We start from the raw sequence: 57,671 nt of genomic DNA, 5'->3' as shown, positions 1-57,671 counted from the left end.
GCTCGAGGTGCGCGGCGAGGTCTACATGCGGCTGGAGGATTTCGAGACACTCAACGCGTCCATCGTCGCCGAGGGCAAGCCGCCGTACGCGAATCCGCGCAACACCGCGGCAGGCTCGCTGCGGCAGAAGGACCCGTCGGTCACCGCGCGCAGGCGGCTGCGGATGATCTGTCACGGCTTCGGCCGCATCGAGGGCTACACCCCGGCCTCGCAACACGACGCGTACCGCGCGCTGGCGGCATGGAAGCTGCCGGTCTCCGAGCACACCAGGCGGGTGCAAGGCGTGGAAGCGGTGATCGAGCGGGTGGCCTACTGGGGTGAACACCGCCACGACATCGAGCACGAGATCGACGGTCAGGTCATCAAGGTCGACGAGATGTCGCTGCAACGCCGCCTCGGTTCGACCTCGCGGGCGCCGCGCTGGGCGATCGCCTACAAGTACCCGCCCGAGGAAGCCACGACCAAGCTGCGCAACATCGAGGTCAACGTGGGCCGCACCGGGCGGGTCACCCCGTTCGCGGTGATGGAGCCGGTGTCCATCGCGGGGTCGACCGTCGCCATGGCGACGCTGCACAACGCCTCCGAGGTCAAGCGCAAGGGTGTGCTGATCGGCGACACGGTCACCATCCGCAAGGCGGGCGACGTGATCCCCGAGGTCCTCGGCCCGGTGGTGGACGCGCGCACCGGCGAGGAACGCGAGTTCGTCATGCCGACGCACTGTCCCGAGTGCGGCACCGAGCTGGCTCCGGAGAAGGAGGGCGACGCCGACATCCGCTGCCCGAACCAGCGTTCCTGCCCCGCGCAGCTGCGAGAGCGGGTGTACCACGTGGCCAGCCGCAATGCCTTCGACATCGAAGCGCTCGGCTACGAAGCGGCCATCGACCTGCTGAAGTCCGGCGCGATCACCGACGAGGGCGACCTGTTCGACCTCGACGAGCCTCGCTTGCTCACCACCTCGCTGTTCGCCAACAAGAACGGCAGCCTCTCCGCGAACGGCAAACGGCTGCTCGACAACCTCGACTCCGCCAAGGACCGTCCGCTGTGGCGGGTGCTGGTCGGCCTGTCCATCCGGCATGTCGGCCCCACCGCAGCCAGGGCGCTGGCCGCCGAATTCGGCAGCATGGCGCGGATCGAGTCGGCCACCGCCGAGGAGCTGGGCGCCGCCGACGGCGTCGGCCCGACCATCGCCGCCGCGGCGGCCGAGTGGTTCACCGTCGACTGGCACCGCGCGATCGTGGACAAGTGGCGCGCGGCAGGCGTGCGGATGGAGGACGAGCGCGACGAGTCCATCGAACGCACGCTGGAGGGCCTGTCGATCGTCGTCACCGGTTCGCTGCAAGGTTTTTCCCGCGACGGCGCGAAGGAGGCCATCCTGATCCGCGGCGGCAAGGCGGCGGGCTCGGTCTCCAAGAAGACGGCGTTCGTGGTGATCGGCGAGGCGCCGGGGTCGAAGGCGGCCAAGGCCGAGGAACTCGGCGTGCCGATCCTGGACGAGGACGGATTCCGGCTGCTGCTGGAGCGCGGGCCGGAGGCGGTGGCCCCCACGGCGTCCGACGCCGAAGAAGTCGTCGAGGAATAGCCGCCGCGGCCGGTGATTTCACGCGGTGGGGAACGGCACTTGACCTGAACCTTGCTTCAGGTACGACGATCGGTCTGGTAGGCAACTGTCAGGAGACCGTCATGACTCACCGTCCCACCGCCCTGATCACCGGCGCATCCGCCGGGCTCGGCCTCGCACTCTCGCGCGCGCTGGCCGGGCGCGGCTGGCGAGTGATCGGCACCGCTCGTCGTGGCGACCGGCTCGACCGGGTCCGCGCCGAGCTGGGCGCCGCGTTCATCGCCGTCACCGGAGACGTCACCGATCCCGCGCACCGCGCTCGGCTGGCCGAAATCGCCGCGGGCGCAGGACCGCTCGACCTCGTGGTGAACAATGCCAGCAGGCTCGGACCGAGTCCGCAGCCCCGGTTGGCCGACTATCCGCTCGACGAGCTCGAGGCCGTCTATCGCACGAACGTGGTGGCGCCGCTGGCGATTCTCCAGGCGGTGCTGCCGCTGCTCGATCTCGGCAGTGTCGTGGTCGACATCAGTTCCGACGCCGCCGTGGAACCGTATCCGGGGTGGGGCGGGTACGGTTCGGCCAAAGCGGCGCTGGACCAGCTCACCGCGATCCTCGCGGCCGAGCATCCGGAGCTGGCCGTCTACTCCTTCGATCCGGGCGATATGCGCACCGAGATGCACCAAGCCGCGTTCCCCGGCGAGGACATCTCCGATCGGCCCGAGCCGGACAGCGTCGTGCCCGCACTGCTGCGGTTGCTCGACGAACGTCCGAAGAACGGCCGCTACACCGCGGCGGATTTCGCGGTGGCGCGATGAGGGAGCGAATCATGTTCCAGCGAGCGTCGCGCACGCCGGAGCCGAGCGCTGGCGAGGTGCAGGCGTGAGCAGCGAAGCATCGACCGCGCCCGCGCGGGGCGCATCGCGGCACCGTCCGCTGTCGAAACACGGAAATGCCGGGGCCGGAACGGGTTCCGCGGGATGGGCGCGGTCCTTCGAACTGCCCGACCGCTACAACGCCGAGGCCCCGCCCGAGACGCGCGGCACGGCGCGGGACGACGTCCGGCTGCTGGTCGCCGGAGATCGGCCAACCCACGCGCGATTCCGCGAGCTGCCTCGCTACCTGCGCCCGGGCGATCTGGTGGTGGTGAACAATTCGGCGACCACCTCCGCCGCTGTCGACGCCGCCATCGCGGACCTGCCGATCACCCTGCACTTCGCCACCTGGCTGGACGACGGTGGCTGGGTGGTCGAGGCGCGGACCCGCGAGCGCACCCCGCTGCCGAGCCGGGAACTGCGGGCGGGCACCGTGATCGAGCTGCCGGACGGCGCACGCGCGACACTGCGCGAGCCGTGGCTGCCGGGAGCGCGCAGGCTGTGGATCGCCGACGTCACCATGGATCCGCGAGTTCTCATGAACGAGCACGGACGACCGATCACCTACTCCTACGTGCCGCGCCGCTGGTCGCCCTCGTACTACACGACGGTGTTCGGACGGATCCCTGGCAGCGCGGAAATGCCCAGCGCCGCACGGCCGTTCACGCACGACGTGGTGCTGGACCTGGTCAGCTCCGGGATCGCCCTCGCTCCGATCACCTTGCACACGGGCGTCTCCTCACCGGAAGCCGGGGAACCGCCGTGCCCGGAGCGCTTCGCCGTGCCCGCGGCCACGGCACGTCTGGTGAACGACACCAGAGCCGCGAACGGCCGGGTCGTCGCGGTCGGTACCACGGTCACCAGGGCGCTCGAATCCGCTGCCGACACGGACGGGCGGGTGCGCCCCGAGAACGGGTGGACCGAGCTCGTCCTCGGCGCGGGTCGTCCCGTCCGGGTGGTCGACGGGCTGATCACCGGCTGGCACGCGCCCGGCGCGTCGCACCTGGACCTGCTGGTCGCGGTCGCCGGGGACTCCACCGTGCGCCGCGCGTACGGGGAAGCGCTCGACACCGGCTACTTATGGCACGAGTTCGGCGACAGCGCGCTGCTGTGGCGCGGCGGCGGCTAGCGGGGCGTGACCGGCACTGCGGCGCATCAGGTCTCCCAAGGCGCCCAGGTCTCCCACCGCTCCTATCGCGCATCGGATCGGAGACGCGGTACTTGCCGAGTTCGGAAGCGGTGTCGATCAGGCGGGCTGGACCTGCACGGTGGCGCTTTCCTGGCCCTCGATTTCGAGGCGCGCGCAGTACCCGCCTGGTTCGAGTTCGATATGCCGCCGGTTGATCCGGCGCGGACCGGTGGTCTCCACCACGACCGAGGTGCCTCCCGTCGAACACACCTTGCTCACCGCCGGTCGAGCGGTGTAAGTCGCGCTGCCGCTCTGGCACACGTTGGTGGCGTCGTTGAGAAACACCCGCGCGGTGCCATCCGGGCACGGCGCCTCGGCGACCGCCGTCTGCGGCAGCGCGACCACCGCACCGGCGGCGATCGCGCCGATCACCGAGCCTCGGATCACGAGCCGACGAAGCGTACGTGTCATCGCTGGACCTCATCCATTCGGAGACGTTCGGACAGCCACGCCCCCAACAGGAGCTAGCGCCAGCATGCTAACCCCGATCGCTCCCGCTGTCCCCGCGTCCGCCGGGGCCGGACGGAGGGTTGGTGTCGCCTCGCGGCGGGCGAGACGGAAGTATGGCGGCATGCTGCGGAGTTTTCAGGTGACCAACCACAGATCGCTGGCCGACCGCCAGGAGTTGCGGCTGACCAAGGGGAGCGGGCCGGTGGCGGTCCCGGTGACCGCGGTGCACGGTGGGACGGCGGCGGGGAAGACGAGCCTGATCGATGCGCTCGGGCACATGCGCGACGCGGTGCTGCACTCGGTCACCGGCTGGGATCCGTACGCGGGCCCGGTTCGCGCGCCGCACTTGGGTTTTCCGGATCGGCCGACCGAGTTCGTCGTGGGGTTCGTCGCGGAGGGCTGCCCGTTCACCTACGGCTTCCAGCTGGACAACGCCGAGGTGACGGCCGAGTGGTTGCACAGCCATCCGCGCTCGCGCAAGCGAATCGTGTTCGAGCGCAACGGCGAACAGATCAAGATCGGTCCCATGTTCGAGGCCGCGCGCTACGGCATTGCCGCGCTGATGCCGCTGGTGCGCCCGAACGCGTTGCTGCTCAGCCTCGCCGGGCAGATGTACGCCGAGGCGCTGGTGCCCGCGTACCGCTGGTTCTCCTCGATGCTCGAGGTGCAGCGCGGCGCGGTCGAGCCGGACGCGGTGGCGCACCGGCTGGGCAGCCACATCTCGCGTTCCCCGGACAACGCGGCTCGGCTGCTGCTGTTGCTGCGCGCCGCTGAGCTGGGTATCACCGATCTGCTGATCGCCGATGACGATCCGCTCTACGCCGACTATCTCCGCGAACTCGACGCCGACATCGAGGGCGCCGCCGAACAGGCCGAGCTGTGCGCCACCTCGCCCGGCCACGCCGACCGCCTGCTGCGCGACAACGGGATCACCCCGCTGATGCTGGAGCGGGAGCTGACGAATCTGCGCGCCGCCCGCGACGCGCTCTACACCCGCATGGTGGCCCGGCGCGGCGTCGGCCTGAGCTTGGTCCACGCGGGCATCGACGCCCCGTTCGACATCACCGACGAATCCGCCGCGACGCTCTCGCTGCTCCGGCTGCTGCCGACCATGCTGGACGCGCTCGACAACGGACGGGTGCTCGCGGTCGACGACATCGGCGCGCAGTTGCCCGCCGAGCAGGCCGACCGGCTGATCCAGCTGTTCCAGAATCCGGAGACCAATGCCAACGGCGCCCAACTGGTCTTCACCACCGACAACCGCTCGCTGATCGATCGGGGCAACGGGCGTTCGCAGCGCACCCGCACGGCGGTCTGGCAGGTCCGCCGCACCGAGCGCGGAGCCAGCGAACTCGCCGCGCTCTGAGCGGACACGTCCGCCATACGATGGGGACATGCTGGAATTCGCAATGCTGGTGATCATGGTCACCACGCTCGTGGCGCTGCTGGTGGCCTATCGCCGGGGGCGGCAGGGCTTCCAGCCCGCCGAACCGGAGTCCGGCACGCTGTACGTCACGGGCGTGAGCCCGCTCCCGGACGCCGAGGGTGAGCAGTTCGTCACCATCACCGGCAATCTGTTCGGCCCCTCGGTGCCGGAGACCGTGGTGTACGGCCGCTTCGTCTGGGACGTGAGCCAGTGGCCCGCGATCGGCGATTACATCCCGGTGGTCTACCCGCAGGGCAAGCCGGACCGGTGGCAGATAGCTCACCCTGGCGGCCGTCCCGGCCTGGGTTTCTGAACTGGTCGGATGTCAAGGTCGCCCGCGCCGGTGGCAGGATGCCGGTGTGAGCGAACGGAGTGAGCGAATCATGTGCCAGCGCGCTTCGCGCATGCCGGAGCCGAGCGTCAGCGAGGCGCAGGCATGAGCGTGTGCGAGATGGTCATCCGGACGGCGACTCCGGAGGAGTACGCCGCGATCGGCGAGCTGACCGTCGACGTCTACGTGAGCGAGGGCTATGTCCCGCCGGGCAGCCCGTACGCCGCCGAGCTCGCCGACACCGTGCGCAGGGCGGCCGCGGCCCAGGTCTTGGTCGCGGTGCACGACGATCGGGTGGTCGGCTCGCTCACCGTCGCCCGCTACGGCATGCCCTACGCGGAGATCGCCCGGCCCGGTGAGCTGGAGTTCCGCATGCTCGCGGTCGCGAAGCGGGCGCGCGGCCTCGGTGCCGGAACGGCTCTGGTGCGCACCGTGATCGAAATGGCGGCCGCGGAATCGTGCGAAGCGGTGGCGCTGACCACCATGCCCGCGATGGTCGACGCCCGCCGCATCTACGACCGCTTCGGTTTCGTCGCCGTGCCGGAACGGGATTGGACGACGCCGGCGGGCGAACTGCTCACCGTGTTGCGCTTGCCCCTGTCTTCCTACTGACCGCCGCGCGAGTCGGCCTGCGCGCCAAGCCCGCCCGGGATGGTCCCGGTTCAGCCGAGAACGGTCGCGACGATGCCCGCCAGGTAGCCGAGCCGCGCCACCTCCGACGGACGGAAGTCCGGCCCGCCCGGCCTGCCGAGCAGCAGCACCTTGCCGGTGTTGCCCAGCGGCGCGGCGGCCAGCTTGGTGTCCATATCGCGCCAGATCTGCGGCACCCAGTCGGCCTCGGGGTCGAGCACCGAGGGCTTCTCCAGCGGCATCCACGGCGCCGAACCGGCCTGCGTCTGCGGCGCGCTCTGGCTCCCGACCACCCGGTAGGCGCCGTGCAGGCCCAGGTCGATCACAGTGCTCCAGCCGACCCGCAGCACCCGCGGCACGCCGTCGACGAGCACTTGCAGCCGGTCGTCGCGGGCGCTGGCCACCTGGTCGATGAGCTCGAGCTCGCGGTGGGTGTCCAGCACGCCCGAATAGGGGCGGATGGAGTCCACGTGCACGTCGCCGATCGATTCCGCGGCGGTGATGAGGGTGTCGGGTAGTGCGTTGGGTGGAACTTCCACGACGAGATCATCCACGGCGAAGCCTGCCCCGCGTTCCACGACATCCAGCGAGAGGATGTCGGCGCCGACGGAACCCAATGCGAGCGCGAGTGCGCCGAGGCTTCCCGGGCGATCCGGAAGTTGCACGCGAAGCAGGTAAGACACGCGCGTTCCTTTCCTCTGGCCGGCCGAGCCTGGTGGTCGGATACCCGGATGACGCAATACTTACACCCCTGACGGCCCGTTATCGACTCGAGGAGGGGTCAGTGACGAACGCCACGTGGCGGTTTCGCGCCATCACGGCGTGTCGGGCTAGATCTGACGGTGTGTCGTCGGAGTTCGTGCGGTCGGACGGGCGGTGAGTGGCCCGGCGTACTGTCGATGTGTCCACCGCTGCCCGGCGGTGACCGGGTGGGCGGAGCGATCCCGGTCGCGGACTAACATCTTCCGTGCACGATGTGAGCCGAGCGCAAGCGCGGTCGTCGTGCACGGCCACCCATGCACAACCATGCCGAAAGGGGTTCCGCGGTGCCCGCCATCTCCCGCGACGAGGTCGCACACCTCGCCCGGCTGTCCCGGCTCGCGCTGTCCGACGCCGAACTGGATCAGTTCGCCGGTCAGCTGGATTCGATCCTGAGCCACGTGCGGACCATCTCCGAGGTCGCCGCCGCCGACGTCCCGGCCACGTCCTCGCCGAATCCGGCGACCAACGTGACCCGCGCCGACGAGCTCGTACCCGGCCTGACGCCGCACGAGGCGTTGGCGGCCGCGCCCGCGGTCGACGAGCAGCGCTTCATGGTGCCGCAGATTCTGGGAGAGGGCGAATGAGTACAGCATCGCAGGGCGATTCCGTGAGGGGCGGGGGCCGGGAGACGGGTGGGCCAGAGCTGACCACCCTCAGCGCGGCCGAACTGGCCGCGAAGATCCACGCCCGCGAGGTGTCCTCGGCCGAGGTCACCCAGGCGCACCTGGATCGGATCGCCGAGGTGGACGGCGAGATCAACGCGTTCCTGCACGTCGCGGGCGAGCAGGCGCTCGCTGCCGCGGCCGCGGTGGACACGGCGCTGGCCGAGGGGCAAGCTCCGGCCTCGCCGCTGGCCGGAGTTCCGTTGGCGCTCAAGGACGTCTTCACCACCACGGACATGCCGACCACCTGTGCCTCGAAGATCCTCGAGGGCTGGATGTCGCCGTACGACGCGACGCTGACCGGCAAGCTGCGCGCGGCTGGTATCCCGATCCTCGGCAAGACCAACATGGACGAGTTCGCGATGGGCTCGTCGACCGAGAACTCCGCGTACGGCCCGACCCGCAACCCCTGGGACACCACCAGGATCCCGGGTGGTTCCGGCGGCGGCTCGGCGGCCGCGCTGGCCTCGCACCAGGCGCCGCTGGCCATCGGCACCGACACCGGCGGCTCGATCCGGCAGCCCGCCGCGGTGACCGCGACCGTCGGCACCAAGCCGACCTACGGCACGGTCTCGCGCTTCGGCCTGGTCGCCTGCGCGTCCTCGCTGGATCAGGGCGGGCCGTGTGGCCGCACGGTGCTCGACACCGCGCTGCTGCACGAGGTGATCGCCGGATACGACCCCAGGGACTCGACCTCGCGCGACGTCCCGGTGCCGCCGGTGGTGGCCGCCGCGCGCGCGGGCGCCGCGGGCGATCTGCGCGGCGTGAAGATCGGCGTGGTCAAGGAACTGCACTCCGACAGCTACCAGCCCGGCGTGCTCGCCTCCTTCGACGCCGCGGTCGGCGTGCTGAAGGAGCTGGGCGCCGAGGTGGTCGAGGTGTCGTGCCCGCACTTCGAATACGGCCTGCCGTCCTACTACCTGGTGATGCCGTCCGAGGTGTCGTCGAACCTGGCGCGCTTCGACGCCATGCGCTACGGCCTGCGCGTCGGCGACGACGGCACGCACAGCGCCGAGCAGGTCATGGCGATGACCCGCGCGGCGGGCTTCGGCCCCGAGGTCAAGCGCCGCATCATGATCGGCACCTACGCCCTCTCGGCGGGCTACTACGACGCCTACTACGGTCAGGCGCTCAAGGTCCGCACGCTGATCGCGCGCGACTTCGACGCCGCCTACGAGCAGGTCGACGTTCTGGTCTCGCCGACGAGCCCGTTCACCCCGTGGAAGCTGGGCGAGAAGGTCGACGACCCGCTGGCCATGTACCTGTCGGACCTGTGCACGCTGCCCACCAACCTGGCCGGGCACCCGGCCATGTCGGTGCCGTCGGGGCTGAGCAAGGACGACGGCATGCCGGTGGGTCTGCAGATCATGGCCCCCGCGTTGGCCGACGATCGGCTGTACCGGGTGGGCGCGGCCTACGAGGCCGCCCGCGGACCCGTCGCCTGACGGTAGACCGGACAACGGCGAGCGGGCCGGGGCGCGATGCCCCGGCCCGCTCGCCGTTTCGATGCTCGTGTCCGGCCGATCTGTCGCCTCAGCGCAGATCGGTGAGGTTCACGGCCTGCGCCATCGCGCGGTAGCCCGCGTCGTTGGGGTGCAAGCGATCTCCGCTGTCGAAGGCGGGGTGCAGTCGGCTCGGGTCCGCCGGATCGGCGAGCGCGGCGGCGGTGTCGACGACCGCGTCGTATTCACCGGAGGTGCGGATCCACTCGTTGACGGCCAACCGCTTGGCCTCGGCCTCCGGCGTGTCGTACGGCGAACCACCCAGCGGCAGGATGGTCGCGCCGATGACGCGAAGTCCGGCGGCGCGGGCCAGGGCGATCAGCTCCCGGTGCGCGGCGATCAGCTGGTCGGCCGAGACCGGCACCGGCGGTTCACCCAGGTTGGCCGCGCCCGTGCTGAGACCGATGTCGTTGGCGCCCTCCAGGATGATCACCGTGCCGACGCCCGGCTGGTCGAGGACGTCGTGCTGGAAGCGGCGCAGTGCGCTCTCGCCGAGCCAATCGGAGTCGACGGTCACCCGGTTGCCGCCGATGCCCTGGTTCAGCACCGCGCGCGGGGCGCCCGCCGCGGCGAGGCGTTCGGCGAGTTCGTCGGGGAAGCGGTTGTCCGCGTCGGTGGCCGAGCCGACGCCGTCGGTGATGGAGTCGCCGAAGGCCACCACGGCGGGCGGGTTCGGCGCGAGATCGGCCACCTCGACGCCCGCCAGGTAGTACCAGGTCGGGGTGGTCTCGGTGAACGCCGCGGCGGTCGGGTCGGCGCGGTGATCGCCCGCGGCGCGGTAGGTGGTGGCGATGGCCTGCGCGTGCTGCGTGGCGGGGCCGGTCGGCTCGGCGAAGAACAGCGTGATGGTGATCGAGTCGAAGGCGTTGAGCGGCAACGCGACCGGATCGGTGAGGAGGTCGGCGCCCGGCGGGATCACGAAAGTGGGTGACAGCCCGACGGTCAGGTGCGACAAGGTCTCGGGCCGGATGGCGCCCGCGCCCGCGGTCCGCGCGATGGTCGCGCCGGTGATCGTCAGCGGCGCGGCGCCGTAGCGGTTGGTCAGCCGCACCCGGGTGGTGAGCCCGCCCTCGCTGACCCGAACCACCTGGCGCAGCGTCTGATTCGCGAAGCCTTCCTTGGCCCAGTTGGTCACGAACGCGCGGCTCGGCAGATGCGGCGACGTCGCCCACGCCGTGGTCCAGCCCGGCGGGTCCGCGGGACGGGCCGCCGCGCCCGCGGCGGTGAACGGTAGCAGGATCAGCAGCAGAGCCAGCAGGGCTCGAACGACGCGCACGACGTAATCCGTTCTCTCGTGGTCGAACTCGGCGAATCGCCGAACAGGACGACACAACCACGAGAGGGACGAGACGATTCCCGGCGTGTGTCAGGCGGTACGCAGCATCTCGGCGCGACGCTGGATACCGGCGGTCATGCCTTCGAAACCGCGGCGCAGATTCGCGCCGAGCACCGCGGCCACCACCGGGTGGAACCAGCCGCCGAGCTCGAAATGCGATTCGTACCGGGTGCGTTCGGGGCTCACCGCGGTGACGGTGTGCGAGCGGAGGCTGTGCAGCGCGCCGAGGGGCACGGGTTTCATCGAGTAGCTGAGCTCGCGGCCCGGTGTGTGGCTGCGAATCCATTCGCGCTGACGCCGCGGGGTGGAGCCGTAGACCTGCACGAGCATGTCGATCGGCGCACCGGGCGTCAGCGTGCTCTCGCATTCGGTGACGAAGGGGTTCCACTCGCCGTAACGGGGGAGGTCCGTGATCACCTGCCACACCAGGTCGGCCGGTGCGTCGATGTACACCGCCGCGTCGATGACAAAGCCCATGGGAGCAAATTAGAACAAGTTCTACCGCTGCGTCAATGAACGGCTCGCTCAGCGGGAGATGGCGCCGATCGGTGCGCTCGGCAGGACTCGGCGCCGACCGGCCCACTCGGTACGGAGCCGGCGCGGATCGGTGCGCTTGGTATGAACCTGGCGCGGATCGGTGCGATCGGCGCGAACCTGGCGCGGATCGGTGCGATCGGCGCGAACCTGGCGCGGATCGGTGCGTTGGGCACGAACCTGGCGCGGACCGATGCGCTCGGCGCGAACCTGGCGCGGACCGGAGCGCTCGGCACGAAACCTGGCGCAGACTGGGCACTCAGCACGAACCCAGCGCCGTGCCCTGGTCGGTGCCGTAGCGGTGGCCGTGGCCGGGCGGCGCGTCGAGGGCGGCGAGCAAGTCCGCGCTGGTCTGTAGGAAACTCACCACGGGAAGCCAGCGCGGGACGGGAGCGTCGACCCGTACGCCGGTCAGGTCGGGCGCGCGCCACAGCAGCGCGGGCGACCAGTGCACGACCGGATCGGAGCTGTTGGCCAGCACGGTCGCGCCCGCGCGGTGCGCGTCGCCCGCGGGCGGACCGGCCCAGAGCGCGGCGCAGGTGCGGCGGTCCTGCTCGGCGTCGTTGGCGAAGATCGCGCTGCCGCCGAGCGCGCCGAGGCTCTGGCCGTAGACGAACAGCCGGGGCGGCTCGGCCATGGCGTGCAGGCGGCGTTCCACGGCGTCGAAGAGGGCGCGCGCCGCCCGCACCGCGTGGGCGCGGCCGAAGAGGAACGTCACCCAGCTCGGCGCGTAGGAGTACTGGAGACCGACCACCGCCACGTCACCGCCGAAGCGTTCGGCGAAGCCGGTCACCGCGTTGGCGTCGATCCAGCCGGAACCCGTCGGCAGTGCGACCACGATATTGGACCGGTACAGCCCGCCCGAGCGCTCCAGCTCCCGGATCGCCAGTGCCACACGGGAGTCCAGATCCGGGGCGGAATCCACGCCGACATAGACCCGGACCGGTCCTTCCGGCGTTCCGCTGACGAACTTGCGGCCCTGAGCGCCCAGTGACGGCCAGCTGGCCGCCGACTCGGCGCTGCCCGACCTGGTGTGCGAAACAGGTTGCGTCACAGCGGGATCCATCGCGACATTGGCCGCCGCGTACACCTGCTGCCGCCATCCGACCACCGCGGGCGCGAGCACGAGGTAACCCAGCGCCGCGGTGATCAGTCCCATCACCAGTCCACGAAGCAGGCCCAGTTTGCGCAGTGCCCAGCCCAGCGCCTTGGCCACTCCGACGACAACGGCGGTGAGCAGTGTCGCGGTCAGTGCGCAGCGCACCCAGTAGCCGGGACCGATCGGCGGGGTCCCCATCGCGGCGCGCAGCTCGTTCTGCCAATGCCCGGCGCGCCAGGCGGCGAACGCCACGACCAGGCCGGCCACCGCGAGCAGCGGACGGCGGTAGCGGCCGAAACGCGCGTCGACGTCGAAGTTCCAGCGGCCCAGCAGGAATCGTAGCGCGCCGGCGAGTCCGAGCGAACACGCGACCATCAGGGCGGTGAGCACCGCCTGTGCACCGGGTGTGCGGGGGAGCAGACCCGGCGCGAGCGAGATGAACACTCCCGCAACGACTCCCAGTGTCGTCCCGATGCGCGGTGTGGCGAATTCGGACCATTGCCGGGACTTCGGCGTATCAGGTTCGAGGCGGGGGCTTTCGGCGGGCTCGGTGTGCTGCCGCGTCGTCGTCACGCCGAAACCTCCATGGCGACAGCGTTGTTGGTGAAGTCGCTGGCACGAGCTGATCGACCGTCGGCCGCCGATCGCAGCGCACCGAGGACCAGCGCCGAAAGCCCGCCGAGTCCGAGTAAGCCCAGTCCGGCGAGACCGACCAGCCATCCGCTGCGTCCGGTCGCCGCACCGCCCGCGCCGAGCAGCGTCTCCACGACGGGTGCGCCGTAGTGCTGGCGGCGCGAGTTCAGATCCACCACGGTATCGGCGATATCCGCCATCGCGTAGCACCTGGCCCGCCCCCACGATTCGGTGCGAACGTCGCACGCCTCCCGCATCCTGCGGTCCAGCGCCGCGTCCACGGCCTGCCTCGCCCACGGGCCGAGCGGCTCGCCGCGCCGGTCCGCGTAACGCAGCAGGTCGTAGCCGAGATCGTGTGCCTTGCAGGCGGTCTCGAACTCGGCGGGCAGCGGGACGGGCGAGGAGCAGTCACCGCCCGGATTGGTCAACAGGCCGCGCATCGGTACCGGCCGATAACCCAGCACGGTCGCGAAGTCGTCGGGAAGCGCTGCGGCCGAATCGGTTTCGCCGGCGGTGAGGGCGGCGATCGCGGTGGCGGCCGCGATGTTCTCGACGGCGGGATGCGCGACGCTCGCCGCTTGCGCCGCCGGGGCCAGGGCGACGGTGGCCGACATCGTGGTCAGCGCCGCGGCCGTCAGCGCCGCTACCCGGCGCAGCCCGGTGGGGGCGGCGTCCGGGCGGCGGGCGGGGGCGGCGATGGTCTCGATCCTCATGGGCCTCGACGCTAGGAACGGCCCATGCTCACCGGCCTCCCGCCGCGGTGCGGTTTCCGTCGCCGTGCCGTCGGGGGAGCGGCCCCTTCGCCTCCCACCGAGGTACGGGGTGCGAATTCACCCGTGGGTATGAGGCACGCGGCGGGCCGGGTTCCTAGGGTCGTCATCATGAAGCAGAAGACCCGTGGTCTGACCGAGCGGATGGACGCGCGCGCCTGGTTCGACGTGTCCGTCGTGCTCACCGCGCTGATCCTCTACTCGGTGGCGTGGCCGACGCTGCACCTCACGCACGCCGTGTCGCCGGGAGCGCAGCCGTTCATCGCCGCGCTGGCCGCGTTCCCGATCCTGCTGGTGCGGGTCAACCCGGCACTCGGCTGGGCCATCTCTGCGGGTTCGGCGCTGCTCATCGCGCTGGCCATCCCGCACCAGCCGAACAACGATCTGCCGTTCCAGGTGGTGCAGGTGATCGTGCTGATCGCGCTGCTGTTCGCGGTGGGGCTGCGCGCTCCGGTGCAGATCGTGGCGGTCGCCTGGGGCGCGACCTCGCTGTTGTTCGGCACCACCATGCCGGGCGAGGGCGAGGCGTTCGCCAACGCCGCCTGGGGCTGGCCCATCGCGCTGGCGGCGGTGGTGCTGTTCGCCCTGCTCGTCCGGTGGCTGGCGCTCTCGCGCAAGGAACTGGTGCGTCAGGAGGAAGAGAACGAGCTGGAGCGGGCCCGCCGCGCCATTCTCGAGGAGAAGGCGCGCATCGCCCGCGACCTGCACGATGTGGTCGCCCACCACATGTCCCTGGTGGTGGTGCAGGCGCAGACCGCGCCGTACCGGGTGGAGGGCGTGACCCCGGCCGCGCGCGCCGAATTCGAATCGATCGGCGCCACCGCGCGCGAGGCGCTCAACGAGATCCGCGGCATGCTCGGCGTGCTGCGCAGCGACGGACAGCTGCCCGAACACGCGCCCCAGCCGAAGGCCGAGGACGTGCTCGCCCTGTTCGACGGCGCCCGGCGCGCGGGCGTCACCATCGACTGGACGGTCGAGGGCGAGCTCGGCTCGGTGCCCGAGACCACCGGGCTCGCGCTGTACCGGATCGCCCAGGAGTCGCTCTCGAACGCCTCGCGGCACGCGCCGGGAGCCCCGGTACGGGTGGAGATCGTCTGCGGTACAGAGCTGCACCTGCGGGTCGTGAACGGGGCAGGCGCGACGCCTGCGCGGCCGGTCGGCAACGGCGGGCACGGCATCGCGGGCATGCGGGCCAGGGCGTTGGCCGCCGGTGGTGAGGTCACCGCCGAGGCGAGCCCGGACGGCGGGTTCGAGGTGCGGGCCCGCCTGCCGCTCGGCCCGGCGCCTGCCGAGGTCACGGCGGCGGTCGCGCCGCCGACCGTGTCCTGATCTCCGCGATTCGGGCGCACGCTCGCACACTCGGCGCGGCAATTAGGGTGGGCGCGTGGCAATAACGGTTTTGATCGCCGACGACCAAGCGATGGTGCGCCAAGGCTTCGGCGCGCTGCTCGCCGCCCAACCGGACATCAGCGTCGTCGGCGACGCTCCCGACGGCAAGGTCGCGGTGGCGGAGGCCAAGCGGCTGCGTCCCGACGTCGTGCTGATGGACGTGCGCATGCCGGAGATGAACGGACTGGACGCGGCGCGCGCCATCCTCGCGGCGGGTTTCGACCCGCCGGTGCGGGTGCTGATGCTGACCACGTTCGACATCGACGACTACGTGTACGAGGCGCTCAGTCTGGGCGCCAGCGGGTTCCTGCTCAAAGACGCGCCCGCCGAGGAACTGGTGCGCGCGGTGCGGGTGGTCGCCGATGGGCAAGCGCTGCTCGCGCCGACCGTCACCCGCAGGCTCATCGCCGATGTCACCAGCCGCCGCGCCGCGGCGCGCACCAAACCCGCGCCGCAACTGGCCGCGCTCACGCCGCGGGAGCGCGAGGTGCTGGAGCTGATCGCGAAGGGCATGTCCAACACCGAGATCGCCGAGGCGCTGTTCGTGGCCGAGCAGACCGTGAAAACCCATGTCTCCAAGGTCTTCTCGAAGCTGAACCTGCGCGACCGGGCGCAAGCCGTCGTGCTCGCCTACGAATCCGGTCTGGTCACTCCCGGCTGATCAGTCCGGGCACTTGCCGCCGCGCAGCTCGTCCACGTGGCGGCCGAGCAGCGCGGCGAGGCTGTCGAGCAGCGCCGTCGCGTCCGCGAAGCCGCCCGAATCCGCCTGCGCCGCAAGGGCGATCGCCACCAGACCGGACCGGGACGGCAGCAGCCCGAACTGGCGCGCCGTGTAGACCCCGGTGTCGTCGTCGGGACCCCAGCCGCCCTTGAACTCGGCGCCCTCCAAGGTCCCGAGACCCCAGAGCTGGTCGGGAACGATCTCGCCCATCAGCCGGGTCACCGTCTCGGTCTGCGGCAGACACGGTAGGCGCGAGGCGAACCGGACCTGATCGGTCAGCGACCACTCGGTCGCGCCGAACGCCTCGTAGTCGAGCCGGGTGCGCGGGCCGGCCACACCGGTGACGGCGTCGCCTGCCTCGTCGAGCACCTGCTGCACGGCTTGGGCCGCCTCCAGCCCGTCGCCGAGCGAATTCCACAGCGCGTCGGCGGCGGCGTTGTCGGAGATGGTGATGGCCGCTTCGGCGTCGAGCATCGCGCCCTCGGGGTCGTGGCGCAGCGCCGCGATGGCCAGCGGAACCTTGATGGTCGACCAGGCGATGCCGCTGGTCCAATCCCCGAAGACGGTGATCCGGGTACCGCCCACCGGCATGACCGCCAGGCCGACCTGCCCCGGCAGGCTGGGCTGGAGCTGAGTGAAGTCGGCCGCCAGCGAGTTCGGCAGGCTCACCGTGCGTCCCGCGGCCCAGGTGCCCGCCGTCTGCGCGGCCACGGTCGCGGTGGTGTGCTTCTCCGCCCGCTCGGGGCCGAGGCCGCACGAGACCATGGCCAGCAATGTTGTCGCGACGCCGACACGCAGCACCGGACGACATAGCGAAACGATTCGAGCCGACTCCACCACCGTGCACCTCCCCACCGCCCTGCGCGTCCCGCGCTTGCCTCGGCGGTGCCTTCTACCCGTCCAACCCGTCCGGGTGAATCACCGGCCGAGAACCCACCACCGTGCTCGCTCGTGGGAAGTGACGCGATGATGATGTGCTGTACATAGTTTGCCGATCATCGCGCAGAATTCGAAACCGAGTGTTCTGAGCAGGGCGAATGCGTGTACCTCCGCCTTCCGGCCGTGCGCGGCGCGGTCGGCGGACTGTGTCCGGCTGCGCTCGTCGTGCGTACCTCCTCGCTGTCGCTCCGGCCGTGCGACTGTGTCCGGCTGTGCTCGCTGTCCGTACCTCCCGCCTCCGGCACGGCCGTGAATTAGGCTGGCTGTTCTGGACCGGAAGGGGATCGCCTTGCTCACTAGCGGTGAGGTGTTCGCGGGATTCACCGTGGAACGGCTGCTCGGGCAGGGCGGAATGGGGTCGGTCTACCTCGCGCGGCACCCCAGGTTGTCCCGGCGGACCGCGCTCAAGCTCCTCAGCCGCGAGCTGTTCCTGGACAACGAGGTGCGGGCGCGCTTCGAGCGGGAGGCCGATCTGGCCGCGCAGCTGGATCACCCCGGCATCGTCGCGGTCTACGATCGGGGCTCCGAGGACGGTCAGCTGTGGATCTCCATGCAGTACGTCGACGGGGTCGACGCGGCGGCGGTGAATCCGCTGACGCTGCCGCCCGAGCGGGCCGTGCAGATCATCGAAGGCGTCGCGGACGCACTGGATTACGCGCATGGCATGGGCGTTCTGCACCGGGACGTGAAGCCTGCCAACATCATGCTGGCCAGGTCCAGCGGCGGGCAGGGCGAGCGGGTCTTCCTCACCGATTTCGGCATCGCCAGGCTGCGCGAGGATTCCGCCCACCTGACCCAGACCGGCATGTTCACCGCCACCCTCGCCTACGCCTCGCCGGAGCAGATGACCGGCGCGCCCTTGGGCAACCGCTCCGATCAGTACTCGCTGGCCTGCGCGCTGTACTGGCTGCTGGCCGGCGTCGGGCCGTTCGACGCCGACAATCCCGCCGACATCATCCACGGCCATCTCCAGCTCCCGCTGCCCTCGGTCCGGTTGCGCAGGCCGAACCTGAACCCTGCCCTGGACGCGGTGCTCGCGGCGGGCATGGCGAAACGCCCGGAACACCGCTACCGCTCCTGTACCGAGTTCGCCGCCGCGGCCCGCAAGGCGCTGACCGCCGTCGGCCCGCCCCCGCTGCCGGTCATCCCGCCACCGGCCTACCCGCCCCAGCCGTACCCCGCACCACCCGGCTACCCGCAGCCCATGCCGCTGCCGCCGCACGCGATGCCGCCGCAACCCGTTCCGCCGCAACCGGTTCCGAGGCAGGTTCCATCTCAGCCGGTGCCGCCACAGCCGGTTCCTCCGCACCTGGTGCCGCAACAGCCGGTGCCGATGCAGGCAACACCGCAGCCTGCGCCGCCGCCCGTGCCGCAACAGCCGGTGCCGATGCAGGCGCCACCGCAGCCCATGCCGCCGCCACCTCTCGCGGCTCCCATGCCAATTCCGCCGAACGCGCCTCCGGGTCGGCCTGGCGCGGTGCATCCGTCGGCCAATCCTGCGCCGCAACCACCGGTACCGCCGCCACCTGGTTCGATGCCGGTTCCGCCCACCGCATCCGCACCTGGGCCGGGCATGCCTGCCGCGGTGCAACCGTCAGTCGACGCGTCGGCACCACTGCCGGTCCTGCCGCGACCGGCTCCGATTCCGATGCCACCGAACGCATCTGCGCCCGGCGTCGGCCAACCGCCTTCGCCGCAGCCGATGGCCGACCCGGCTGTACAGCCGTCGGTTCCGGCGCAACCTGCCCCGATGCCAGTGCAGCCCAACGCATATCGGCCTGGGGCGGGTCAGCCTGCCGCCCCGCCGCCGTTGCCCGAGTCCGCGCCGCCGGGCACGCCGCAACCGAGCTCGGTTTCGATGCCGCCGAATGCATCTGCGCCTGGCGCGAGCCGACCTGCGGCAATGCAGCCGATGCCGCAGCCGCCGGAACCTGGCGCGATGCCGCCGCCGTCGAACGTGTCTCCACCTGGATCAGACCAGTCGGCCGCCGCGCCGCCATTGGCCGACCGGATTGCTCAGCCGCCAGTTCCGCCGCAATCTGCCCCGTTGCCGATGCCGCCCAACGTGCCTCCCCCTGGGTCGGGCGGGCCTGCCGCGGTGCGACCGTCAGCCGACTCGTCGGCGCCACCGCCGGTTCAGTCGCAACCGGATCGGATTCCGGTTCCGCCGAACGCATCCGCGCGTGGCGGAGGCCAACTGGCCTCTCCTCAGCCGTTGGCCGCCCCTGCGTCCCAGTCGGTTCCGCCGCAGCCGGACCCGAGGTCAGTGCAGCCCAACGCATCTCCGTCTGACCTGGGCTGGCCTGCCGTCGCACAGCCGTTGGCCGACCCGATGGCGCGGCCACCGGTTCCGCCGCAACCTGCCCCGTTGCCGATGCCGCCCAACGCGCCCCTTCCTGGTTCGGGCGGGCCAGCGGCAGTGCAGCCGTCAGCCGACTCGTTGGCGCCGCAGCCGGTGCCGCAGTCGCCGGGTTCGCTGGAATCCATGCAGATACCGTTGCCGTCCAACGCGCCTCCGCCTGGATCGGACCAACCGGCCGCCGCACAGCCGTTGGCCGACTCGATGGCGCAGTCGGTTTCGCCGGTATCCACCCCATTGCCGATGCCGCAGAACGCATCCGAGGCGAGCGGCGGGGCACACCCTGCGTCGGGGGCTGTGCAGCCGGTCGAGGGGGAGGGTTCGCGTGGCGCTTCGTCAGTGCAGGGTGCCGCGATGGGCTCGCCGCACAGTGTGCCGGGGCGAAGCGCTGAAGCCGTTGTGCCGCAAGCAGATGGGGAGACGGCAGCGGCGCCTGGTGCGCAGGGCGAGCTGGAAAGCGCCACGGGGGACTCGGAGTCGTCCACGGCCGGAAGTCCTGCGGAGCCATCGCAGTCGTCTCCACAGGAGGCCGCGTCGGGCCTGGAGGGGGCGCGGTCACGCTCGGAGGTCGGGGGTTTCGTCGAGTCGACCGCGGACCGAACGAAGTTCATAGGCGGCGAAGCGAAGTCGACGGCGAGCGAGCGTTCCGAGCACGCGGGCGCGCCGGGTAGCCGGCCGTCCAGTGGCGGTGCCGCAGCCGCCGCGCAACACCAGGGCTCCGCCTCCGCGCCACCGCAGAACCTCGGCGGGCCACCGCCGCAGGCCATGCCGCCGATGACGGGGCCGGGGCCGGGGCCGGGGCCGGGGCCGGTCAACGGTGCGTCAGGTCCGCCTCCGGGGTATCCGCACGGGCCGAATCCCCCTGGGGCCCAGCCGGTGCCGCCGCGACGTCGGCTCGCCGGGCTGATCGGTGTGCTGGCACTGGGGTTGGCGGTGGTCGTCGCGCTGACGGTCGGAATGGTCGTCGTGCTGGTGTCGCGGTCCGACGCGGGGGAGGGGACCGCGGCCGCCCCGGCGACCGCGCTACCGAAGGCGGCCTCGCCCGCGCCCGCCCCGGATCCACTGGCGGCGAGCAGACGAGCGTTTCCGACGCTGCTACCACAGGAGGCGGGCAACATCGGCGAGGGCTTCGAGGAGGCCACCTGTTACGCCGAGAAGCGCGGGGACCGGTTGAGCATCGACGAGGAGGCGCTCACCTCGAGCCCGTGGGTCCTCGCCTGGGAATGCCGCCGCGACGTCGACAACCCGTTCGGCATGAGCTACACCGTGCTGGAGTACCAGTCCGCCGCCGCGGCGCGTGCGGTGATCGAGACGCTGCCCACCAACGCGGCGACGCCCGGGCGCAAGTCGGGTGTGCCGTTCACCCAGCACCTGTGGATCAGGGCGGACCCGCCGGGACCGGTGCCGTCGCATTACTACACGGCGAAACTCGTGGTCGGCTTTCCAACCGACACGAACCACGCGAATTACCTTGTGTACGCGAGCCATCGGGGCCCGGCCCGGAATCCGCAGTCGCCGCTGCGGCCCGCCGAGGACGAGCTCGCGGAGTGGTGGACGACGACGCCACTGTGACCGGTGGTGCGACGCGCCGCCGCACCGCCCGGTCGTTCAGTCGACCGCCAACGCCTCCACGATCGGCATCCGCGCCGCACGCAACGCGGGCGGGATCGAGCCGAGCAGCGCGAGCCCGAGTGCCGCGGTGCCGTAGACCAGCAGCATCGGGCTCGGCTCGTAGACGATGTCGATGGTCATGGCGTGGCCGATGGCGACGGTGGCCAGATACTGGATCGCCGTGCCGACCGCGAGACCTATTGCCGCGCCGATGAGTCCGATGCCCGCCGCTTCGGCGAGCACCGAGCGCAGCAGGAACTTGCGACTGGTGCCCATGGCGCGCAGCACGCCGAGTTCGCGGCGGCGTTCGAGCACCGAGAGCATCAGGGTGTTCAGCAGCGCGACGGTCGCCACAAGCACCACGATCCACAGGATCGCCCGGCTCATCACCGAACCCTGCCGCAGACTCGACGAGATCGCGGTCACGGCGTCCGCGCCCGAGGTCACGTAGATCTCCTCCGGTACGGCAGCGCGGATGGCGGCCTGCACCGCGGCCCGGTCGGCGCCGGGCTCGATATCGACGGCGAGGATGGTCTCACCCGGCCGCTGATACCACTGCCGCAGATACTCGATGTCCATCATCACGATGCCCGAGATCGCGGACATGTACGGGATCACCTGCAACACCTCGACCGGGTGCGGGCCGGTCGGGGTCTGCAGGGTCAGCTCCGAGCCGGCGCTCACCCCGAGCGAACGCGCCACGTCGCGGGAGATCACCACGCCTTCACCGGAGGCCATGCGCGGCAACATGTTCCGATCGACGGAGCTGGTGCGCACATCGCCACGCACGGTCGGGTAGCCCTGCAGCATGACCCGCCCGGTGCCGAGGGTGGCGAAGGCCATCTGCGTGGGATTCGCCTGTTCGACGCCCGGCAGGCGCGCAATGGTGTCCGCCAGTCCGGCGGGCAACACCGGCCCGGTCGGGAACTGCTCCATCGCCGTCGGGCTGACGTAGACGTCCGTGTGGCCCAGGTCCTCGAACGAGGCGGTGGCCGAGTCGACCATGTTGGCGGACGCGCCGCCCATCGCCACGGTGGCGGATACGCCGATCATCACGGTCATCGCCGTCGCCCAGACCCGGCGCGGCGCGCGTTCCAAGGTGGTCGAGCCGAGCGCGCCCGGTGCGCCGAACCGGCGGGCGATGACGGCAGCGGTGCGCACGATAGGCCCGGTGGCCGCGAAGCAGACGAGCACCGTCGCTGTGAACGCCATCGTGATGGACGCGAGCGAAAGCCTGCCGAGGTCGGCCCTGGCGACGAACACGGCGGCCACCGCGAGCCCGATGCCGAATGCCGCCGCGGCCCAGCGCAGCGTCGGGCGGACGGAGTCGGTCTGGCCGACGCCGACCGGCGCGAGCGCCTCGATCGGCTGCACCTTGTAGACCTGCCTGGCGGCGAGGGCGGAGGCGATGACGCTGGCCAGGACGCAGGCCGCCACGGCGGCCGGAATCGCGTAGCCGGGCACCATGTACTCGGTGCGCGCCTCCACCGACTGCACCATGGCCGCGGGCAGGCGGTCGATCGCGGTGCGGCCCATGAACATACCGATGACGGCGCCGACCGCGCCGCCGAACAGGCCGAGCAGCGCGGCCTCGGCGAGCAGATCGCGCACCATCGGTGCGCGCTTGCCGCCGATGGCGCGCAGCAGCGACAGCGTCGGCCTGCGCTGGGCGACCGCCATGCTCATCGCGTTGTAGATCAGGAACGCCGAGACGATCAGCGCGGCGGCCGAGGACATCAGCGTCGAGTAGCGGACGATCTGGATCGCCCCGCTCGCCTGCGCGGTGCGCAGATCCGGATCGGCGACGACGGCGCGCCCGTCCACCGCCGCGGTCAGCGCGGTGCGCAACGCGCCCAGGTCGGCGCCGTCGGTCGCGATGATCTGCACCGAGTCCAGCTTGCCCGCCCGGCCGGTCAGCATCTGCGCCAAACCCAGTGGGGCGGCGATGATGTACCCGCCGTTGAGCTTGTCCGACGCCTCCGCGTCGAGCACACCCGCCACCGTGACAGTGCCCGCACCGAGCGGGAACCGGTCACCCTCGGCGTGCCCCATCGCGGCGCCGACGAGGACGCCGTTGGGCGTGGTGATCAACTTGCCTGCCTGCGCGCCCATCGGCCCGGCGATTTCGCTGCCCAGCGCCGTGATGCTCGCGTCGGCGCCGAGCAGCAGCGCGCGATCCTCGCCCGTGCCGAGCTGGGCGCGCAGCATGGGCACCGCCTTGTCGACGCCCGGTGTCGCGGAAATACGCGGCAGCAGTTGCTGATCGAAGCCGGCGTCGGTGATGCCGGTGATCTCCAGCACCGCCTTCCCGCCGAGCGACTTGGTGAGCTGGTCCACCGACCCGGTGACCGAACCGGAGATGCTCAGCACCGCGACGAGCAGCGAGGCGGACACGCCCATCACGGTCAGTGACATGATCGTCCGCCCGCGGTGCGCGAGCAGTTCGCCGAAGTTGAACAGCCGCAGCCGATCCCATGCCGCCCTGATCACGCGCGCACCGAGCCCTCGTTCAGCGCCGAGTCCTCGTCCGGCTCGGTGCGGACCCTTCGCTCGACCCGGTCGTTGGAGCCGATCTTGCCGTCGCGCAGCGTGATCACCCGGTCGCAGTACTCCACCGCGCCCATGTCGTGGGTCACCATGACCACCGAATTGCCGTTGCCCGCAATGTCACCGAGCAGTTCCAGGATCGCCGCGCCGGTCTTGGAGTCCAGGTTGCCGGTCGGTTCGTCGGCCAGGATGAGCGGCGGGTCCATGATCAACGCCCTGGCCACCGCCACCCGCTGCATCTGGCCGCCGGACAACTCGGCGGGACGATGCTCGGCCCGGTTGCTCAGCCCGACGCGCTCGAGCAGTTCCAGCGCCTTCGGCTTGGCCTTGCGTAATCCGGTGCCGTCCAGCAACTTCGGAATCGCGACGTTCTCCCAGGCGGACAGCGTGGGCAGCAGGTTGAAGAACTGGAAGATGAATCCCACTTGGTGGCGGCGGAACTCGGACTGCTGTTCCTCGTTCAGCGCGCCGATCTCGTTTCCCTGGAAGCGAATCGACCCCGCGTCGGGACTGTCCAGCGCGCCGAGCAGATGCAGCAGCGTGCTCTTGCCGGAGCCGGACGGTCCGATGATCGACGTGAATTCGCCTGTCTCTATCCGCAATCCGATTCCGTCGAGCGCGCGCACCGTCTGCTCCCCGACCCGGTACTGCTTGATGATGTCCGACAGTTCCAGCATGGCCGGTTCCGACATGTGGTTCCCCCACTTTCTTTCGACTGTGCTATCGCGCCAGCGCCTCGGACGCCCGGTGGCGGCGACGATACTGGCAATCGAGCACCGCGCGCAGCACGGGCTGCTCCGCGGCGAGCTCGAGATAGGCCTCGACCGCGGACTGCCCCTGCGTCAAGGCCTGCTCCATTTTGACGTCCAAATGCAGTTGCCACCGGTACTTCAGAGCGAGCAGTACCCCCTCCGGGCCGCCGAACAGCCGATCCAGCCCCGGTATCCCGTCGAACAGGTCGGGACTCTCCGGATCGGCCGCCGCGCGGGCGAGCACGGTGTGCACGATTTCGGTCCGAGCGTGTTGATCTTCCCAGGACATGACATCGGCCTTTCGTGATGCGTCCGCCGCACCGCCGATCGGGCCGTACGGCGAGGATGCGGCCAACGCTACGGAGCGCGGCCACGGGTGTCGTCGTCCCGGAGACGAGAATCGATCTCCTACCGTGGTAGGAGAACCGGACCGTTCCCGGGACGATGCGTCGGCGGCCGACGGCCGACTAACCTGGCTACATGGACGTGACGCAGGTCATCCCTTCGGAGACGGGCGCCAGGCAGGCGATTCCGCTGCGCGAGCTCGGGCGGGTGCGCGATCGCGTCCGCGAGTTCGTGCGCGATCCGATCGGCATGTTCCACCGCAGTCTGACGGAGTTGCCGTTCGACTATCCGCCGAAAGTCATCATCATCGCCGACATCATGACGTTCGTGATCGGCGTCGCGGCGACCGTGCAGCGGCACGCCTACTTCCCGACGGCGTTGCCCTTGGTGGCCGTGTTGCTGCTGTTCATGGCGGTCCCGGCGTTCTGCCTGCTCGGCGTCGTGCCCAATCCGGGCACCCTCGGCGTGTGCGGGATGGCGGCGGCGGCGCTGTTCCTGCTCCAGCCGGTCTCGACGGATGTCGCGCCGTTCGTGCTGGTCATCATCGTCGGCGAGGTGGCGGCGATCGCGTCGGTGCGGGTCGGCATCGCGGTGGCCGTCGGCGCGATCGCCGAACTGGTGGCCTTCGACATCTTCGGCCACGTGCTGTGGAGCGCCGACAACGAACGCTTCCAAGGGATGCCGATGTACAGCATCGGCGTCCTGCTCGGGCTGCTGTGCGGGCTGATGCTGCAATACCAGCGCCGCTTCCTCTACCAGGAACGCCACTATCAGAGCATGCGCGCCGCCCAGGCGGCCGAGGAGGAGCGCCGCAGGATAGCCCGCGAGGTGCACGACGTGATCGCGCATTCGCTCAGCATCACGCTACTGCACCTCACCGCGGCCAGGCACGCGCTGGAAACCGACCGCGATGTGGACGAGGCGGTGGAGGCACTGGTCGACGCCGAACGCCTCGGCCGCCAGGCGATGGCCGACATCCGGCGCACCGTGGGACTGCTGGACAAGCGACCCTCGAAGCTGGTTCCGGAACCGAGCGTCGGCGACATCGACGACCTGGTCGGCGATTTCGTGCGCGCCGGACTCGACGTGCGATACCGGTGCACCGACGATCTGTCCCCGGTGTCGGCGGCGGTGGGTCTCGCGCTGTACCGCATCGGCCAGGAGTCGCTGGCCAACGTGGTCAAGCACGCGCCGGGCGCGACGGCGAGCGTGCTGCTCACGGTGGACGATGCCACGGCCGCGCTCACGGTGAGCAACACGCTGCCCGCCGGATTGCCCGCGCAGCGGGGACACGGCATGGGTCTGTCCGGCATGTGGCAGCGCGCCGAACTGCTCGGCGGGCGGCTGACCGCGGGACCCACCGAGGACGGCTGGTCGGTGCGGGCGGAATTTCCGCTGGCCGCCACCAAGGCGTGGGCGTGTTCGCTGCCGGGGCTGTTCGCCGACGCCGCCGCAGTACCGCCCATCGGCTCCAAGCCGCGGAACATCCTGCGGGAGGGTGCGTGACAGCCGCTGCGCCGGACGCCGACACCATCGCCGTCCTCGTCGTCGACGATCAGGAATTGGTGCGCGGCGGTCTGCGCCGCATCCTGCGCCGTCGCGACGGTTTCCTGGTGACCGAATGCGCCGACGGTGACGAGGTGCCTGCCGCGGTGGCCGCCGACAAGCCGGACGTGGTGCTGATGGATCTGCGCATGAAACGCGTCGGCGGCATCGACGCCACCCGGCTGCTGCGCGCCGTCGAGGGCGCGCCGCCGGTGCTGGTGCTCACCACGTTCGACGACGACCAGTTGCTGTCCGGCGCGCTGCGCGCGGGCGCCGCCGGGTTCATCCTCAAGGATTCGCCCGCCGAGGACCTGATCCGCGCGGTGCGGATGGTGGCCACCGGCGGGGCATGGCTCGATCCCTCGGTGACCGACCGGGTGCTGTCGACCTATCGAACGGCCCGGCCGGTGCCCACCCGCACCGACAACAGGCTCGCGGACTTGACCGCGCGCGAGTACGAGGTGCTCGAACTCATCGGCCGCGGCCGCGCCAACGCGGAAATCGCCAGGCAACTGGGCATCTCGGAAGTCACCGTGAAAAGCCATGTCGGGCACATATTCGGCAAGCTCGACCTGCGAGATCGCGCCGCGGCGATCGTCTTTGCGTTTGACCACGGGGTGGTCGCACCCGGAGAATCTACCCCCTGACGGGCAGCCCGCACCCATGGGTCGCCGCCTGGGATGTGGAGGTTGCACGGGGTGGACGGACCTGGATGGCGAGTCGGTAGTCGGTTCGGGCCGTACGAGTTGCGCTCGCTGCTGGGCAAAGGGGGCATGGGCGAGGTCTACGAGGCCTATGACACGGTGAAGGACCGGGTGGTCGCGGTCAAGCTGCTGTCCGAGGAACTCGCCAAAGACCCTGTGTACCAGGTGCGTTTCCGCAGGGAATCGCAGGCCGCGGCGCGACTGGCCGAGCCGCACGTCATCCCGATCCACGACTGGGGCGTGATCGACGGCGTCCTGTTCATCGATATGCGGCTGGTCAACGGCGTCGACCTGCGCACCGTGCTGCGCGGGCAGGGGCCGATCAGCCCGCAACGCGCCGTCTTCCTCATCGAACAGATCGCCGCCGCGCTCGATGCCGCGCACGAGAGCGGTCTGGTGCACCGCGACGTCAAACCCGCCAACATTCTCGTCACCGACGCCGACTTCGCCTACCTGGTCGATTTCGGCATCGCGCACACCGAGGGCGACTCGGCGGTCACCCAGGTCGGCATGGCGGTCGGCTCCTACATCTACATGGCGCCGGAGCGTTTCGACGTCGGCCCGGTGACCGGCCGCGCCGACATCTACTCGCTGGCCTGCGTGCTGCACGAATGCCTCACCGGGGCAACGCCGTTCCCGGCGGCGAGCATGAGTGTGCTGATCAAGTCCCATCTTTCCGATCCACCGCCGCAGCCGAGCGTCGAGCGTCCCGGGATCCCGCCCGCCCTGGACGAAGTGATCGCGCGCGGCATGGCCAAGGATCCCGCGGACCGTTTCGCGACCGCGAGCGAGCTGGCGCGCGCGGCCCGCGCGGTGGTGGGATCGCCGTCGCCCGCCGCGACCGGGCCCATGTTCGTGGTGCGCGCCCCCGATCCCGCTCGGTTCGGGCAGTCGGATCGCACCGCGCGCGGGGCGACGGTGCCGCCGGAATCCACCGGGGAGCTATCGGTTCCCGCGATCATCCATCCGACCGCGCCGACCGAGATCCGTCCCGCCGACATCCAGTTCACCCCGCTGCCGCCCCAGCAGCCGCAAGCGCCGGCCGCGACCGGACCGCTGCCGCAGGTGCGGCCGTTTCCCGACGCGCATCTCTACCCCGAGTCCCAGCGGTACGCCGAACCCCAGTACGCCGAGAATCACGAAACCGGATACAACGAGCCCCGGTACGCGGATCCGTACCCGGCGCCGCAAGAGCCCGCGCAGTTCACCGCGCCGGAGACCCGGCGCTACGCGGTCCCTCCGGTGCCCGAGGCGCCGCAACCCGCGCCCGAGACGCAGCGCTACGTTGTCCCCCCGGTGCCCGAGGTGCCGCAACCCGCGCCCGAGACGCAGCGCTACGTTGTCCCCCCGGTGCCCGAGGTGCCGCAACCCGCGCCCGAGACCCAGCGGTACCCCGAAGCGCCGTTCGCCCCGCCGCACCAGCCGCGGCACGGCGCGCAACCCGTCCCGCAGCCGACCTACGCGGACTACGTCGCGCAGGGACCGGTCGGCGAACCGTATCCGCCCGGAGGGTACGGCGCCGACGCCTACGGCGAGCGCTACGACCACGCCGACCCCTATTCCTCTCCGTATTCCGCGGAGGGGCCGCGCCGGTCCATCGTGTTGCCGCTGCTGTTCGCGGTGCTGGTGATCGTCGTGGTCACCGTGTCGGGCGCGGTCGTCTGGCAGACGATGAGCTCCCGCGGCGGCGTGGTCGACACCGCCGCCGAAGGCAGCACGGGCACGTCTCTGACCTCGGCGCGTCCGCCTGGCGCGTCCGCCACCTCGGCCGCGCGCACGACCGCTCCGGCCTCGACGTCCACCGCTCCTGCGCGGCTCCCGGACGGCGCGACCCCGTGCGGCGCGGGTCAGGGATCCGGCGCGTTCTCCAGGGCCGCAGTCGGCAACGCCGTCACCAGCTGCCCGTTCGCCGAGGAAGTGCGGAAGGCCTACGCCGCGGCGGGCAGCGCGGGCGGCTCTCGGTCGGTGGTAGCCGTCAGCCCGGTCACCGGCCGGAGCTACACGATGACGTGCGCGGCCCAAGGGCAGGTCGTGGTCTGCACCGGCGGTGAGAACGCGGTGGTCTACGTCTACTGACGTGATTTCGCGTCAGGCGATGGCGGTTCGTCCTGCTGCTTGCCGATTGGCGATCAGATCGGTATCGCGCACGGCCAGTTATCTTGGTTCGGCGACCAGAATACGCATGAGGTGCGTCGAATCCACCAGCGTGTCCTGCTAGGTCACGAACTGGTAGCTTTCCGTGCTTCGCGAGGTGGGAAGCGTATTAATGGGAATCCGCGACCAGAGTGCGCCGATCGGCGGCGGACTCGGTGCGGTGGGCGGCGTAATGATGCCGACCGCGACACCGATCGATTGGTTAACTGCCAGCGACCCTGCAGGAGGCGCGATGCCCGCCCTCTCGTCGATCGTCCGCTCCACGTCCCGCAGCCCGCGGGGGCGATCTCCGACGCGGCTCACGTACGGTCCGCAGCGGATGTCGGAGGTGTGGACGGTCGTCCTCGGGGCGGCCCTCGCCCTCGCGACCTGTCTCGCACTGCTCGGCTACGCCGGGCCGCGGGCTGCGTCGGGTGATCGTCCCGACCGCGCGGGCGCGTCGCTCGAGCCCGCCGATCTCGTGCTCGAGTCCGAACTGGCAGGCGTCGATCTCGCCGCCGCGGCGAGCGAGGAGGAGCTCGGGCGATATCAAACGGCTCTCGATCTCGCCGACGCCGCGTGCCTGGAGGATCGGCGGGAGATGGCGGAACTGGCGGTCCATGGCGCCCGGTTGGTGGAGCGGCGGGGCGGCCACACGACGGCGCTGGAGGTGCTGCGCGGAGTCGCGGTGACGATTCCCCCGGAGCTCGCGCCGTTGCGATGCGCGCAGATCGTCGGGTCGTTGGCGGTGCTGATGACCTACGACCGCTGACGTCCCGAATTTCGTTGGCGGCCAGCCGTCCAGTCGGATGGCGAGCCGGCACTTTCGGAGTGCCGCCGCCGTAGGCTCTGCGCTGCGGTGATGTCGAAATGGCATGGCAGAGTCGCGGAATCTCATGCGGTTCAAGGGGTCACAACGGGCGAGTTCCGGGTAGGATCGGCCGCCAGCAATACGCGCGTGTCGGTACCGATTCCGACCGCCCGGCGAAGCCTGGCTGGAAGGTGAAGGTGCCCCCTCCTGATTCTCCCGTTGTCCCCGCCCGGTTCGGCGACGACGAGCGTACTCGCGTGATCGCGTGTACACGTCCGCGTTCCGGGCGCCGTGCCCGGCGTGTCCGGCGTGTCCGAAACCGGCCGATCCACAACTTCGCTGGTCCGCGCCCCGAGCGCCGGCCGGACGACCCGCGGCCAGAGGGCGCGTGGAATCCGCCGTGGCAGTTCGGCATAGGCCGCCGTCCGGCGGAAATGGGTGATCGACAGACGTCCCCAGTACGGTGTCGGCACGCTCTACTGACACCGAGACCGGGGGGAGTTCGCGACGAGGATGTACCGAAAGATGTCTACTGATCGATGCGGGCGCTTCGGAAAGGCGCTGGGCGCGGGCCTGCTCGCCGTGGCGATGCTGACCTCGTGCAGCACCGGCTCCAGCGATTCCGCCGAGGCGACGACCATCACCGAGGCCGCCGCGCGCAGCGACCAGATGAACCTGGAGTTCACGCTGCCGGGCACGCTGGCGGCGGGCTTCCAGGAATTGCGCGCCGGGCTGCGCGGCCATTACGGCATGGCGGCCATGCCGGTGGGTGGTGAGCGGATCCTGACCTTCGGTGATTGGACCACCGGACCCGCCTGGTCGACCATGAAGGTGCCTCTGGTCATCGCCGCGCAGCGCCGCGATCCCGACGCCTCGACCTACGCCATGACACTCGCGATCATCTCCTCCGACAACGCCGCGGCCGACACACTGTGGCAGGGCCTCGGCAGTCCGCAAGAGGCGGCCAAGGCCGTCGAGGCGGTGTTGCGCGAGGGCGGCGACAGCAAGACCGCTGTGCCCGCGACGCGTAGCCGCGCCGAGCATTCGGCGTTCGGTCAGGCGGAATGGTCGTTGTCCGAACAGGCCCGTTTCGCCTCGCGGCTGCCCTGCCTACCGCAGTCGGAGACCGTCATGGACCTGATGGGCCAGATCGTCCCGAACCACCGCTGGGGCCTCGGCGCCTTTCGCGGCGCGGAGTTCAAGGGCGGCTGGGGACCCGACGCCTCAGGCGACTACCTGGTGCGTCAGTTCGGCATCATCGACGGCCCGACCGGGAAGATCGCCGTCGCCTTTGCCGCCCAACCCGATTCGGGCTCGTTCGCGGAAGGCATGAGCGCGCTGGACAAGATGGCCACGCTGATCTCCGAACACCTCGACGAACTGTCCGGCGGCAAGTGCCGGCCCTGAGCGCCGCGCCGAACCAGAGCCGTCGAAGCACCGCCGAAAGGCGCAGGTACGCCCGACTCGCGCGGCGAATGCCGCGCTGAGCGGGACGTTACCCAGGGTTCACGGGGGCGGGGCTGCCGAACATCGCCGAGCGGTGGAAGATAGCGGCCATGCGCATCGGAGTCTTGACCGGAGGCGGGGACTGTCCAGGACTGAACGCGGTGATCCGCGCCGTCGTTCGCACCGCGAACGGACGGTACGGGGACGCGATCGTCGGCTTCCAGGACGGCTGGCGCGGCCTATTGGAAGACCGGAAGATCAATATCCTCAACGACGACCGCACCGACCGGCTGCTCACCAAGGGCGGCACCATGCTCGGCACCGCTCGCACCAATCCCGACGTGTTGCGGGCCGGGCTCGGCCAGATCAAACGGACCCTCGACGACAACGGCATCGAAGCACTCATCCCGATCGGCGGCGAGGGCACTCTCACCGCCGCCAGCTGGCTGTCCGAGGAGGGCGTGCCGGTGGTCGGCGTGCCCAAGACCATCGACAACGACATCGACTGCACCGATGTCACATTCGGCCACGACACCGCCCTCTCCATCGCCACCGAGGCGATCGACCGCCTGCACACCACCGCCGAATCGCACCAGCGCGTGATGCTGGTGGAGGTGATGGGCAGGCACGCGGGCTGGATCGCGATCAACTCCGGCATGGCCGCGGGCGCGCACCTGACGCTGGTGCCCGAGGTCCCGTTCGACGTGGACGACGTCTGCGCGATGGTCAAGCGCCGCTTCCAGCGCGGCGACAAGCACTTCATCTGCGTCGTCGCGGAAGGTTCGCATCCGGCGCCCGACTCCGGCTTCGCGCTGCGCGAAGGCGGCATCGACGAATTCGGGCACGAGCGGTTCACCGGTGTCGCCCAGCAGCTCGGCGCCGAGATCGAACGCCGCATCGGCAAGGAGGTGCGCACGACCGTGCTCGGCCACGTTCAGCGCGGCGGCAGCCCGACGCCCTACGACCGCGTGCTCGCCACCCGGTTCGGCCTGCACGCCGCCGAGGCGGTGCACGCCGGGCGGTTCGGGCAGATGGTCGCCCTGCACGGCACCTCCATCGACCTTGTGCCGCTCTCGGAGGCCACCAAGCAGCTCAAGCGGGTGCCTGCCGACCGCTACCGCGAAGCGGAGGCGTTCTTCGGCTGACACCCAGCCCCGGCGGCAATTACGCTGGCCGCCATGGGTCTTGCCATCGACGATCTGCCCGCCGACACCGCCGCCGTGCTGCGCCGCCGTGCCCGCGCCGCCGAACTTCCCGTCGCCGATTACCTGCGCGCGGAGCTCGTCGCGCGGGCACGGATGCGCACGCCGGAGGACTCCGTCGTCGAGTTCCTCGAGTCGGAGGGGCGCGACGTCACGCCTGCGATCGACCCGGACGCGTCGGCGCTCGTCACGACCTACGACCTGCCCGCCGAGACGCTGTCTGTGCTCGGCAGGAGGGCGCACGCCGCCGGATACGCGCTCGGCGATTTCGCGCGGCGCGAGCTGATCGCCTCGGCGCGGCGCACCACCGCCGAAGACGCGATGCTCGAGTTCCGCGAGGTCGCGGACCCGGACATGGACATGGCGGCCGTCGCCGCCGCGGTCAGGTACGCGCGCGGGGAGTGACCCGCCTCCGGGATGTCGTGGCGGCCGGATCATTCCCGCGGCGTACGCGCGTGCGACTCGCGGTTGATCCCGGTCGGGCGTCGTCATCGGTACTGTCGCTGGCATGCGTACCGGTCGAGTGCTCGCATTGGTCCTGTTCGTCGTCGCCGCGCTGGTGACGAGTTGCACCGAGGAATCCAACCCGCCCGAACCGACCACGGGGGACTGGCACGGTGCGATCGAGATCCCCGGTCAGCCACTGGACATCGGGGTGACCTTCGCGGGCGACGGTACCGCCACCATCGACATCCCGGTGCAGGGCGTGCAGGACGAGCCGCTGAAGGACGTGCGATCCGACCGCGGCGGCGTCGCCTTCACCATCCCGGACATTCCGGGCGACCCGGTGTTCAAGGGCAGCTACGACGCCGGATCCGACCGGATCACCGGTGATTTCAGGCAGTTCGGGCAGACGTTCCCGCTGACCTTGGAGCGCGGCGCCGTCGCGCCGCTCGCCCGGCCGCAGGAACCGAGACCGCCGTTCCCTTATCGCTCCGAGGACGTGAGCTACCCCAGCGGCGGCATCACCATCGCGGGCACCCTCACCGAACCCGAAGGACCGGGACCGTTTCCCGCGGTGCTGCTGATCACCGGCAGCGGCCCGCAGGACCGCAACGAAGAGCTGATGCACCACAAGCCCTTCCTGCTGCTGGCCGACACCCTCACCCGCGCGGGCTACGCGGTGTTGCGCACCGACGACCGCGGCGTCGGCGGCACCAGCGGCAACCTCGACCAGTCGAACTACACCGACCTGTCCGGCGACGTCGCCGCCGGCGTGCGCTTCCTGCGTGCCCGGCCCGACATCGACCCGGCGCGCGTCGGGCTGCTCGGCCACAGCGAGGGCGGCTATCTCGCACCGATGGTGGCGGCGCAACCCGACAGCGGCGTGGCCTTCGCGATCCTGATGGCGGGGCCGACGGTGCCCGGCGGCGACGTGCTGATCGAACAGACCAGGGCGCTGCTCGCCGCCAACGGCGCGTCCCCCGAAGAGATCGACAAGCAGGTGCGCGACACCACCGAGATGGTCGGTCTGCTGAAGAAGGGTGACCTGGAAGGGGCCAAGGCGCTGGCCAAGCGCAACAACGCGGCGCTGCCCGAGGATCAGCGTCTGCCGGACAGCCAGGTGGGCGCCGAGATCACCCCGTACTTCGCCGCGTTGATCGCCTACGATCCAGCGCCCGCCCTGTCCGCGCTGCGGATCCCGGTGCTCGCCTTCTTCGGCGACAAGGATCTCCAGGTGCTCGCCACCCAGAACGAGCCGCCCGCCCGCACCCTGCTGGCCGGTGACCCGGATGCCACCGTGCACGTCTTCCCGGGCCTCAACCACCTGATGCAGCCTACCCAGACCGGGCTGCCCAGCGAGTACACGACGATCGAGACGACCATCGATCCACAGGTCCTCACCTACGTGACGGACTGGCTCGCCAAGCGGTTCCCGGCGAAGTGATCGACCCGGCGCGAACCGCGGAGGTCGGCGCGGTGCCGGCCGGACTCTTACCTAGACTGATCGGCATGAGCACAACCACCGTCGAGCTGATGGACTACACCGACGTCATCGCCCGGTACGAGCCGGTGCTCGGCATGGAGGTCCACGTCGAGCTGTCCACCGCGACCAAGATGTTCTGTGGCTGCGCCACCGAATTCGGCGCGCAGCCCAACACTCAGGTGTGCCCGGTGTGCCTCGGCCTGCCCGGTTCGCTGCCGGTCGTGAACCATCAGGCCGTGGAATCGGCGATCCGCATCGGTCTGTCGCTGAACTGCTCGATCACCCCGTGGGGCCGGTTCGCGCGGAAGAACTACTTCTACCCGGACCAGCCGAAGAACTACCAGATCAGCCAGTACGACGAGCCGATCGCCACCAACGGCCACCTGGACGTGGTGCTCGACGACGGCAGCATCTTCCGCGTGGAGATCGAACGCGCCCACATGGAGGAGGACACCGGTAAGTCGGTGCACGTCGGCGGCGCCACCGGCCGCATCCACGGCGCGAGCCACTCGCTGCTCGACTACAACCGGGCGGGCGTGCCGCTCATCGAGATCGTCACCAAGCCGATCACCGGCGCCGGGGAGCGGGCGCCCGAGGTGGCCCGCGCCTACGTCACCGCGCTGCGGGATCTGCTGAAGGCGCTCGACGTTTCGGACGTCAAGATGGAGCAGGGTTCGCTGCGCTGCGACGCCAACGTCTCGCTGATGCCGATCGGCGCCACCGAGTTCGGCACCCGCACCGAGACCAAGAACGTCAACTCGCTCAAGAGCGTCGAGGTCGCGGTGCGCTTCGAGATGCGCCGCCAGGCCGCTGTGCTGGCCGAGGGCGGCAGCATCGTGCAGGAGACCCGCCACTTCCACGAGACCGACGGCACCACCTCGCCGGGCCGCCGCAAGGAGACTGCGGAGGACTACCGCTACTTCCCCGAGCCCGACCTCGAACCCGTCGCGCCCGCCGCGGAATGGGTCGAGCAGCTGCGCGGCACCATCCCCGAGTACCCGTGGCTGCGCCGGGCCAGGATCCAGGCCGACTGGGGCTGGTCGGACGAGGTCATGCGCGACGTGGTGAACGCGGGCGCGCTGGACGCCATCATCGCCACCGTCGAAGCGGGCGCCCCGGCCAACGAGGCGCGCTCCTGGTGGGTCAACTACCTCACCGAGAAGGCCAAGGAACGCGAAGTCGGGCTCGAGGACCTGCCCATCACCCCGGCGCAAGTGGCCGAGGTGACCAAGCTGGTCGAGGCCAAGACCGTCAACAGCAAGGTCGCCAAGCAGGTCGTCGACTTCGTCCTCGCGGGCGAGGGCGAGCCCGCCGCGATCGTCGAGGCCAAGGGCCTCGGCATGGTCAGCGACGACAGCGCCCTGCAGTCGGAGGTCGAGAAGGCCCTCGCCGCCAATCCCGACATCGCCGAGAAGATCCGCTCGGGCAAGGTGCAGGCCGCGGGCAAGATCGTCGGTGACGTCATGAAGGCGACCCGGGGACAGGCCGACGCCGCGCGCGTGCGCGAACTCGTCCTCGCCGCCTGCTCCTGATCGTGCTTGTCGCGCCGCCCGTGACTCCGGTCGCGGGCGGCGCGTTGGTCACCGCTCCCTGATCTCGAGGGCGTCCCAGCGGGCATTCGATGCGGTCCGCTGCACGTGGACCAGCCTGGGATCCCTTACCGATCAAGCGATTTCGAGTGCGGAAGCGCTAGAGGGCATCGCGGTAGCGGTCGAGGGAACGCGCCATCGTTTCGCCGAATCCGTCTTTCGTTTCGTCCCACAGGTCGAACCATTCGTTGTCGGCCGGGTCCTGGATGCGACGGACGCAGCGCGCGATCGACTCGCGCAGTTCGCGCGTCGGGGTCACCGCGATATCGGTTGCGAGGCGGGCGGTTTCGGGGTCGCCGCCGTCCTCGGCGACCAGATGGGTGAGGAGCGCGGCGATACCGATGGCGGCTTGCGCCTCGTAGACCTCCACGTACTCCTCGCCGAGCACGCCGTCGCAGATCTCGCGGATGTGCGCCTCCGCCGCCGCCTGGTCGCGGTGGCGCAGACCGGCCAACGCGTCGTGTGATCCGTCGTTGTCGAACGGTCCCTCGCCCCAAGCGCCCACGGTTTTCCTTCCCTCGACCGATGTGCGGGCGAGGTTAGCGTCGAGGTCCGACAAATCCCGGCCGGGCCGGAGCGCGGCACGGTGCCGCGCGTCGCGGCCTAGTCCGGTCCGGTGCCGCCCCCGCTCTGCGGTGGGATGCGAACGACGCGGTCGTCGTTGGGACCGGGTTGGCCGTCGGTCTTGTTCACGGTGCCGACCCAGACGTTGCCGTCGGGTCCGATGGTCGCGCCGCCGAGCTGGCCGTAGCGGTCCTGGGCGAGCAGGCTGGGGGCCGTGGTCACGGCGCGGGTGTTCTCGTCGGCCGCCGCGATGGCCAGCGCCTTGGCGTTGGTCAGCGAGACCGCCACACCGTCGGCGGCAGCGGCGCAGCCCGCGACGCCCGGCCGGTCCGGCCACGTCCAGGCGATGCTGACCGAGCCGTCCGGACCGAGCCGTTGCAGCCGGTCCTCGACGGGGGTGCGGTCGGTGAACCAGACGCTGTCCTTGCCGTCGCGGCACAGATCGCCCGCGATGCCGATGCCGGAGACCGCGACCGACGGCGCCGCATTGCCCGGCGCGGGGGAGTTCACCCGCAGCAGCTTGCCCGCCAAAGAGGACGGGGTCGAGGCCAGTCCCGGATTGCCCGCGTCGCCGGTCAGCACCAGCAGCTGGTCCGGGCTCGCCCATTCGATCGCACCGTGATTACCGCTGGCGCCCTTGGGGATTCCGGTGAGAATGTCCTTGGGCGAGCCGCCTTCCGCGATGCGGACGACGCGGTTGTCGCTGGCCGTGGTGATGTAGGCGTAGAGCAGACCGTCCTCGCGGTAGGTGGGCGAGAGCGCGATATCGCTGAGCCCGCCGTCGGCCGAGCCGTCCACGTCGAGGCGGGCGATCTCGATCGGCGGCTGATCCGGATCGATCACCTTCAGGATGCGGCCGGTGCGCCGCTCGGCGACCAGTGCGCCCTCGGCGACGCCGACCATCCCGGCGGTGGTGTCCAGGCAGGTCGCGACCACCGCCGGGTCGGGGTCGATGCATGGCCCGCTCGGCCGGGTCGTCGACGGCGGCGACTGCTTCGGCGGCTTGGGATCCGCGGGACTGAACGTCGGCTCGGGGGTGAACGGGCTCGACGCGGAATCGTCGAACCGTGCGCACCCCGCCAGCAGAGCGGATGCGAGCGCCACACTCCAGGCGAGACGCCCCACGACAACCAACCTCATGCCCCAGACGTTACGGAAATACCGTCGCCCGCGCCGCTCCCGGGTGCGTGTTGACACGCCACAACACGTCGACTCCCGCCGTCGCGCTGGGCGACATAGGGTGTACACCCATGAGCGAACGCAGTGAGCGAATCGTGTGCCAGCGCGCTGCGCGCACGCCGGAGCCGAGCGTCAGCGAGGCGCAGGCATGAGCGAGCGAAGCATCGGCACCGCGCTTTCACCGAACACGGCGCCGAGGGGCAGCGAGGCCCGGCCGTGACCGACAAGCCGAAACAGACTCCCACCGCCCCTGTCACGGGAGAACAGCCCGCCACGGGGACTACGGTCACGAGCCCGTTCGATTCGCCGACCCAGCAGCTTCCCGTGGTGAACATGTCCAAGCCGCGCCCGGCCGACGTGCCACGCACCGACGACGAACTCGGCCTCGACCCCGACGTGCCGAGTGTCGAGCAGGCCGAATCCGGCGAGTCCGCGTACTCCTACGCCAGCATCCCGCCCGCGGCCAACCCGCCAGGTGAGCCGAGCAAGGCGGCGCTCCGCCGCGCGGCCGAAAACCGGCGCGGCACCCTCGATTTCGGCCTGTTCCTGCTGCGGCTCATGGTCGGAGCCACCTTCGTCTACCACGGCCTGCAGAAGGCCACCGGCTGGTTCCACGGCGCGGGCCTGGACGGCACCCGCGACATGATCGCCGAGGGCGGTTGGGACCACTCGATCGTCGCCACGATCCTGCTCGTCATGGGCGAGATCGGCGGCGGCGCACTGCTGATCCTCGGCCTGGCCACCCCGCTCGCCGCGGGCGCGGTGCTCGCCGTGATCCTCGACGCCTGGGCGTGGAAGCAGGGCATGATCCCCGGCTTCCAGTACAAGGGCTCGGTCCCCACCGGCGTCGAACTAGAGACCATCCTCGCGGGCACGGCCGCCGTCATCATCCTCACCGGCCCCGGCCGCTGGTCCCTCGACCGCGGCCGCGGCTGGTCCACCCGCCCCTCCTACGGCTCCTTCGCCGCCCTGACAGCCGCCCTCACCGCCGCCGCAGGCACCTACTGGTACCTGCACGGCGGCAACCCCCTCACCGGCATCGGCCCCTTCGACTGACACCGGCCCGAGAAGACGCGGACACGCGAAAGGCCCCGGTAGCCGGGGCCTTTCCTTCGTTCGGGTCAGACGCGCCCCTGCTGACGAGCCCGGTCAGGACAGGACTATGGACGTTCGCTGCTCCGCGTTCCCAGGATCAGTCGTGAAACAGGTCTTGCACGTCGGTGACGACCAGCGACCGATCCAGCCAGGCGTGCAGCGTGTCCTGATCGGTGCACGCATTGATCCGGTCGTGGGCCTCGGCCGGAACCTCGACACCGCGGCGCTCGAGCACACGCAAGATGCTTCCGCAGACACCCTCGGCGTGCCCTTCGGCGTGCCCTTCGGCACGCAGGCGCTGCGAGCTCTCCGAGCGGAAGAACGTCAGATCCAAAGACATCAGCTTCCTCCAGGTTTTGGCGGCCGGGCTGGTCCCGAGCCCCATTTCGGTGAGTTCGGCGAAGATGGACTGATCTTCGTCGAATCCGTGCAGCGCGGCAGCCAGCGCCTTCAGTATGGCATTGATATCGGGCTCGTTGGCGTGGGTGACGGCGGACAACGCGGCCAGCGGGATGTCGGCCGCCGCGGTAGCTGGGTCGGTCACGGCAGGAACGTTGTGCGGACCGAGGACGATGGGGGCGAGGATGAGACTGCGCCGGAACGGCATGCCGATCGCAGACGGCCTGCGCGCCCAGTGGGCCGTCTGCTGATCTTGGCACACGATCAGCAGCACCGGCGGGAGCCGGTATTTGGCGTGCAGATGCGACAGGTAGTAGGCCCAGGCTGCGGGTTTGGCGTGGTCGATCTTTCCCTGTGCTTCGACCAACAACAGGAACGCCCCGTCGACCGTGCGTATCCGCAGCAGAGTGTCGACCCGGCGTTCCACCGGGCGGGTCTCGGTCAGATCGGTGGGTAGCAGCGCGACCTCGAGAGGGTCGAGGAACGGTAGTCCGAGGGCCCGGACGGCGCGCGTGAAAACGCCTGGGTCGTGCTGGAAGATCCGGTGCATCGCTTCGTGCGGGAACCGACCATGGCGGCCACAGTAGGGCACCGATCGAAAGTGTGTTCGGCAATCCACCGGAACCGCACCCGATACCCGCGTGTCGAGCGATTCGCTCGTGTGTCGAGATCAGTGAGCAGCGCTGAGTCGCACGGCGGCAACCCTTTTCGCGGATCCCGTCCGCGAACCGCGCAGCGTAGAGGCCCCGGGCGAGTGCCGGGGCCTCTACGCATGCGGGCGATCAGGGCACGCGGCGGACGGCGCCCTTGTCGGCCGAGGTGGCCAGGGCGGCGTAGGCGCGCAGCGCGGTGGTGACGGGGCGGTCGCGGTCGGCGGGCTGCCAGGGGCGCTCGGAGGCTTCCATCTTGGCGCGACGCTCGGCGAGGACGGCGTCGTCGACCAGCACCTCGAGGGTGCGGGTGGCGACGTCGATGCGGATCTGGTCGCCGTTCTCGACGAGTCCGATCACGCCGCCGCTGGCCGCCTCGGGCGAGATGTGGCCGATCGACAGGCCCGAGGTGCCTCCGGAGAAGCGGCCGTCGGTGATCAGCGCGCACTGCTTGCCGAGGCCCGAGCCCTTCAGGAACGCGGTGGGGTGCAGCATTTCCTGCATGCCCGGCCCGCCCGAAGGGCCTTCGTAGCGCACGACGATCACGTCGCCCGGCTTGATCTGCTTGGCGAGGATGACCGACACGGCCTCCTCCTGCGATTCCACGACGACGGCAGGGCCCTGGAAGGAGAACAGGTCCTCGTCGATGCCCGCGGTCTTGAGGATCGCGCCGTCCGGCGCGATGTTGCCGCGCAGCACGACCAGACCACCCTCGACGGTGTAGGCGTGCTCCTTGTCGCGGATGCAGCCGTTCGCGGCGTCGGTGTCCAGCGAGGACCACCGGTTCTCCGTGGAGAACGGCTCGGTAGTGCGGACTCCGCCGGGCGCGGCGTGGAACAATTCGACGGCCTCGTCGGATGCCTTGCCGGAGCGGATGTCCCAGGTGTCGAGCCACTCGTCGAAGCTCGCGGTGTGCACGGTGGTCACGTCGGAGTCGAGCAGCCCGGCGCGGCGCAGCTCGCCGAGGATGGCGGGGATGCCGCCGGCCCGGTGCACGTCCTCCATGTGGTAGTCCGAGTTCGGCGAGACCTTCGACAGGCAGGGCACCTTGCGGCTGATCTCGTCGATGGTGCCCAGATCGAAATCGATCTCGCCCTCCTGGGCGGCGGCGAGGGTGTGCAGCACCGTGTTGGTGGAACCGCCCATCGCCACGTCGAGCGCCATCGCGTTGCGGAACGCCTTCGCGTTGGCCACGTTTCGCGGCAGCACCGAGGCGTCGTCCTCGCGGTACCAGCGGTTGGCGATGTCGACGATCACCCGGCCCGCCCTCTCGAACAGCGCGCGGCGTGCGGCGTGCGTGGCGAGCGTGGATCCGTTGCCGGGCAGCGCGAGACCCAGCGCCTCGGTGAGGCAGTTCATCGAGTTGGCGGTGAACATGCCCGAGCAGGAGCCGCAGGTCGGACAGGCGCTGCGCTCGACCTCGTCCAGCCCTTCCTCGGTGACATTGCTGTTGGCGCTGGCCGAGATCGCGGTGATCAGGTCCGTCGGAGCCTGGGCGACGCCGCCGACCACGACGGCCTTACCGGCCTCCATCGGACCGCCGGAGACGAACACGGCCGGGATGTTGAGCCGCATGGCGGCGTTCAGCATGCCGGGAGTGATCTTGTCGCAGTTGGAGATGCACACCAGGGCGTCGGCGGTGTGCGCGTTGGCCATGTATTCCACAGAGTCGGCGATGATCTCGCGGGAGGGCAGCGAGTAGAGCATGCCGCCGTGGCCCATCGCGATGCCGTCGTCCACGGCGATGGTGTGGAATTCGCGCGGCACGCCGCCCGCGGCGCGGACCGCCTCGGCCACGATCTCGCCGACGTCCTTCAGATGCACGTGGCCGGGCACGAACTGGGTGTAGGAGTTCGCGATGGCGACGATCGGCTTGCCGAAGTCGGAATCGGTGAGGCCGGTGGCCCGCCAGAGCGCGCGTGCGCCTGCGGCGTTGCGTCCGGCGGTGGTGGTGCGTGAACGAAGCGGTGGCATGGATGGTCCTCGAGGGGGTCGCGGGGGCTGTGGTGCGACTGCGCGGAGTTCGCTCGGCGTGCGCGGAACTCGCTCGGCGGCTGTTCCACGGTACTCCCGGGGGTGGCGGGCCGATTTCGCCGGTCGCGGTAGTCGATCCGCCGCGGCGGTGGTGCGCGTCGCGTGGTCGCCGCGGGTGGTGGTCGTCGGCGCGGACGGTGTCGTCGAGTGTGTGTCGGTACTCGAACCGTCCAGCCGCGCGGCGGGTGTCCGTCGTCGGCGCGGCTACGCCAAGACTAGCGCCGCGCGTCCAGTCGATATTCCGTCGCGGCGAAGACCCGAGTGCGCGATCGGGTTTCGTCCCGCGCGAGCGAGCGGGGCGCGTGTCGTGTCGCGGGCGCTAGTCGTCTTCCGACTTGCTGTCCGTCTCCGGAGCGTCCTGGCCGGTCGGCTTCTCGCTCGCGCGCTCCTCGGCGTCCCGCTCGGCCTCGGCAGCGGCGGCCGCGCCGAACAGATCGGGCAGCCGCCCCTTCGACGCGGTGATCAGCGTGCGCAGCTGGTCGTAACTCACCGCGGGCAGCTTCACCTCCGAATCGTCGGTCAGGTGCGCGCGTACGAACCCGCGCTTGGGAATGCTCACGCCCTTGATCTGCTCCCAGTCGAGGTGCCGCGATCCCACGAGGCTGCGCAGGTCGAGTCCGGAGTCGGACACGACGGTCCGGGTGCGCGCCACCCAGGCGGCCACCACCACGGGAAGCAGCAGCAACCACCACAGGCCCGCGGGCCACCCGACGAAGAACAGGAACACGCACAGCGCGAGCACGACCACGCCGAGGTAGGCGAGCGGCTGGATGCGGATGACCTTCACCTCCGGTCGACCCGTATCCGATCCCGAGTCGGAGGTATGGGACGATTTAGCCGGTGGCACGGACTGATGCGGTGATGACACACCACCATCCTCGCATCCTGGTAATCGGACACAAGCAACCACTGGAGTCCCACATAATGGGATGCACTGGGTCATCTGTTTGACTCATCGCTTCACGCCCGCTTAACGTCGTGCGCGTGAATCGAAACGAGTTGCTCGTACTCGGCCGGCGCGTCCAGCGTTGAGCCTGACTACCTAGGTCGAATACGTCAGCTCGCGTTGCGACGCGCCACCCTCGAACAGCTAGCGCTGGTCGGGGGCTTTTTTGTGTTCGGGCATTTTCCGGCGCGGCGGGTCGCGAAGACCGGTCGTGTCAAGCACAGCAGTGTTGTCCGGGGTCAAGAACGACAAGTTAGGAAACGAAGACGGTGAGCGCACCAACCGCACGGCCCGGGCCCTCGGCCCGCAGGTCAGCGCCTTCGGCTACTCAGCAGGCATCGCCCGCTGGCAACTCGACGACCGCGGCGAACCGCCGCCAGGTCCCGCCCGAGCGGGTCACCGGCGCGCAGTCCGTCGTCCGCTCGCTCGAGGAGCTCGGCGTCGACACCGTATTCGGCATTCCCGGCGGCGCGATTCTCCCGGTGTACGACCCGCTCTTCGACTCCACCAAGGTCCGCCACGTGCTGGTGCGCCACGAGCAGGGCGCGGGTCACGCGGCCACCGGTTACGCGCAAGCGACCGGCAAGGTCGGTGTGTGTATGGCCACATCCGGTCCCGGCGCGACCAACCTGGTGACGCCGATCGCCGACGCCCAGATGGACTCGGTGCCGATCGTCGCGATCACCGGCCAGGTCGGCCGCAGCCTGATCGGCACCGACGCCTTCCAGGAAGCCGACATCTCCGGCATCACCATGCCGATCACCAAGCACAACTTCCTGATCACCGACGGCGTCGACATCCCGCGCATGATCGCCGAGGCGTTCTACCTGGCCGCCTCGGGCAGGCCGGGCGCCGTGCTCGTCGACATCCCGAAGGACGTGCTGCAGGCGCAGACCACCTTCAGCTGGCCGCCGGAGATGCGGCTGCCCGGCTACCGTCCGGTCACCAAGCCGCACGGCAAGCAGGTGCGTGAGGCCGCGCGGATGATCCTCGAGTCCAAGGCCCCCGTGCTGTACGTGGGCGGCGGCGTGATCAAGGCCGACGCCTCGGCCGAACTGCTGGAGCTCGCCGAGCTGACCGGCATCCCGGTGGTCACCACCCTGATGGCGCGCGGCGCGTTCCCGGACAGCCACCAGCTGAACATGGGCATGCCCGGCATGCACGGCACCGTCGGCGCGGTCGCGGCGCTGCAGAGGTCCGACCTGCTGATCACCCTCGGCGCCCGCTTCGACGACCGCGTCACCGGCCAGCTGGACTCCTTCGCGCCCGGCGCCAAGGTGATCCACGCCGACATCGACCCGGCCGAGATCGGCAAGAACCGGCACGCCGACGTCCCGATCGTCGGCGACTGCCGCGAGGTCATCACCGAGCTGATCGAGACGCTGAAGTCCGATCCGGCCGCGGGCGAGGCGCCGCTGCTCGAGCTCACCGAGTGGTGGGCCTACCTGGACGGCATTCGCAAGCAGTACCCGCTCGGCTGGACCCCGCCGAAGGACGGCTCGCTGTCGCCGGAGTTCGTCATCGACGCGCTCGGCCGCCTGGCCGGTCCGGACGCGATCTACTGCGCGGGCGTCGGCCAGCACCAGATGTGGGCCGCTCAGTTCATCAAGTACGAGAAGCCGCGCACCTGGCTGAACTCCGGTGGTCTCGGCACCATGGGCTACGCCGTCCCGGCCGCCATGGGCGCCAAGATGGGCGCGCCGGACAAGGAAGTGTGGGCGGTCGACGGCGACGGCTGCTTCCAGATGACCAATCAGGAGCTGGCCACCTGCGCCGTCGAGGGCGTGCCGATCAAGGTCGCGCTGATCAACAACGGCAACCTGGGCATGGTCCGGCAGTGGCAGACCCTCTTCTACGAAGAGCGCTACTCCAACACCGACCTCGGCACGCACACCCTGCGCATCCCCGACTTCGTCAAGCTGGCCGAGGCGCTGGGCTGCCACGGCATTCGCGTGGAGAAGGAAGAGGACGTCGAGGCCGCGATCCGTGAGGCGCAGTCCATCAACGACCGTCCGGTGGTGATCGATTTCATCGTCGGCAAGGACGCGCAGGTGTGGCCGATGGTCGCCGCGGGCACCAGCAACGACGAGATCATGGCCGCGCGCGGCATCCGGCCGCTGTTCGACGAGGACGAGCAGGCCGCCGAGCCCGCCGTCATCCACGAGGCGATGTCGCACGAGAAGAACAAGGGGACCGAGGCGTGAGTGAGCGCAGCGAACGAATCATGTGCCAGCGTGCGCTACGCATGCCGGCACCGAGCGTCAGCGAGGGGCAGGCATGAGTAGCACCCACACCCTGAGCGTCCTCGTCGAGGACAAGCCGGGCGTGTTGGCGCGGGTGGCGAGCCTGTTCTCGCGCCGCGGGTTCAACATCGAGTCGCTCGCGGTCGGCGGCACCGAGATCCCCGAGATCTCGCGCATGACGATCGTCGTGACGGTCGAGGACCTGCCGCTCGAGCAGGTCACCAAGCAGCTCAACAAGCTGGTGAACGTCATCAAGATCGTCGAGCAGGACGCCGACGCCTCGGTGGCGCGCGAGCTGATCCTGGTGAAGGTGCGCGCCGACGCCAGCGTGCGCACCCAGGTGATCGAGGCGGTGCAGCTGTTCCGCGCCAAGGTGATCGACGTCTCGCCCGACGCGCTGACCGTCGAGGCGACCGGAACCCGGTCGAAGCTGGACGCGCTGCTGCGCATGCTCGAGCCGTACGGTATCCGCGAGATCGTGCAGTCCGGTGTGGTCGCTGTCGGCCGCGGGCCGAAATCAATTACTGCAACGCGCTAGCACCGCGACGCGCTGGACAAACAGACCTATCAAGAATCACTAGAAGGGAACCAACCAAGTGGCAGTCGAGATGTTCTACGACAACGACGCCGACCTGTCGATCATCCAGGGCCGCAAGGTCGCTGTCATCGGCTACGGCAGCCAGGGCCACGCGCACTCGCTGAGCCTGCGCGACTCCGGCGTGGACGTCCGCGTCGGTCTCGCTGAGGGTTCGAAGTCGCGCCCGAAGGCCGAGGAAGCCGGCCTGACCGTCGGTACCCCGGCCGAGGTTTCGGAGTGGGCCGACGTGATCATGGTGCTGGCGCCCGACACCGCGCAGGCGTCCATCTTCACCAACGACATCGAGCCGAACCTGAAGGACGGCGACGCGCTGTTCTTCGGCCACGGCCTGAACATCCACTTCGGCCTGATCAAGCCCCCGGCGGAGGTGACCATCGGCATGGTCGCGCCGAAGGGCCCCGGCCACCTGGTGCGTCGCCAGTTCGTCGACGGCAAGGGTGTTCCCGCCCTGATCGCCATCGACCAGGACCCGAAGGGCGAGGGCCAGGCGCTGGCGCTGTCCTACGCCAAGGGCATCGGCGGCACCCGCGCCGGCGTCATCAAGACCACCTTCAAGGAAGAGACCGAGACCGACCTGTTCGGTGAGCAGGCCGTGCTGTGCGGTGGTACCGAGGAGCTGGTGAAGACCGGTTTCGAGGTCATGGTCGAGGCCGGTTACGCGCCGGAGATGGCCTACTTCGAGGTGCTGCACGAGCTGAAGCTGATCGTCGACCTGATGTACGAGGGCGGCATCGCGCGGATGAACTACTCCGTCTCCGACACCGCCGAGTTCGGTGGCTACCTGTCGGGTCCGCGCGTCATCGACGCCGACACCAAGGAGCGGATGAAGGCGATCCTCAAGGACATCCAGGACGGTACCTTCGTCAAGCGCCTGGTCGCCAACGTCGAGGGCGGCAACAAGGAGCTCGAGGGTCTGCGCAAGAAGAACGCCGAGCACCCCATCGAGGTCACCGGCGCCAAGCTGCGCGGCCTGATGAGCTGGGTCGACCGGCCGATCACCGAGACCGCGTAATCGTTGCGGCACAGAACGGCCCGGCACCTCGAGGTGCCGGGCCGTTCTGTTATCAGGTGCTGTGCGTCTAGCTGCTGCCGAAGAAGACGCCGCGCGGCCAGCCCCAGTGACCGTTGCCGTGCCAGCCGTTGTCGTGCCAGCCGTCGCAACGATCCCACTGGTTCCACCGGTTCCAGTCGTTGTCCCAGAGATCCCAGCCCCAGTCCCCGTGGCAATCCTTGGGGTGGTGGCGGACCTCGGTGAGGGTGGGGGCGCCCGGCTCGGCCGTTGCGGGTACGGCCAAGGCGGCCAAAGGTATTGCGGCGACCGCGCCTGCGACGGCCACGCGGGCCAGCATCCGTCCGGTCGCGGACTTGCTTGTGGTGGACAACATCAATCCTTTCACGCTGCGGCGAACTGCTCGTTCGCCATCCCCTCGCGGAGATACGTCCGCCTGAGCTGGGCGAACGGGTCGGGACATGACGTGCCGTCGTCGTCGCCGGAATGCGACCCCCTGGACATACCGCCGTGCGGGCGACCGCACGCCTACACTCTGCACCACTCGGGCCGAAACGTCACTGGGAGATCGGCATTCGAGAAGACTTTCAGTCCGAAGTACTACCCCGATGGGGGGATCCCCTGAGTGTGACGCCGGGGTTGTACCGGACCGCCCTGGCGTACTCGTTGCGCCGCAGACGTATCCGCCGACCGGCCGCGTCGTCCCGTGCGTTCGGAGCGCTCACCTCGTCTCAGTGCCTGTACCCCGCGAATAGCAACTATCTGGCAATGGACCCGGCGTGTAAGGTTCCCCGCGAATCGGTTCCGACTCGCCACGATGCCTCTCGAGCCTTGCCACGGCCGTCGCAACGCGCCAGACTGGGCAAATGACAACCCTGTCTGTGGTGTCAGCCGATTCGGCCGCCGCCGAGCTCGGACGCGCGGCGCGCAAACGGATCTCGCGTTCCGCGCTCGGCGCCTGGCAATCTGCGGCCGACCGCATCGATCCGGTTACCACGCTGGAGCGCCAGGCTGCCACCCGTGTCCCCGAGCTCGTTCCCATTCGCTACGCGCGGATGGCCGCCGCGCCGTTCCCGTTCCTGCGCGGCGCGCCCGCCATCATGGCCGCCGATCTGGCCGCGTCCCCGAACACCGGGTTGACCGTGCAACTGTGCGGTGACGCGCACCTGTCGAACTTCGGCCTGTTCGCCTCGCCGGAACGCTCGCTGGTGTTCGACCTGAACGATTTCGACGAGACCTTGCCGGGTCCGTTCGAATGGGATGTGAAGCGCTTGGCCGCCAGCATCGCGGTCGCCGCCCGGGCCAACGGCCGCCCCGACGTCGACGCGGAGCAAGCCGTGCTTGCCGCCGCCCGCGGCTACCGCGAAGCGATGCTCCGGTTCGCCGCGCTCGACGGCATGACGGTCTGGTACCAGCAGGTCAACGCCGACGCTGTCGCGGCGGTGGTGCGCAATCCCAAGCGGCGCAAGGGCGTCGAACGGACGCTGGCGTCGGCGCGCGCCCGCACCAGCCTGCAAGCGCTGGAGAAGCTCACCGAGCCCGGCGCCGACGGTCGCGTCCGGATCCGGCACCGTCCGCCGTTGCTCACGCCCCTCGAACCGGCGGAAGAGGAGGCGGTCTCGTCGGTATTCGCCGCTTACCGTCGCAGCCTGCCCGAGGAGCGCCGGGTGTTGCTGGACCGGCACCGGTTGGTCGAGGTCGCCCGCAAGGTGGTAGGCGTCGGCAGCGTCGGCACCAGATGCTTCATCGGCCTGCTCGTCGACCGCGACACCTCCGGTCCGCTGTTCCTCCAGGTCAAAGAGGCCCAGGAGTCGGTGCTGAGCCCGCATCTGACGAAGAGCCAGTTCCGGCACCAAGGCCACCGGGTGGTCCACGGGCAGCGACTCATGCAGGCCGCCAGCGACATCTTCCTCGGCTGGGCCACCGGGCCGGAGGGTCGCCACTACTACTGGCGTCAGCTGCGAGACATGAAGGGCTCCGCGGTGATCGAGGACATGCCCTTCGCGGCGCTGACCGAGTACGCCACGCTGTGCGGATACAGCCTGGCGCGTGCCCACGCCCGCTCCGGCGATCGCGTCGCCATCGCCGCGTATCTCGGGACCGGTGATGCGTTCGATCGCGCGATGGCGGCGTTCGCCCTCGCGTATGCGGACCAGACCCTCGAGGATCACCAGGCGCTGCTCGAGGCGATCGAGACCGGACGCGTCGTCGCCGCCGAACCGGAGGCGTGAGACCGAGCCGAGCCCGTCGCGGGTGCGCGGTTCGGCGGTCGAGCGAGCGGCGTCGAAGAGTCCTTCTACACTGGCTACCGATGAGTAAGTTCTTCGATTCGGTCGACGAGGTGACCCGGCGTCTGACCGCGGCGGGTTACCTGCCGTCCCTGGATATCGCCACGGCCGTGTTCCTCGCCGGACACCTCGGCAAGCCGTTGCTGATCGAGGGTCCCGCAGGCGTCGGCAAGACCGAGCTGGCGAGGGCCGTCGCCGCGGCGACCCAGGCCGAACTGATCCGCCTGCAGTGCTACGAGGGCATCGACGAGGCGCGCGCCCTCTACGAGTGGAACCACGCCAAGCAGCTGCTGCGCATCACCGCCGCCGACAGCGAGGACTGGAACCGCACGCGCGATCACGTCTTCACCGAGGAGTTCCTGCTCGACCGCCCGCTGCTGGCCGCCATCCGCAACCCCGAACCCACCGTCCTGCTCATCGACGAACTCGATAAGGCCGACGTCGAACTCGAAGGGCTGCTGCTCGAGGTGCTCGGCGACTTCCAGGTCAGCATCCCCGAGTTCGGCACCGTCACCGCGGTGCGCAAGCCGTTCGTCATCGTCACCTCCAACGCCAACCGCGACCTCTCCGAAGCGCTGAAGCGGCGCTGCCTCTACCTGCACATCGACTATCCGACGGCAGAACTCGAGCGCGCGATCGTCCGGATGAAGGTGCCCGAGCTGGACGAGGCGCTCGGCGAGCCGATCGTGCGGGTGGTCGGCGCGCTGCGCGAACTGCCGCTGCGCAAATCGCCGTCGATCGCCGAGACCGTCGATTGGGCGAAGACGCTCGTGGCGCTGGGGGCGCGGAACCTGACCAACGGCGTTGTGCGCTCGACACTGGGTGTGCTGTTGAAGTATCAGTCGGACCACCGCATCGCGGTCGAGAAGCTGGCGTTGTCGGACGCGGAGCGCGACGGACGATGAAGGGACCCGGCCTCGAATGCGTTGTCCCGCAGCTGGGCAATTGTCGAATCGCCTTCGTCGGTGGGGGATTTCGTGTCGTCCAGCTGCGAGACCGTCGGTGCGGCAGCGGTAGGTCGCGCCTCGGGTGGTCCGGGGAAAGGGCTCTATGGTGAGCGCGCCGTCCCACCGTGACCTGCGGGTCGGTTCCGACGAGACGCTGACAGACCGTCTCGTCGACTTCGTCGGCCTGCTGCGCGAACACGGCATCCACGCGGGACCCAGCGAAACCGTCGACGCCGCGGCGGCGATCGTCGCGCTCGGCATCGAGAACCGCGACCGCCTGCGTTCGGGTCTGGCCGCCTGTCTGCTCCGCCGCAACGGCCAGCGCGCCGTTTTCGACCAACTCTTCGACCTCTACTTCCTGACCGCCGAGCGGCCAACGCCCGCAACGGTTCCCGAATCCATCGACACGCTGCGCGAGCGTCTGACCGCCGCATTGGCCACCGATGATCAGGCCGCCCTCGCCGAACTCGCCCGCCAAACACTCACCGAGCTAGGCGGTTACGGCGGAGTGGGCGGGGCGGGTCAACCCTCCCGACCGGTCACCACCGCCTCCGGAGCGGGCTGGTCCTCATACCAGACCATGAAAGCCCTTCGCCCGGAAGAACTTCTGGACCGGATCGTCGCAGGCATGAGCGGCGCGGGTGAACTCGACTCCGCCGTCCAGACCATCGAGGCGCAACGTCGGCTGCGTGCCTTCCGCAGCGCCGTACAAACCGAGGCGCGCCTGCGCTCGGCCGACCTTCGCGGCACCGACTACATCGCCCGCCGGGGCGTCGACACCGCCACCGACCGGATCGATTTCCTCGGCGCCCGCGAACAAGACCTCGCCGAAATGCGCCGCCTCGTCAACCCGTTGGCGCGCAAACTCGCCACCCGCCTCGCCGCCCGCCGCCGCAAGGCCGTCCGCGGCCAGATCGACATGCGCCGCACCCTGCGCCGCTCCATGGCCACCGGCGGCGTCCCCGTCAACCCGGTGCTGCGCGCCCGCAAACACGGCCGCCCCGACCTCGTCGTCCTGGCCGACCTCTCCGGCTCCGTCACCGGCTTCGCCGAATTCACCCTCCAACTCGTCCAAGCGCTGCAAGACCAATTCAGCAAAGTCCGCAGCTTCGGCTTCATCGACACCTGCGACGAGATCACCGGCTTCTTCACCCCCGGCGAACCACCCCAGCCCGGCCTCTCCACCCGAATCATCCGCGAGGCGAACGTCTCTCGCTTCGGCAGCAGCAACTACGGCGAAGCCCTCCGCACCTTCGCCGACACCCACCTCGAAGCCCTCGGCCCCCGCACCTCCCTCCTCATCCTCGGCGACGCCCGCACCAACCGCACCGACCCCAACCTCCCGGCCCTGGAGGCGATGACCGACCGAGCCAAACACGCCCACTGGTTGAACCCGGAACCGGCCCGGTCGTGGGCCACGGGGGATTCCGCCGCGTTGACCTACGCGGATCACGTGACGATGCACGAATGCCGCAATGTGCGTCAGCTGACCGAAGTGATCAGCCGCCTACTCCCTGCGTAAGGTCAGCCGAATCGGCGCCGTTAAGCGCCCTCGTGTTGTGTCAAATCGACTGGTATCGAGCGCATTTCAGGTCCACCGTCGAAATATTCGTTGACAGCAACTCGGCATTGCAGGACAATCGTCCAGCAGTGTGGTGCTCGCTTTGGTCTCGGAGGGGGTGTCGAGGCGCGGCGAGGGGATTGTCCAGACATGGCTCGAATTCAGGGATTTCTTCCGAATAGCCAACAAGTACGGCCGCATAAACTGGATAACCGCGTTGAGTGCGAGTGGCAGGTGATCGAGGATGCCGACGATTCGCCGCTGCTTCATCTGACGACATTCGGGTCTGAGCACCGCGCGTCGCATCGTAAGAGCAGTCAATCGCTCCAGCTCGACCGAGAGAGCGGCGCCGAGCTCTTCGAGATACTTTGTAAGGCGTTCGGTTTCGTGGCGCCAGCAGGTGTTGGCAGGGACGAGGCGCGGCTCATCGCGGCGTACCGAGCGAACCCAGCTCTCTTCCGGAAGCTGATCGAGGACGACGAGGCAGCACACGATGTCGTGGCCATGGCTCATCGCAGGCAGCAGGTCGATCGATTCCATCGCTTGCTTACCGACGACGCCTTCTTCGACGCGGAGGCCGCGGCCACAGCATCGGGCAAAGCAGAGGCTGTCTGGCAGAACTTCTTCGATGAGAATCCCTGGATCTTTGGGCTTTCTGTCGGCGCACAACTTCTGACCTCGTGGGACGACAGGAGCCTCGAACAGGTCGTGGCGGGCTTCACTGTTGGCGGCGTCGGCAAGCGGGTGGATGCCCTCATGCGGACATCCGGTCGGATTCGATCGATGGTTTTCGGCGAGTTCAAGACGCACAAGACGGGTCTACTGGGTTCAAAATATCGTTCTGGCTGTTGGGCGCCCTCCACGGCCTTGTCGGGCGCAGTGGCGCAGTCGCAAGGTACGGTTCACCGCGCCGTCTTGGAACTCCAAGAGCGGCTGCAGGACAAGGCTCCCGACGGAAGCGATCTTCCGGGGCGCTTCACCTATCTCCTGCGCCCGCGTTCGTATGTGGTCATAGGTCAGCTGTCTCAATTCGTCGGCCCGGACGGCGGGGAGCATCAGGACAAGTTCCGATCGTTCGAACTCTTCCGTCGGCAGCTCGTAGAGCCGGAAGTAGTGACATTCGATGAGCTGTATGCCAGGGCTGAGTGGTTGGTCTCGTCTCTACCAGTCAGCGATGAGTGAGCCGCGAACAAACTGACGATTTTGCGATGTCCGGTCCGCACCGCCGGATCGGGTTTGGTATCAGCTGGCGGCCTCGAAAGACGCGAACCGTTCTTTCAATCGATCCCGTGAGGGCTGGTCGCGCCGTCGAGGTGGCGGCACTAGTCGCTTGCCGTTCATTTCGCGAAACCCGTGTCGCAGCATCGGTCCATCACTGAGATCGTTCATCAGCCTCGGTCCGATGACGATGTCCAAGTCGGGGGAGATGCCGAGCAGGTTTGCGTCGAACGCGGCGTGGTGGATCTTGCAGAGGCAGAGGCCATTCGTTACTTCAGGCGTCCCGTGCTCGTAGTTGTCTGCAATGATGTGGGCTGCATCCAACAGTTGGCGGTATCCGAGACCGCAGATCCCGCAGCGATTGTCGTATGCAACCAGAACCCTTCCCCTGAACTCGGGCTGGTGCAGTCGTTGTTTGGCCAGGCGGCGCGTGTAGCGCCGCTCCAGGGGACTCAGGTTGTCCGGGTCCGGAACTTCCGCAAGATCCTTATCCAGCGCGAGTAAGAACCGCTTCCGCGCCTTGTCGTCGTTGATGACGTAAACAGGAAACACGGGAACATAGATTCCTGCACGAATCCATCGAAGGAGGATGATCGGCAGTTGCAGTTCGTGTGCTCTCCGTAGCTTCGCGTTGTCGCCGTCCGTGCTTCCGGCTCGGTACGAGTACACGAACATGGAGTCGCCGATCTCCTCATCCGCATAGGGGCTGTTCGGATTCGAGACGATCGACAATGTTGCCATCAGATCGCGGGGATTCCAGATGCCGCGGTTCTGGTCGATGAGACGACGTGGTCCACCCTCGAGCGGAAACGCGGACAGCTCGTCGCGGTGCAACGAACCCTTCTCCTGCACCTGCTGGGCGAGATGATCGAAGATCATCTCGCGCAACTCGAGCTCCAGCTTCACCCCACGATCCACGTGTGGAGTGTGCCATGTTCACCCTCGCCAGTCACGGATTCGTGAGCGAACCTGCGTCATTCACCCGGGGTGCACCATGCACCGATCGGCTAGTGAGGGCTACTAAGTCGACCCTCGAACCGGCGACGTAGGTTGGCTACCCTTGGGACAAGCGATGTCCTTGATGCGCGCATAACTGCGTAGGCCCCGGCGAAAACCGGGGTCCACTTCGATCGCAGCCGATGGCCGTTTGAAGTGTCAGATTCCGAGGCGCTCGAGCATCCAGTCCTCGGCTGCTTTGAGATCGTTGCGGGGAATGGCTCGGTTGGCGTAATGCGGCTTGCTAACCCAACGACGCGAGCCAGGGCCAGTCATGGGTCGTACGACCCACCGACCGAACTCGCGGCGAACGCCCTGGTACCCGCCACCGGTGTCATGCGGATGCAGCTTCCGCCGACGTGGCAGTGTCAGCGCCAGCGCGCGGACAACCCCGGTCACCCGGGCGCTTATGCTGACCGGGCCGATGTAGTCGGCGTAACGTCGTCCATTCGGTAGACCCATGTCATCCCCTCTATCCGCACTCGGCGGCTGTGACGGCCCGCGCTTCGGACGCGGTTTCGATGGGACCGTATTGCCTGCCCTGGATAGTACCCATCACCGACGAGAAGATCCGCCAGTATCCAGCCGAGCATGGGGCGCTGGCTGTGTATGTCTGGCGGGCCCAAGGGACGAGACTGGTGCGGATATGCTCGCCCACAGAATCCCAACCGCCAGATGCGTTACGGCGCTGCATGGTGAGGTAGTACACGTGGGTGAGACCTGGGTCGCCATCGGTCGGCATATCGCATTCAGCCCACCCGTAGCCTTCAATCTTGGGCGGTAAAACCGTTGGTGTGGTCCATGGGCTGAAGCCGTTGTCGCATATAGGTTTCTTCGCTTGGATCGGTGCGGCGGTGGCCGGTCCCGCGTTGAAGACCAACGCAGAGGCCAGCATCGCAGCTATCGCAACAAGCCGAGAAGTGTTGTACAGCAACGTTGTCTCCATTCTGAATAGCCTGACCGGTCCGCAACCGATCAGGTCTTCCGTGACGCGTCGGGCTTCGTCCCGCCCGTGTCCTTGCGTTCGATCCGCTCGCGGATCTCTCTCGCGATGCGGCCCTTCGGAATCCGGTCCGGCCACACGATCACTCCGACCGTCACCGCCAGCGGTAGCCCGATCACGACAACCCAACCGAACACAATCACGGCTGACGTTCTGCCGCGTTCAGCCACTCCGCGAGCCTGTCCAGGGACCCAGAGCAGACGACGCGGTGATCGTTGGACATCTCCCACCCATACGGCGGCCGGTTCACACGCCGGATCGTGAGCGAGCGGACCGCAGCACGCGCTGAGAGCGCTTCCAGCATCGGCCGGATTACCTCGCTCATGCCGACCGCTTCGGCGGTTCCCACTGCGTCGATGCTTCGGCTACGCGCCGGATCCTCAGGCCGGGCAACCGGCATCGGATACGGGCGATTGGCCTTGGGGGTGCGCTTCACCAACGACACGGTTTCCCTCCTGTTCCCATTGACAGCACCCGGCACCGGGGAAGCCGCCTACCGATGACCTAGTGACTGGAACTCACCCGGTGCCACGTGCGGAATTGAAGCTACGAAAGGGCGGCGTCTCGGGTCCATGCCTATGCACAGGAATGCACGGATCGATGGATACCAGCCCGCAATCGGCATTCTTCGGTCAGACTCGGATCTGTCGATGCCATGCATGTGCATAACTGACAGGAGGACTCTGACATGGGACTTACGTTCCTTGGCAAAGGCGGAAGCGAAGCCAATGGATGCCCGTCTCTGTACGCCACCGACCACGGTTACTTGATCCAGGGATGGGAGACCGACGAGCCCGGGACAGTCGAAATCCCACATATGCTAACGGGATTCGTCGAGCCAGACACGTTCATCGGTGCGACCATGACGGACACCGGTCGAGGCACGTTCACCCTGTCGGGCCGACCGGTGACCGAGCCTGAGACGCTGGCACAGCTCGAACTGGCAGACGATGAGACGGCAATCGAGGTCAAGAAGAGAGTGAGGACGTTCTACGGTGCTACTGGTCGACGGTGACCCCTGGCCGGAATGGTTCCGTGGGCTCCGACGCAGCGCGTTCCATCTCGAGGTCCGGGACTCGTACGCCGAGCCTGCCGAGAACAACCGTCTGCGAGCGTTCCTCGACGGAGACCCACCACCGGATGAGCCGCCTGTCCCGTGGCATGGCCTCATGCGGGAGACCGCGGACCGAGGCGTATCCGTGAGCCGGGTCCGCGTTGTCACCGTGCCACTCAGCGGCTACCACCGTTGGCTACTGTCGATCACGGGCCGGAACATCGAATCCGGGGAAGACATCCGGTATCTGCCCCGCCATCTCGCCGGGGAAGTCCCACCAGATGACTGGTGGTTGTTCGATGACGAACATGTCGCTTTCAATCTGTCCGATGCCAACGGCAGACCGGCTGGCGCTGCGGTTACCACCGATCCACGGATCGCGGAGTACTGCCGGGGCGTGCAAGCGCGGCTGTGGGACCTGGCGACGCCGTACGCGGAGTACGTCACCACGTGACGAGTTCGATCCAGCAACAGCGCGAAGCTTTCGGGGGCCGACTCCGGGAGCTTCGCCTTGCCGCGGGCTTATCCGGCGCCGAACTGGCCCGGCGAAACGGATGGCATCAAACCAAGGTGCCGAAGATCGAGTACGGGCGGATCAATCCATCCGACAACGATATTCGCGCCTACTGCCACCACACCGGCAACAACGACCAGTTGTCGGACCTACTCGCTACCCGCCATAACATCGAAACCGCCTATCTCGAATGGCGGAAGGTGCTCGGTGTAGGCACCAAGCAGCGTCAACATGCCCTGGTCAGTCTGACCGAGATGGCTCAGATCATCCGGGTATACAACCCGCACTTCATTCCCGGATTTCTCCAGACTGCCGAGTACGCGGCGGTGGTGCTCCAGAACGTGAGCACGTTCTACCAGACACCCAACGATGTAGAGGTTGGTGTCGCGAAACGTCTGGAGCGTCAACAACTCATGTACCGAGGGAACCGCCGGTTCCACTTCCTAGTAGGAGAGCAAGCGCTGTACACAACGGTCGGTGCCGATGGTGTAATGGCCGGGCAGCTGGACCGGTTGCTTGCTGTGACCGGGCTACCCCGAGTCACGCTCGGGATCGTGCCCGCGACTGCGGGGATACCGTTCGCGCCAACGAACTTTTCGATGTTCGATCAGAAGATCGTCCTTGTCGAAGCGATCACCGCCGAACTGACCGTCACCCAACCTCGGGAGATCGCCCTCTACGGACGGGCGTTCGACACTCTTGCACGGCAGTCGGTTACGGGCGAGGCGGCGCGAAAGCTGATCGGGGCAGCACTCGATACCCGACGTGGCCGCTTCGAACTGAGCTAGCCACCGCTCCTGGTTGCGGCAGTCCCCACCTCATTGAGGACCGGTTAGCGGGCTCGCCAGTCACTATCGTGACAACGAATCTGAGCTAGATGGATAAGGATGCAGACAGCGAACTCTTACGCGGTGATTTCGTGCTCTCCGCCGTCGCCCTCTGCGTCGTCGAGCCAGCTCGCACTGCCGCGGTCACTGATGTACTCACCGCCTGGCGGATTCGCGTAGACCTCCCTGAGCGCTGCACGGACGGCGTGCGAAGCGTTTGCGAGATTGCGGTCCCGAGCGCGCGTCCAGTCGGTCCATGTCCATCCTGCCCCCGGATCGACGTGGTACTCGGTAACCGTTCTCGGGGATCCGTCTACGAAAACCTGTATCTCGGTCGGCCCGTCGGGATCCCGGGCGACTACGACTTCGATTGCTGACGTTGCATCGTTAGGAACGATGCTGGCGTGATTGATCTCGAGCGGATCCACTGACGCGTGAAGCGATACGTGGGCTGAATCGACTGTTCGGGTTGCCTGGGTGAGCGCGCGGGCACCCAAGCGAACGACTTCACCCAAGGTCCCGAGATCCAGCGAGAGCTCGAACTCGCTCCCGTGTGACGGTCCGAAGATCAGCGTTACGCTGTCTCCGTCGTCGTCATCAGATGCGGCTCGTACTGGGCAACCCCGTTGCGTGGCAACCCAACTGCCGATGGCCAGACGTTCGAACATGTCATTCCCCTCTGACTCGTTAGATCGTGGCTGCTCGAAAGTCGGCCGCTTGCCTCCCGCATGGCCCTCCCGCCGACCGTGTGATCATAGATGAGATATATCTG

Annotated in this window: 52 protein-coding genes (1 of these 52 running past the window's edge); 31 read left to right on the top strand and 21 right to left on the bottom strand. The window is 69.1% G+C overall.

Going from position 1 to position 57,671, the window contains the following annotated elements; translation table 11 throughout:
- The 3 genes from ligA to AC3ERS_RS33060 all read left to right on the top strand — a co-directional run.
- Positions 1–1,579 carry the 3' portion of an NAD-dependent DNA ligase LigA gene (gene ligA, locus AC3ERS_RS33070; RefSeq protein ID WP_431972080.1) on the top strand. It extends 536 nt beyond the left edge of the window, so the window shows 1,579 of its 2,115 coding nt (coding positions 537–2,115); its start codon lies off the left edge, out of view; the stop codon is at positions 1,577–1,579.
- Positions 1,580–1,680: 101 nt separating this feature from the next.
- Entirely contained in the window at positions 1,681–2,373 is a 693-nt protein-coding gene (locus tag AC3ERS_RS33065; protein WP_431972079.1) for an SDR family NAD(P)-dependent oxidoreductase, read from the top strand.
- 118 nt (positions 2,374–2,491) lie between these two features.
- Positions 2,492–3,559, top strand: a complete 1,068-nt coding sequence (locus tag AC3ERS_RS33060; protein WP_431972106.1) for an S-adenosylmethionine:tRNA ribosyltransferase-isomerase — start codon at positions 2,492–2,494, stop codon at positions 3,557–3,559.
- A gap of 117 nt (positions 3,560–3,676) precedes the next feature.
- Here AC3ERS_RS33060 and AC3ERS_RS33055 read toward each other — a convergent pair whose 3' ends face one another.
- Complete coding sequence (locus tag AC3ERS_RS33055; protein WP_431972078.1) at positions 3,677–4,030, bottom strand: hypothetical protein; 354 nt, start codon at positions 4,028–4,030, stop codon at positions 3,677–3,679.
- A gap of 160 nt (positions 4,031–4,190) precedes the next feature.
- Here AC3ERS_RS33055 and AC3ERS_RS33050 point away from each other — a divergent pair, with 160 nt between their 5' ends.
- From AC3ERS_RS33050 to AC3ERS_RS33040, 3 genes are all read left to right on the top strand, one after another.
- A complete protein-coding gene (locus AC3ERS_RS33050) occupies positions 4,191–5,435 on the top strand; it encodes an AAA family ATPase (RefSeq protein WP_431972077.1) in 1,245 nt (414 codons plus the stop codon).
- A 28-nt stretch (positions 5,436–5,463) separates the two neighbouring features.
- Positions 5,464–5,808: a hypothetical protein gene (locus AC3ERS_RS33045; RefSeq protein WP_431972076.1), complete on the top strand. Its 345-nt coding sequence runs from the start codon at positions 5,464–5,466 to the stop codon at positions 5,806–5,808.
- A gap of 123 nt (positions 5,809–5,931) precedes the next feature.
- Positions 5,932–6,438: a GNAT family N-acetyltransferase gene (locus AC3ERS_RS33040; protein ID WP_431972075.1), complete on the top strand. Its 507-nt coding sequence runs from the start codon at positions 5,932–5,934 to the stop codon at positions 6,436–6,438.
- A gap of 50 nt (positions 6,439–6,488) precedes the next feature.
- On the opposite strand, the gene AC3ERS_RS33035 is transcribed toward AC3ERS_RS33040, so the two are convergent.
- The gene (locus AC3ERS_RS33035) at positions 6,489–7,139 is read right to left on the bottom strand and encodes an ACT domain-containing protein (RefSeq protein ID WP_431972074.1); all 651 of its coding nucleotides are present in this window, start codon (positions 7,137–7,139) and stop codon (positions 6,489–6,491) included.
- Positions 7,140–7,502: 363 nt separating this feature from the next.
- Between AC3ERS_RS33035 and gatC the strand changes: the two genes are divergently transcribed.
- Complete coding sequence (gatC, locus tag AC3ERS_RS33030) at positions 7,503–7,802, top strand: Asp-tRNA(Asn)/Glu-tRNA(Gln) amidotransferase subunit GatC (protein ID WP_431972073.1); 300 nt, start codon at positions 7,503–7,505, stop codon at positions 7,800–7,802.
- Positions 7,799–9,325, top strand: coding sequence for an Asp-tRNA(Asn)/Glu-tRNA(Gln) amidotransferase subunit GatA (gatA, locus tag AC3ERS_RS33025; protein ID WP_431972072.1), 1,527 nt, complete (start codon positions 7,799–7,801; stop codon positions 9,323–9,325). Before gatC ends, gatA begins: the two co-directional genes overlap by 4 nt.
- An 88-nt stretch (positions 9,326–9,413) precedes the next feature.
- Here gatA and AC3ERS_RS33020 read toward each other — a convergent pair whose 3' ends face one another.
- The 4 genes from AC3ERS_RS33020 to AC3ERS_RS33005 all read right to left on the bottom strand — a co-directional run bounded on the left by AC3ERS_RS33020 (position 9,414) and on the right by AC3ERS_RS33005 (position 13,697).
- On the bottom strand, positions 9,414–10,658 hold the full coding sequence (locus AC3ERS_RS33020) for an SGNH/GDSL hydrolase family protein (protein ID WP_431972071.1): 1,245 nt from the start codon (positions 10,656–10,658) through the stop codon (positions 9,414–9,416).
- 90 nt (positions 10,659–10,748) lie between these two features.
- Complete coding sequence (locus AC3ERS_RS33015; RefSeq protein WP_431972070.1) at positions 10,749–11,195, bottom strand: SRPBCC family protein; 447 nt, start codon at positions 11,193–11,195, stop codon at positions 10,749–10,751.
- Positions 11,196–11,511: 316 nt separating this feature from the next.
- Positions 11,512–12,924 carry an alpha/beta-hydrolase family protein gene (locus AC3ERS_RS33010; RefSeq protein WP_431972069.1) on the bottom strand — a complete coding sequence of 471 codons (1,413 nt, stop codon included), beginning with the start codon at positions 12,922–12,924 and terminating at the stop codon, positions 11,512–11,514.
- Positions 12,921–13,697, bottom strand: a complete 777-nt coding sequence (locus AC3ERS_RS33005; protein WP_431972068.1) for a hypothetical protein — start codon at positions 13,695–13,697, stop codon at positions 12,921–12,923. Before AC3ERS_RS33005 ends, AC3ERS_RS33010 begins: the two co-directional genes overlap by 4 nt.
- A gap of 168 nt (positions 13,698–13,865) precedes the next feature.
- Between AC3ERS_RS33005 and AC3ERS_RS33000 the strand changes: the two genes are divergently transcribed.
- Positions 13,866–15,083: a sensor histidine kinase gene (locus tag AC3ERS_RS33000; RefSeq protein ID WP_431972067.1), complete on the top strand. Its 1,218-nt coding sequence runs from the start codon at positions 13,866–13,868 to the stop codon at positions 15,081–15,083.
- Positions 15,084–15,138: 55 nt separating this feature from the next.
- Positions 15,139–15,804, top strand: a complete 666-nt coding sequence (locus AC3ERS_RS32995; protein ID WP_431972066.1) for a response regulator — start codon at positions 15,139–15,141, stop codon at positions 15,802–15,804.
- On the opposite strand, the gene AC3ERS_RS32990 is transcribed toward AC3ERS_RS32995, so the two are convergent.
- Entirely contained in the window at positions 15,805–16,701 is an 897-nt protein-coding gene (locus tag AC3ERS_RS32990) for a serine hydrolase (RefSeq protein ID WP_431972065.1), read from the bottom strand.
- Positions 16,702–17,092: 391 nt separating this feature from the next.
- On the opposite strand from AC3ERS_RS32990, the gene AC3ERS_RS32985 reads away from it, so the two are divergent.
- Positions 17,093–20,734: a serine/threonine-protein kinase gene (locus tag AC3ERS_RS32985; protein WP_431972064.1), complete on the top strand. Its 3,642-nt coding sequence runs from the start codon at positions 17,093–17,095 to the stop codon at positions 20,732–20,734.
- 36 nt (positions 20,735–20,770) lie between these two features.
- Here the strand turns inward: AC3ERS_RS32985 and AC3ERS_RS32980 are convergent, their stop codons facing one another.
- The 3 genes from AC3ERS_RS32980 to AC3ERS_RS32970 are packed head-to-tail and all read right to left on the bottom strand — an operon-like array spanning position 20,771 to position 24,361.
- Positions 20,771–23,263: an ABC transporter permease gene (locus AC3ERS_RS32980; RefSeq protein ID WP_431972063.1), complete on the bottom strand. Its 2,493-nt coding sequence runs from the start codon at positions 23,261–23,263 to the stop codon at positions 20,771–20,773.
- Entirely contained in the window at positions 23,260–24,012 is a 753-nt protein-coding gene (locus AC3ERS_RS32975) for an ABC transporter ATP-binding protein (RefSeq protein WP_431972062.1), read from the bottom strand. The genes AC3ERS_RS32980 and AC3ERS_RS32975 overlap by 4 nt, the downstream gene beginning before the upstream one ends.
- Positions 24,013–24,040: 28 nt before the next feature.
- Positions 24,041–24,361: a hypothetical protein gene (locus AC3ERS_RS32970; protein WP_431972061.1), complete on the bottom strand. Its 321-nt coding sequence runs from the start codon at positions 24,359–24,361 to the stop codon at positions 24,041–24,043.
- Positions 24,362–24,552: 191 nt separating this feature from the next.
- On the opposite strand from AC3ERS_RS32970, the gene AC3ERS_RS32965 reads away from it, so the two are divergent.
- From AC3ERS_RS32965 to gatB, 9 genes are all read left to right on the top strand, one after another.
- Complete coding sequence (locus tag AC3ERS_RS32965) at positions 24,553–25,923, top strand: sensor histidine kinase (RefSeq protein WP_431972060.1); 1,371 nt, start codon at positions 24,553–24,555, stop codon at positions 25,921–25,923.
- On the top strand, positions 25,920–26,609 hold the full coding sequence (locus tag AC3ERS_RS32960) for a response regulator (protein ID WP_431972059.1): 690 nt from the start codon (positions 25,920–25,922) through the stop codon (positions 26,607–26,609). Before AC3ERS_RS32965 ends, AC3ERS_RS32960 begins: the two co-directional genes overlap by 4 nt.
- Positions 26,610–26,660: 51 nt before the next feature.
- A complete protein-coding gene (locus AC3ERS_RS32955) occupies positions 26,661–28,742 on the top strand; it encodes a serine/threonine-protein kinase (protein ID WP_431972058.1) in 2,082 nt (693 codons plus the stop codon).
- A 397-nt stretch (positions 28,743–29,139) separates the two neighbouring features.
- Positions 29,140–29,571 (top strand): hypothetical protein, encoded by a 432-nt coding sequence (locus tag AC3ERS_RS32950; RefSeq protein WP_431972057.1) that lies wholly within the window; start codon positions 29,140–29,142, stop codon positions 29,569–29,571.
- A 564-nt stretch (positions 29,572–30,135) separates the two neighbouring features.
- Positions 30,136–31,017 (top strand): serine hydrolase, encoded by an 882-nt coding sequence (locus AC3ERS_RS32945; RefSeq protein ID WP_431972056.1) that lies wholly within the window; start codon positions 30,136–30,138, stop codon positions 31,015–31,017.
- 149 nt (positions 31,018–31,166) lie between these two features.
- Positions 31,167–32,201, top strand: coding sequence for an ATP-dependent 6-phosphofructokinase (locus AC3ERS_RS32940; protein WP_431972055.1), 1,035 nt, complete (start codon positions 31,167–31,169; stop codon positions 32,199–32,201).
- A 33-nt stretch (positions 32,202–32,234) separates the two neighbouring features.
- Complete coding sequence (locus AC3ERS_RS32935) at positions 32,235–32,663, top strand: hypothetical protein (RefSeq protein WP_431972054.1); 429 nt, start codon at positions 32,235–32,237, stop codon at positions 32,661–32,663.
- A gap of 103 nt (positions 32,664–32,766) precedes the next feature.
- Entirely contained in the window at positions 32,767–34,146 is a 1,380-nt protein-coding gene (locus AC3ERS_RS32930) for an alpha/beta hydrolase family protein (protein WP_431972053.1), read from the top strand.
- A 65-nt stretch (positions 34,147–34,211) separates the two neighbouring features.
- Positions 34,212–35,717: an Asp-tRNA(Asn)/Glu-tRNA(Gln) amidotransferase subunit GatB gene (gene gatB, locus AC3ERS_RS32925; protein WP_431972052.1), complete on the top strand. Its 1,506-nt coding sequence runs from the start codon at positions 34,212–34,214 to the stop codon at positions 35,715–35,717.
- Positions 35,718–35,874: 157 nt separating this feature from the next.
- Here the strand turns inward: gatB and AC3ERS_RS32920 are convergent, their stop codons facing one another.
- The gene (locus AC3ERS_RS32920) at positions 35,875–36,279 is read right to left on the bottom strand and encodes a DUF4259 domain-containing protein (protein WP_431972051.1); all 405 of its coding nucleotides are present in this window, start codon (positions 36,277–36,279) and stop codon (positions 35,875–35,877) included.
- A gap of 98 nt (positions 36,280–36,377) precedes the next feature.
- A complete protein-coding gene (locus AC3ERS_RS32915) occupies positions 36,378–37,478 on the bottom strand; it encodes a PQQ-dependent sugar dehydrogenase (RefSeq protein WP_431972049.1) in 1,101 nt (366 codons plus the stop codon).
- Positions 37,479–37,733: 255 nt separating this feature from the next.
- On the opposite strand from AC3ERS_RS32915, the gene AC3ERS_RS32910 reads away from it, so the two are divergent.
- The gene (locus AC3ERS_RS32910) at positions 37,734–38,573 is read left to right on the top strand and encodes a DoxX family protein (protein WP_431972048.1); all 840 of its coding nucleotides are present in this window, start codon (positions 37,734–37,736) and stop codon (positions 38,571–38,573) included.
- Positions 38,574–38,709: 136 nt separating this feature from the next.
- Here the strand turns inward: AC3ERS_RS32910 and AC3ERS_RS32905 are convergent, their stop codons facing one another.
- The 3 genes from AC3ERS_RS32905 to AC3ERS_RS32895 all read right to left on the bottom strand — a co-directional run bounded on the left by AC3ERS_RS32905 (position 38,710) and on the right by AC3ERS_RS32895 (position 42,482).
- Positions 38,710–39,603: a hypothetical protein gene (locus tag AC3ERS_RS32905; protein ID WP_431972047.1), complete on the bottom strand. Its 894-nt coding sequence runs from the start codon at positions 39,601–39,603 to the stop codon at positions 38,710–38,712.
- A 190-nt stretch (positions 39,604–39,793) separates the two neighbouring features.
- On the bottom strand, positions 39,794–41,635 hold the full coding sequence (ilvD, locus tag AC3ERS_RS32900) for a dihydroxy-acid dehydratase (RefSeq protein WP_431972046.1): 1,842 nt from the start codon (positions 41,633–41,635) through the stop codon (positions 39,794–39,796).
- A gap of 379 nt (positions 41,636–42,014) precedes the next feature.
- A complete protein-coding gene (locus tag AC3ERS_RS32895) occupies positions 42,015–42,482 on the bottom strand; it encodes a PH domain-containing protein (protein WP_431972045.1) in 468 nt (155 codons plus the stop codon).
- 428 nt (positions 42,483–42,910) lie between these two features.
- Here AC3ERS_RS32895 and AC3ERS_RS32890 point away from each other — a divergent pair, with 428 nt between their 5' ends.
- From AC3ERS_RS32890 to ilvC, 3 genes are all read left to right on the top strand, one after another.
- Positions 42,911–44,845, top strand: coding sequence for an acetolactate synthase large subunit (locus AC3ERS_RS32890; RefSeq protein ID WP_431972044.1), 1,935 nt, complete (start codon positions 42,911–42,913; stop codon positions 44,843–44,845).
- A 73-nt stretch (positions 44,846–44,918) separates the two neighbouring features.
- Positions 44,919–45,422, top strand: coding sequence for an acetolactate synthase small subunit (gene ilvN / locus AC3ERS_RS32885; RefSeq protein ID WP_067832673.1), 504 nt, complete (start codon positions 44,919–44,921; stop codon positions 45,420–45,422).
- Positions 45,423–45,492: 70 nt separating this feature from the next.
- On the top strand, positions 45,493–46,494 hold the full coding sequence (gene ilvC, locus AC3ERS_RS32880; RefSeq protein WP_431972105.1) for a ketol-acid reductoisomerase: 1,002 nt from the start codon (positions 45,493–45,495) through the stop codon (positions 46,492–46,494).
- Between the two features lie 67 nt (positions 46,495–46,561).
- Here the strand turns inward: ilvC and AC3ERS_RS32875 are convergent, their stop codons facing one another.
- On the bottom strand, positions 46,562–46,867 hold the full coding sequence (locus AC3ERS_RS32875; RefSeq protein WP_431972043.1) for a hypothetical protein: 306 nt from the start codon (positions 46,865–46,867) through the stop codon (positions 46,562–46,564).
- Between the two features lie 490 nt (positions 46,868–47,357).
- Here AC3ERS_RS32875 and AC3ERS_RS32870 point away from each other — a divergent pair, with 490 nt between their 5' ends.
- The 4 genes from AC3ERS_RS32870 to AC3ERS_RS32855 all read left to right on the top strand — a co-directional run bounded on the left by AC3ERS_RS32870 (position 47,358) and on the right by AC3ERS_RS32855 (position 52,469).
- Complete coding sequence (locus AC3ERS_RS32870) at positions 47,358–48,722, top strand: DUF2252 domain-containing protein (RefSeq protein WP_431972042.1); 1,365 nt, start codon at positions 47,358–47,360, stop codon at positions 48,720–48,722.
- Between the two features lie 80 nt (positions 48,723–48,802).
- Entirely contained in the window at positions 48,803–49,684 is an 882-nt protein-coding gene (locus AC3ERS_RS32865; RefSeq protein ID WP_431972041.1) for an AAA family ATPase, read from the top strand.
- A gap of 148 nt (positions 49,685–49,832) precedes the next feature.
- Entirely contained in the window at positions 49,833–51,248 is a 1,416-nt protein-coding gene (locus AC3ERS_RS32860; RefSeq protein WP_431972040.1) for a vWA domain-containing protein, read from the top strand.
- A 189-nt stretch (positions 51,249–51,437) separates the two neighbouring features.
- Entirely contained in the window at positions 51,438–52,469 is a 1,032-nt protein-coding gene (locus AC3ERS_RS32855) for a Shedu immune nuclease family protein (protein ID WP_431972039.1), read from the top strand.
- A gap of 60 nt (positions 52,470–52,529) precedes the next feature.
- Here AC3ERS_RS32855 and AC3ERS_RS32850 read toward each other — a convergent pair whose 3' ends face one another.
- From AC3ERS_RS32850 to AC3ERS_RS32835, 4 genes are all read right to left on the bottom strand, one after another.
- Entirely contained in the window at positions 52,530–53,411 is an 882-nt protein-coding gene (locus AC3ERS_RS32850; protein ID WP_431972038.1) for an HNH endonuclease, read from the bottom strand.
- A 562-nt stretch (positions 53,412–53,973) separates the two neighbouring features.
- Positions 53,974–54,447: a hypothetical protein gene (locus tag AC3ERS_RS32845; protein ID WP_431972037.1), complete on the bottom strand. Its 474-nt coding sequence runs from the start codon at positions 54,445–54,447 to the stop codon at positions 53,974–53,976.
- Between the two features lie 29 nt (positions 54,448–54,476).
- On the bottom strand, positions 54,477–54,647 hold the full coding sequence (locus AC3ERS_RS32840) for a hypothetical protein (protein WP_431972036.1): 171 nt from the start codon (positions 54,645–54,647) through the stop codon (positions 54,477–54,479).
- On the bottom strand, positions 54,644–54,949 hold the full coding sequence (locus AC3ERS_RS32835; protein ID WP_431972035.1) for a hypothetical protein: 306 nt from the start codon (positions 54,947–54,949) through the stop codon (positions 54,644–54,646). The genes AC3ERS_RS32840 and AC3ERS_RS32835 overlap by 4 nt, the downstream gene beginning before the upstream one ends.
- Positions 54,950–55,192: 243 nt before the next feature.
- Here AC3ERS_RS32835 and AC3ERS_RS32830 point away from each other — a divergent pair, with 243 nt between their 5' ends.
- Genes AC3ERS_RS32830 through AC3ERS_RS32820 form a run of 3 tightly spaced genes read left to right on the top strand, consistent with a single transcriptional unit; the run spans position 55,193 to position 56,860 of the window.
- Positions 55,193–55,519 (top strand): hypothetical protein, encoded by a 327-nt coding sequence (locus tag AC3ERS_RS32830; protein ID WP_431972034.1) that lies wholly within the window; start codon positions 55,193–55,195, stop codon positions 55,517–55,519.
- Positions 55,500–56,012 (top strand): DUF6879 family protein, encoded by a 513-nt coding sequence (locus AC3ERS_RS32825; protein WP_431972033.1) that lies wholly within the window; start codon positions 55,500–55,502, stop codon positions 56,010–56,012. Before AC3ERS_RS32830 ends, AC3ERS_RS32825 begins: the two co-directional genes overlap by 20 nt.
- Positions 56,009–56,860: a helix-turn-helix domain-containing protein gene (locus AC3ERS_RS32820; RefSeq protein ID WP_431972032.1), complete on the top strand. Its 852-nt coding sequence runs from the start codon at positions 56,009–56,011 to the stop codon at positions 56,858–56,860. Before AC3ERS_RS32825 ends, AC3ERS_RS32820 begins: the two co-directional genes overlap by 4 nt.
- 116 nt (positions 56,861–56,976) lie before the next feature.
- On the opposite strand, the gene AC3ERS_RS32815 is transcribed toward AC3ERS_RS32820, so the two are convergent.
- On the bottom strand, positions 56,977–57,567 hold the full coding sequence (locus AC3ERS_RS32815; RefSeq protein ID WP_431972031.1) for a hypothetical protein: 591 nt from the start codon (positions 57,565–57,567) through the stop codon (positions 56,977–56,979).
- Positions 57,568–57,671: the final 104 nt, after the last annotated feature.

The organism is Nocardia sp. bgisy134 (genome assembly GCF_057708325.1).
Note: the sequence above shows the minus strand (reverse complement) of the source record. Positions and strands in the feature narration are given on the sequence as shown.

Coding starts and splice junctions, on each gene's coding strand:
- ilvD (WP_431972046.1), bottom strand. CDS start 41,635: ATGCCACCGCTTCGTTCACGCACCACCACCGCCGGACGCAACGCCGCA.
- AC3ERS_RS32930 (WP_431972053.1), top strand. CDS start 32,767: ATGCGTACCGGTCGAGTGCTCGCATTGGTCCTGTTCGTCGTCGCCGCG.
- AC3ERS_RS32950 (WP_431972057.1), top strand. CDS start 29,140: ATGTCGGAGGTGTGGACGGTCGTCCTCGGGGCGGCCCTCGCCCTCGCG.
- AC3ERS_RS32865 (WP_431972041.1), top strand. CDS start 48,803: ATGAGTAAGTTCTTCGATTCGGTCGACGAGGTGACCCGGCGTCTGACC.
- AC3ERS_RS32830 (WP_431972034.1), top strand. CDS start 55,193: ATGGGACTTACGTTCCTTGGCAAAGGCGGAAGCGAAGCCAATGGATGC.
- AC3ERS_RS32855 (WP_431972039.1), top strand. CDS start 51,438: ATGGCTCGAATTCAGGGATTTCTTCCGAATAGCCAACAAGTACGGCCG.
- AC3ERS_RS33065 (WP_431972079.1), top strand. CDS start 1,681: ATGACTCACCGTCCCACCGCCCTGATCACCGGCGCATCCGCCGGGCTC.
- AC3ERS_RS32815 (WP_431972031.1), bottom strand. CDS start 57,567: ATGTTCGAACGTCTGGCCATCGGCAGTTGGGTTGCCACGCAACGGGGT.
- AC3ERS_RS33040 (WP_431972075.1), top strand. CDS start 5,932: ATGAGCGTGTGCGAGATGGTCATCCGGACGGCGACTCCGGAGGAGTAC.
- AC3ERS_RS32970 (WP_431972061.1), bottom strand. CDS start 24,361: ATGTCCTGGGAAGATCAACACGCTCGGACCGAAATCGTGCACACCGTG.
- ilvN (WP_067832673.1), top strand. CDS start 44,919: ATGAGTAGCACCCACACCCTGAGCGTCCTCGTCGAGGACAAGCCGGGC.
- AC3ERS_RS33000 (WP_431972067.1), top strand. CDS start 13,866: ATGAAGCAGAAGACCCGTGGTCTGACCGAGCGGATGGACGCGCGCGCC.
- AC3ERS_RS32870 (WP_431972042.1), top strand. CDS start 47,358: ATGACAACCCTGTCTGTGGTGTCAGCCGATTCGGCCGCCGCCGAGCTC.
- AC3ERS_RS33015 (WP_431972070.1), bottom strand. CDS start 11,195: ATGGGCTTTGTCATCGACGCGGCGGTGTACATCGACGCACCGGCCGAC.
- AC3ERS_RS33055 (WP_431972078.1), bottom strand. CDS start 4,030: ATGACACGTACGCTTCGTCGGCTCGTGATCCGAGGCTCGGTGATCGGC.
- AC3ERS_RS32875 (WP_431972043.1), bottom strand. CDS start 46,867: ATGTTGTCCACCACAAGCAAGTCCGCGACCGGACGGATGCTGGCCCGC.
- AC3ERS_RS32845 (WP_431972037.1), bottom strand. CDS start 54,447: ATGGAGACAACGTTGCTGTACAACACTTCTCGGCTTGTTGCGATAGCT.
- gatA (WP_431972072.1), top strand. CDS start 7,799: ATGAGTACAGCATCGCAGGGCGATTCCGTGAGGGGCGGGGGCCGGGAG.
- AC3ERS_RS32945 (WP_431972056.1), top strand. CDS start 30,136: ATGTCTACTGATCGATGCGGGCGCTTCGGAAAGGCGCTGGGCGCGGGC.
- AC3ERS_RS32935 (WP_431972054.1), top strand. CDS start 32,235: ATGGGTCTTGCCATCGACGATCTGCCCGCCGACACCGCCGCCGTGCTG.
- AC3ERS_RS32915 (WP_431972049.1), bottom strand. CDS start 37,478: ATGAGGTTGGTTGTCGTGGGGCGTCTCGCCTGGAGTGTGGCGCTCGCA.
- gatB (WP_431972052.1), top strand. CDS start 34,212: ATGAGCACAACCACCGTCGAGCTGATGGACTACACCGACGTCATCGCC.
- ilvC (WP_431972105.1), top strand. CDS start 45,493: ATGTTCTACGACAACGACGCCGACCTGTCGATCATCCAGGGCCGCAAG.
- AC3ERS_RS32975 (WP_431972062.1), bottom strand. CDS start 24,012: ATGTCGGAACCGGCCATGCTGGAACTGTCGGACATCATCAAGCAGTAC.
- AC3ERS_RS33050 (WP_431972077.1), top strand. CDS start 4,191: ATGCTGCGGAGTTTTCAGGTGACCAACCACAGATCGCTGGCCGACCGC.
- AC3ERS_RS33045 (WP_431972076.1), top strand. CDS start 5,464: ATGCTGGAATTCGCAATGCTGGTGATCATGGTCACCACGCTCGTGGCG.
- AC3ERS_RS32940 (WP_431972055.1), top strand. CDS start 31,167: ATGCGCATCGGAGTCTTGACCGGAGGCGGGGACTGTCCAGGACTGAAC.
- AC3ERS_RS33005 (WP_431972068.1), bottom strand. CDS start 13,697: ATGAGGATCGAGACCATCGCCGCCCCCGCCCGCCGCCCGGACGCCGCC.
- AC3ERS_RS32965 (WP_431972060.1), top strand. CDS start 24,553: ATGGACGTGACGCAGGTCATCCCTTCGGAGACGGGCGCCAGGCAGGCG.